The sequence below is a fragment of the Vibrio nitrifigilis genome, assembly GCF_015686695.1.
Classification (GTDB): domain Bacteria; phylum Pseudomonadota; class Gammaproteobacteria; order Enterobacterales; family Vibrionaceae; genus Vibrio; species Vibrio nitrifigilis.
In genome coordinates, this window is sequence record NZ_JADPMR010000001.1 from 2,306,861 (window position 1) to 2,364,531 (window position 57,671).

At 44.8% G+C, this 57,671-nt stretch carries 45 protein-coding genes (1 of these 45 cut by a window edge); 15 read left to right on the forward strand and 30 right to left on the reverse strand.

The window, feature by feature from the left end:
- The first annotated feature begins 566 nt into the window (after positions 1-566).
- The 4 genes from I1A42_RS10210 (at position 567) to I1A42_RS10225 (ending at position 6,083) form a co-directional block, all read left to right on the forward strand.
- The gene (locus I1A42_RS10210) at positions 567-1,691 is read left to right on the forward strand and encodes a M14 family metallopeptidase (RefSeq protein ID WP_196123415.1); all 1,125 of its coding nucleotides are present in this window, start codon (positions 567-569) and stop codon (positions 1,689-1,691) included.
- 554 nt (positions 1,692-2,245) lie between these two features.
- Positions 2,246-3,619: a pectate lyase gene (locus I1A42_RS10215; RefSeq protein WP_196123416.1), complete on the forward strand. Its 1,374-nt coding sequence runs from the start codon at positions 2,246-2,248 to the stop codon at positions 3,617-3,619.
- A gap of 428 nt (positions 3,620-4,047) precedes the next feature.
- The gene (locus I1A42_RS10220; RefSeq protein ID WP_161157364.1) at positions 4,048-5,022 is read left to right on the forward strand and encodes a DUF1852 domain-containing protein; all 975 of its coding nucleotides are present in this window, start codon (positions 4,048-4,050) and stop codon (positions 5,020-5,022) included.
- 32 nt (positions 5,023-5,054) lie between these two features.
- Positions 5,055-6,083: a methionine synthase gene (locus tag I1A42_RS10225; RefSeq protein ID WP_161157365.1), complete on the forward strand. Its 1,029-nt coding sequence runs from the start codon at positions 5,055-5,057 to the stop codon at positions 6,081-6,083.
- Between the two features lie 80 nt (positions 6,084-6,163).
- Here I1A42_RS10225 and I1A42_RS10230 read toward each other — a convergent pair whose 3' ends face one another.
- From I1A42_RS10230 to melB, 4 genes are all read right to left on the reverse strand, one after another.
- On the reverse strand, positions 6,164-6,949 hold the full coding sequence (locus I1A42_RS10230; protein WP_196123417.1) for a TSUP family transporter: 786 nt from the start codon (positions 6,947-6,949) through the stop codon (positions 6,164-6,166).
- Between the two features lie 219 nt (positions 6,950-7,168).
- Positions 7,169-9,289 carry an alpha-galactosidase gene (locus tag I1A42_RS10235; RefSeq protein WP_196123418.1) on the reverse strand — a complete coding sequence of 707 codons (2,121 nt, stop codon included), beginning with the start codon at positions 9,287-9,289 and terminating at the stop codon, positions 7,169-7,171.
- Between the two features lie 9 nt (positions 9,290-9,298).
- Positions 9,299-12,388: a beta-galactosidase gene (locus I1A42_RS10240; protein WP_196123419.1), complete on the reverse strand. Its 3,090-nt coding sequence runs from the start codon at positions 12,386-12,388 to the stop codon at positions 9,299-9,301.
- 51 nt (positions 12,389-12,439) lie between these two features.
- A complete protein-coding gene (gene melB / locus I1A42_RS10245) occupies positions 12,440-13,825 on the reverse strand; it encodes a melibiose:sodium transporter MelB (protein WP_196123420.1) in 1,386 nt (461 codons plus the stop codon).
- Positions 13,826-14,370: 545 nt separating this feature from the next.
- On the opposite strand from melB, the gene I1A42_RS10250 reads away from it, so the two are divergent.
- From I1A42_RS10250 to I1A42_RS10260, 3 genes are all read left to right on the forward strand, one after another.
- Positions 14,371-14,538 carry a cold-shock protein gene (locus I1A42_RS10250; protein ID WP_196123421.1) on the forward strand — a complete coding sequence of 56 codons (168 nt, stop codon included), beginning with the start codon at positions 14,371-14,373 and terminating at the stop codon, positions 14,536-14,538.
- A 621-nt stretch (positions 14,539-15,159) separates the two neighbouring features.
- On the forward strand, positions 15,160-15,831 hold the full coding sequence (locus I1A42_RS10255) for a response regulator transcription factor (RefSeq protein ID WP_196123422.1): 672 nt from the start codon (positions 15,160-15,162) through the stop codon (positions 15,829-15,831).
- Positions 15,832-15,842: 11 nt separating this feature from the next.
- Positions 15,843-17,303: a sensor histidine kinase gene (locus I1A42_RS10260; protein ID WP_196123423.1), complete on the forward strand. Its 1,461-nt coding sequence runs from the start codon at positions 15,843-15,845 to the stop codon at positions 17,301-17,303.
- 17 nt (positions 17,304-17,320) lie between these two features.
- Here I1A42_RS10260 and mntR read toward each other — a convergent pair whose 3' ends face one another.
- Together mntR and I1A42_RS10270 are read right to left on the reverse strand one after the other, a co-directional pair.
- Positions 17,321-17,728, reverse strand: coding sequence for a manganese-binding transcriptional regulator MntR (gene mntR, locus I1A42_RS10265; protein WP_196123424.1), 408 nt, complete (start codon positions 17,726-17,728; stop codon positions 17,321-17,323).
- Positions 17,729-17,733: 5 nt separating this feature from the next.
- The gene (locus I1A42_RS10270; protein ID WP_161156896.1) at positions 17,734-19,008 is read right to left on the reverse strand and encodes an Nramp family divalent metal transporter; all 1,275 of its coding nucleotides are present in this window, start codon (positions 19,006-19,008) and stop codon (positions 17,734-17,736) included.
- A 417-nt stretch (positions 19,009-19,425) separates the two neighbouring features.
- On the opposite strand from I1A42_RS10270, the gene I1A42_RS10275 reads away from it, so the two are divergent.
- Both I1A42_RS10275 and lpdD read left to right on the forward strand, forming a co-directional pair.
- Entirely contained in the window at positions 19,426-21,816 is a 2,391-nt protein-coding gene (locus tag I1A42_RS10275) for a glycoside hydrolase family 3 C-terminal domain-containing protein (RefSeq protein ID WP_230389373.1), read from the forward strand.
- A 151-nt stretch (positions 21,817-21,967) separates the two neighbouring features.
- Positions 21,968-22,357: a prenylated flavin chaperone LpdD gene (lpdD, locus tag I1A42_RS10280; RefSeq protein WP_161156894.1), complete on the forward strand. Its 390-nt coding sequence runs from the start codon at positions 21,968-21,970 to the stop codon at positions 22,355-22,357.
- Between the two features lie 288 nt (positions 22,358-22,645).
- Here lpdD and I1A42_RS10285 read toward each other — a convergent pair whose 3' ends face one another.
- Positions 22,646-23,773, reverse strand: a complete 1,128-nt coding sequence (locus I1A42_RS10285; RefSeq protein ID WP_161156892.1) for a hybrid-cluster NAD(P)-dependent oxidoreductase — start codon at positions 23,771-23,773, stop codon at positions 22,646-22,648.
- Positions 23,774-24,022: 249 nt separating this feature from the next.
- Between I1A42_RS10285 and I1A42_RS10290 the strand changes: the two genes are divergently transcribed.
- The gene (locus I1A42_RS10290; RefSeq protein ID WP_272918868.1) at positions 24,023-25,339 is read left to right on the forward strand and encodes an aromatic ring-hydroxylating oxygenase subunit alpha; all 1,317 of its coding nucleotides are present in this window, start codon (positions 24,023-24,025) and stop codon (positions 25,337-25,339) included.
- Positions 25,340-25,528: 189 nt separating this feature from the next.
- On the opposite strand, the gene I1A42_RS10295 is transcribed toward I1A42_RS10290, so the two are convergent.
- The 16 genes from I1A42_RS10295 to glyA form a co-directional block, all read right to left on the reverse strand.
- The gene (locus I1A42_RS10295) at positions 25,529-25,768 is read right to left on the reverse strand and encodes a hypothetical protein (RefSeq protein ID WP_161156890.1); all 240 of its coding nucleotides are present in this window, start codon (positions 25,766-25,768) and stop codon (positions 25,529-25,531) included.
- Positions 25,769-25,839: 71 nt separating this feature from the next.
- Positions 25,840-27,441, reverse strand: a complete 1,602-nt coding sequence (locus I1A42_RS10300) for a BCCT family transporter (RefSeq protein WP_161156888.1) — start codon at positions 27,439-27,441, stop codon at positions 25,840-25,842.
- A 102-nt stretch (positions 27,442-27,543) separates the two neighbouring features.
- Complete coding sequence (gene etfB / locus I1A42_RS10305; RefSeq protein ID WP_196123425.1) at positions 27,544-28,335, reverse strand: electron transfer flavoprotein subunit beta; 792 nt, start codon at positions 28,333-28,335, stop codon at positions 27,544-27,546.
- Entirely contained in the window at positions 28,325-29,563 is a 1,239-nt protein-coding gene (etfA, locus tag I1A42_RS10310; RefSeq protein ID WP_196123426.1) for an electron transfer flavoprotein subunit alpha, read from the reverse strand. The genes etfB and etfA overlap by 11 nt, the downstream gene beginning before the upstream one ends.
- Before the next feature lie 9 nt (positions 29,564-29,572).
- The gene (locus tag I1A42_RS10315) at positions 29,573-31,540 is read right to left on the reverse strand and encodes a (Fe-S)-binding protein (protein WP_196123427.1); all 1,968 of its coding nucleotides are present in this window, start codon (positions 31,538-31,540) and stop codon (positions 29,573-29,575) included.
- A gap of 9 nt (positions 31,541-31,549) precedes the next feature.
- Positions 31,550-33,613 carry an NADH:flavin oxidoreductase gene (locus tag I1A42_RS10320; protein WP_161156880.1) on the reverse strand — a complete coding sequence of 688 codons (2,064 nt, stop codon included), beginning with the start codon at positions 33,611-33,613 and terminating at the stop codon, positions 31,550-31,552.
- A gap of 95 nt (positions 33,614-33,708) precedes the next feature.
- On the reverse strand, positions 33,709-34,239 hold the full coding sequence (locus I1A42_RS10325) for a DUF5943 domain-containing protein (RefSeq protein ID WP_196123428.1): 531 nt from the start codon (positions 34,237-34,239) through the stop codon (positions 33,709-33,711).
- Between the two features lie 46 nt (positions 34,240-34,285).
- Positions 34,286-35,263: a dipeptidase gene (locus I1A42_RS10330; protein ID WP_196123429.1), complete on the reverse strand. Its 978-nt coding sequence runs from the start codon at positions 35,261-35,263 to the stop codon at positions 34,286-34,288.
- A gap of 160 nt (positions 35,264-35,423) precedes the next feature.
- A complete protein-coding gene (gene gbdR, locus I1A42_RS10335) occupies positions 35,424-36,557 on the reverse strand; it encodes a choline metabolism transcriptional regulator GbdR (RefSeq protein ID WP_196123430.1) in 1,134 nt (377 codons plus the stop codon).
- A 338-nt stretch (positions 36,558-36,895) separates the two neighbouring features.
- Positions 36,896-38,275, reverse strand: a complete 1,380-nt coding sequence (locus tag I1A42_RS10340; RefSeq protein ID WP_196123431.1) for an L-serine ammonia-lyase — start codon at positions 38,273-38,275, stop codon at positions 36,896-36,898.
- Between the two features lie 168 nt (positions 38,276-38,443).
- Positions 38,444-39,313: a formyltetrahydrofolate deformylase gene (purU, locus tag I1A42_RS10345; protein WP_161156871.1), complete on the reverse strand. Its 870-nt coding sequence runs from the start codon at positions 39,311-39,313 to the stop codon at positions 38,444-38,446.
- 56 nt (positions 39,314-39,369) lie between these two features.
- Positions 39,370-40,038, reverse strand: coding sequence for a sarcosine oxidase subunit gamma (locus tag I1A42_RS10350; protein ID WP_196123432.1), 669 nt, complete (start codon positions 40,036-40,038; stop codon positions 39,370-39,372).
- Positions 40,031-43,051: a sarcosine oxidase subunit alpha gene (locus I1A42_RS10355; RefSeq protein ID WP_230389374.1), complete on the reverse strand. Its 3,021-nt coding sequence runs from the start codon at positions 43,049-43,051 to the stop codon at positions 40,031-40,033. The genes I1A42_RS10350 and I1A42_RS10355 overlap by 8 nt, the downstream gene beginning before the upstream one ends.
- Positions 43,048-43,350, reverse strand: coding sequence for a sarcosine oxidase subunit delta (locus I1A42_RS10360; protein ID WP_161156866.1), 303 nt, complete (start codon positions 43,348-43,350; stop codon positions 43,048-43,050). Before I1A42_RS10360 ends, I1A42_RS10355 begins: the two co-directional genes overlap by 4 nt.
- A gap of 15 nt (positions 43,351-43,365) precedes the next feature.
- On the reverse strand, positions 43,366-44,619 hold the full coding sequence (locus I1A42_RS10365; protein ID WP_196123433.1) for a sarcosine oxidase subunit beta family protein: 1,254 nt from the start codon (positions 44,617-44,619) through the stop codon (positions 43,366-43,368).
- A gap of 28 nt (positions 44,620-44,647) precedes the next feature.
- On the reverse strand, positions 44,648-45,913 hold the full coding sequence (glyA, locus tag I1A42_RS10370; RefSeq protein ID WP_161156863.1) for a serine hydroxymethyltransferase: 1,266 nt from the start codon (positions 45,911-45,913) through the stop codon (positions 44,648-44,650).
- Positions 45,914-46,280: 367 nt separating this feature from the next.
- Here glyA and I1A42_RS10375 point away from each other — a divergent pair, with 367 nt between their 5' ends.
- Positions 46,281-48,662, forward strand: coding sequence for a glycoside hydrolase family 3 C-terminal domain-containing protein (locus I1A42_RS10375; protein WP_196123434.1), 2,382 nt, complete (start codon positions 46,281-46,283; stop codon positions 48,660-48,662).
- Between the two features lie 268 nt (positions 48,663-48,930).
- Positions 48,931-49,962, forward strand: coding sequence for a helix-turn-helix transcriptional regulator (locus I1A42_RS25210; RefSeq protein ID WP_196123435.1), 1,032 nt, complete (start codon positions 48,931-48,933; stop codon positions 49,960-49,962).
- A gap of 143 nt (positions 49,963-50,105) precedes the next feature.
- On the opposite strand, the gene I1A42_RS10385 is transcribed toward I1A42_RS25210, so the two are convergent.
- A complete protein-coding gene (locus tag I1A42_RS10385; RefSeq protein ID WP_161156857.1) occupies positions 50,106-50,531 on the reverse strand; it encodes a MarR family winged helix-turn-helix transcriptional regulator in 426 nt (141 codons plus the stop codon).
- 202 nt (positions 50,532-50,733) lie between these two features.
- Between I1A42_RS10385 and I1A42_RS10390 the strand changes: the two genes are divergently transcribed.
- Genes I1A42_RS10390 through I1A42_RS10400 form a run of 3 tightly spaced genes read left to right on the forward strand, consistent with a single transcriptional unit; the run spans position 50,734 to position 53,007 of the window.
- The gene (locus I1A42_RS10390; protein ID WP_196123436.1) at positions 50,734-51,297 is read left to right on the forward strand and encodes a non-oxidative hydroxyarylic acid decarboxylases subunit B; all 564 of its coding nucleotides are present in this window, start codon (positions 50,734-50,736) and stop codon (positions 51,295-51,297) included.
- Positions 51,298-51,331: 34 nt separating this feature from the next.
- Positions 51,332-52,771 (forward strand): non-oxidative hydroxyarylic acid decarboxylases subunit C, encoded by a 1,440-nt coding sequence (locus I1A42_RS10395; protein WP_196123437.1) that lies wholly within the window; start codon positions 51,332-51,334, stop codon positions 52,769-52,771.
- Positions 52,771-53,007, forward strand: a complete 237-nt coding sequence (locus tag I1A42_RS10400; protein ID WP_161156851.1) for a non-oxidative hydroxyarylic acid decarboxylases subunit D — start codon at positions 52,771-52,773, stop codon at positions 53,005-53,007. The genes I1A42_RS10395 and I1A42_RS10400 overlap by 1 nt, the downstream gene beginning before the upstream one ends.
- Before the next feature lie 83 nt (positions 53,008-53,090).
- Here the strand turns inward: I1A42_RS10400 and I1A42_RS10405 are convergent, their stop codons facing one another.
- The 6 genes in view from I1A42_RS10405 to I1A42_RS10430 are tightly spaced (at most 42 nt apart) and all read right to left on the reverse strand, a layout consistent with a single transcriptional unit that may run on beyond the window.
- Positions 53,091-53,903, reverse strand: coding sequence for an FMN-binding protein (locus I1A42_RS10405; RefSeq protein WP_196123438.1), 813 nt, complete (start codon positions 53,901-53,903; stop codon positions 53,091-53,093).
- Positions 53,904-53,914: 11 nt separating this feature from the next.
- On the reverse strand, positions 53,915-54,367 hold the full coding sequence (locus tag I1A42_RS10410) for a copper chaperone PCu(A)C (protein ID WP_196123439.1): 453 nt from the start codon (positions 54,365-54,367) through the stop codon (positions 53,915-53,917).
- Between the two features lie 42 nt (positions 54,368-54,409).
- The gene (locus I1A42_RS10415) at positions 54,410-54,898 is read right to left on the reverse strand and encodes a TlpA family protein disulfide reductase (RefSeq protein WP_161156845.1); all 489 of its coding nucleotides are present in this window, start codon (positions 54,896-54,898) and stop codon (positions 54,410-54,412) included.
- Entirely contained in the window at positions 54,888-55,562 is a 675-nt protein-coding gene (locus I1A42_RS10420) for an ABC transporter ATP-binding protein (RefSeq protein WP_196123440.1), read from the reverse strand. The genes I1A42_RS10415 and I1A42_RS10420 overlap by 11 nt, the downstream gene beginning before the upstream one ends.
- 1 nt (position 55,563) lies before the next feature.
- Positions 55,564-56,700: an ABC transporter permease gene (locus I1A42_RS10425; protein ID WP_230389375.1), complete on the reverse strand. Its 1,137-nt coding sequence runs from the start codon at positions 56,698-56,700 to the stop codon at positions 55,564-55,566.
- On the reverse strand, positions 56,687-57,671 hold the 3' portion of the coding sequence (locus I1A42_RS10430; RefSeq protein ID WP_196123441.1) for an ABC transporter permease. The gene runs 296 nt beyond the window's last position; the window shows 985 of its 1,281 coding nt (coding positions 297-1,281); its start codon lies off the right edge, out of view; its stop codon occupies positions 56,687-56,689. The genes I1A42_RS10425 and I1A42_RS10430 overlap by 14 nt, the downstream gene beginning before the upstream one ends.

Genomic DNA, 57,671 nt, shown 5'->3' on the forward strand with positions numbered 1-57,671 from the left:
CTGTCTAAAAGTGAACTAACCGAAATGCGCTGTCGACCCTACTAACGTTACATGATGAGATAACCGCCATTGTAACCATGCTCAGTGGCAAGGGCTAATAGCAAATCGTCATATCATCTCTTGGTTTTTATTAAGAATTAGTAAAACACAATATTTAACAATTAGTAAGCGTTAATCTAGCAACGACTAAAATATCATATTGTGTGATGAATACTTACTGATAAAAAATAGTCCAACATCCCTTAATTATCCTATTTTTTAATCAGTTAGTGACACTTATGTCGTTCAACTCACACTAGGTATCACAATTATTAACAATCTAGATAACAGCATGTTGTTCACCTCTAATACCATTTCGTTATATACCTAAGTCACCCGAAGATGATGCCTCGGTGAGAATCCATACCCTCTACAGCAAGTTACTGATCTGGAATATGAATATGGAGTCATTCTACGGAGAAAATCCGTTGCGCAGCATGGAAGAGTAAAATAGCGTAGAGTGCCACTTTCCATCACACGACATTCTTGCTAACGTGACACAAATTATTTACTCAGCGTGATTCAGGATGAAAATATTCAGCAATTTTGAAAGTGGTAATATCCATGTGATACAAGCCACGAACCCAATGGACATTCAACTTAGTATCCCTAAAGACAACCAATCGGAATTTGCTCAATGGTTCCATTTCAGACTAGAGACCGAGGCTCAAACGCAACATCAGATTAAGCTTTGTGATCTCGCTAATTCAGCTTATCCAGAAGGCTGGGCTGGTTATGATGTGGTGGCATCTTACGACCGCGAAGAGTGGTTTCGTATTCCTGCTGAATTTGATGGTGATACACTCACGTTCAACTTCATTCCTGAGTTTGGCTCTATTTATTTTTCCTACTTTGCGCCTTACAGCTACTCACGCCACTTAGACTTACTGCATCGAGCCCAAACTAGCCACCTTTGCCAATTAGAAACGTTAGGCCAAACCATTGATGGTAATGACATTTCACTTTTGACAGTCGGTACCCCCGAAGAAGGCAAAAAGCGTATTTGGATTACAGCACGTCAGCACCCTGGCGAAACCATGGCTGAATGGTTTATGGAAGGGTTAATCGAGCGTCTTCTGGATGAATCCGATACCGTCGCCCGCTCATTGCTTGATAAAGCAGTGCTGTATTTAGTACCTAACATGAACCCTGACGGCAGTATTCGTGGTCACCTACGCTGTAACGCTATTGGTGTGAACCTTAATCGAGAATGGCAAACGCCTTCTGTTGAGCGCAGTCCCGAAGTCTTTTACGTTCGTGAACGTATGCTAGCAACTGGGCTTGATATGTTTTTGGATATTCATGGCGATGAAGCGCTACCTTATAACTTCGTCGCGGGTAGCGAAGGAGTGCCGAGTTACAATGAGCATATTGCCGAACTTGAAGCGCTGTTTAAACAAGCGTTATTAACCATTACCCCAGAGTTCCAAGACGAACATGGTTATGAAAAAAATGCACCAGGTACGGCTAACTTACTGATTGGTTCTAAGTGGGTAGCAGAACAATTCAAAGTGCTATCCTACACCATCGAAATGCCATTCAAAGATAATAACAACGCCCCTGATGAGTTGTATGGCTGGTCTCCAGAACGCAGTTTCAGCTTTGGTGAAGACACGCTTGCCGCTGTGCTCAATGTCGTCGATAAGCTGTAACGATCTCACCGACTTTTATAGATAAAACAGCCGCGATTTTTCGCGGCTGTTTTATCTACTCATATTGAAAAGGAATGTTCATTCTTGTCATTAAAGAGCTGACCTGTTCTTACTATACCCAAGTAACCTCAATATGCTGTTTCAGCGAGAATGTATTCGCTCTTAGGTAAGGCACTGATTTGAAGACATAGTCATTCTACGTAGAAAATCAGTAACACAGCCTAGGAGCGAATAAAACCCGCCCTTCGGGAGCTCATCAACAAACCTATTTCTACGCCCAATCACGTTAAAAGGGAATGACCATTCCTGCCGTGATTGAGCTTGACCTAGGCTCGTTGATGAAGCTCTGAATCCTGCATCTTGAGGTCATTTGGGTATAATGGCGCTATTGAGTCTGCATCTTGAGTCCATTTGGGTATGTCCCGCCATGCAACAGGAACTAACCACGCTAATTTTCTACCTAGTAATCACATCAGACATAAATATTGATGTGGATTATAGGAAATGAAGGTTCTCTTCTTTCCTTTTATTATCGTTAGGAAAGGAACATTCCCATGCTGGTAGCCAGTTTACAAATTAATACCTCATCAGATTCCCTTGGTCTCGGTTCGTCCAACCAAAACCAATCATCCCTTGGAACGGAAAGTAATAACTCCGGTTTAAAAGATGTTGCAGCCATGTTTGTTGGCTTACTCATGGCAGCAGCCCAGCTTCAAGGTGGACAAAGTAACCAGACAGGAAATTCGAATAATCAAAGCAATGCACTGGGAAATTCAGCTCAATCAGGCTCGTCACAAGATCAATTAACCCAAATGATGACTGAGCTGCTGCATGCTCTAACGGGTAATGGCAATACGCAAAATGGTAGTCAGTCAGGAATATCTTCGCTCAATAATTCGGCAAGTAACACCGGAACTGGCTCACTCAGAGGGCAGAGTGATACCTTATTGCAAGATGTGGGTAGTAGTGCAATGCAAAGCTCGTTAAATCCGACATCCGATGGAGGCGCTCAAATCAACTCAGAGCAATCCCCTCTACTAAGCAGCGTCTCAAATGTAATGGATCAAAATCCAGATGCCTTTGGCACACCTTCATCACCCGCAGGCACACAGACGCCATCCACTACTCAGACATCATCATCTCCCCAAACATCCCTTGAGACGACAGACACCCAAGCAGCACAATCTAGCAATGCGTCGGCAAATCAAGCAATGACCAGTGTCCCTAGTGATACAAGTAAACCTATTATCGATGCCGAATCCGGCGCTCGCGTGCGAGAAGCGACCACCAGCCAAACGACAGGATCGAGTGTCGTGCCGCCTAAAGCCTCGTCTAACCCGAATGTGGTTAACGATACAATTGTGGTAAAAGCTGGCGAGACCTTCGATGGCAAAGGACAAACATTTACCGCCGGTTCAGCATTAGGTGACGGCGGCCAATCAGAAAGTCAAAAACCTATCTTCCAGCTAGAAGATGGTGCCAGTTTAAAAAATGTAGTCATTGGCGATAATGGCGCAGATGGCGTACACGTGTATGGCGATGCCAAAATTGATAATGTTCACTGGACCAATGTCGGTGAAGATGCATTAACGATTAAGCCAAGTGAAAATGGTAAGACACATAATGTGGAAATCACCAATAGTAGTGCCCAACATGCACACGATAAAATCTTCCAAATGAACGATAACGCGAATATCAAAATCGATAACTTTACTGCTGATGATTTTGGTAACTTTTTGATCAGTAACAACCACCAACAAGGCAAATGGAATATCGATCTTAGCAATATGTCACTGAAAAATGGTAACTACTCCGTAGTGAACAGTTTCAACAAAGAAGGCACCACAGTTAACCTAGATAATATTTCTATGGACAATGTTAAACGCACTTACGTTCTCACCGATGGTGCGAAAATGAATGTGAAGTAAACCGTTAGTATCATCAGGCAGCGATTAATGTTGCCTGATTTTTTCATCAACATCCCCCACTTCGCAGCACTTCTCTTCAAAAACCACCTTGCGTCAAGCTACATCCTTGTAACACTCATGGTCGATTTAACGGCAAAAAATGAGCCAATTAATAATATTAAATTTTATAAAAACCACGTAAGTCATTGATAAAAAACAATCCAAAAGTATTTATATTCGCATTACTCTTATAACCATGAATATTTTTCATGTTGCGTATTACGTAAAAACATTGTTATTCAGACTTTGAAATGGTTATAAAAATACTCAGAACATAACCATCAGCAATATAAACGTTCACTCTCAGTTCGGTCATGTCATTAAGACTGAGATGAAATAGCTCGGATTAACTCAGGTTTTATCTCAGAATAATTGGATACCAAATCACTATGAATAACGATTTTACATTTACTATCAAAAGCACTCGTCTTGATGAAAACTATCATCCAGCGGATAACACTCGTATCACAACAAACTTTGCTAACTTAGCTCGCGGCGAATACCGTCGTCAGAACCTACGTAATGCACTGGACATGATCAACGAGCGTTTTAATGACTTGGCAACTTGGGATAATACTGCTGGCGATCGTTACTCTGTTGAACTTGAAATTATTTCTGCGGAAATTCATGTTGATGACTCAAACGAGCCTATCCCATCCATTGAAGTATTAAAAACCTATATCGTTGATCACAAAACGAATCAACGCATTGAAGGTATCGTAGGTAACAACTTCTCATCGTACGTACGTGACTACGATTTCAGCGTTCGCTTACTGGATCACAACAAAGACAAACCGTCTTTCTCTGTTCCTGACGATTTTGGCATTCTGCATGGTAACATCTTTAAGTCTTTCGTTAATTCAGATGCTTATAAGAATAACTTTACTAAAGCTCCTGTTATTTGCCTCAGCGTATCAGACAGCAAAGTGTATCACCGCACTGAAAACGAGCACCCTATTCTTGGTTTTGAATACGAGCCAAACGAGTCTTCGTTAACCGAACAATATTTCCAAAAAATGGGCTTACAAGTTCGTTACTTTATGCCGAAAAACAGCGTCGCGCCATTTGCGTTCTTTTTCTTCGGCGACCTACTGAACGATTACACCAATTTGGAATTGATCAGTACCATCAGCACGATGGAAACGTTCCAAAAAATCTACCGTCCAGAAATCTACTTCGCAAATGAAACTGCTGGCGAACGTTACCAGCCTAATTTGAAAAACGGTGAACACAGCGTCACCAACATCATTTACGACCGTGAGGAGCGTACTCAATTAGCAATCAAACAAGGCAAATTTGCAGAAGAAATCTTCATTAAGCCTTATCAATCCGTTCTTGAGCAATGGTCTGCTCAATACGCTTAAATCCTTAACGAGACAATTTAACGGAAACTATCATGACAAAATTATTCCCAACTTCGACAGCAGGCAGCTTGCCAAAACCAACTTGGCTTGCTCAACCAGAAGTGCTTTGGTCTCCATGGAAATTGGAAGGACAAGAACTGATTGATGGCAAACACGATGCACTGCGTGTGGCTTTACAAGAACAATTGGTTGCAGGTACAGACATCGTGAGCGACGGCGAGCAAACTCGCCAGCACTTTGTTACCACCTTTATTGAACACTTAAATGGTGTCGATTTTGAAAATCGTCAAACGGTTAAAATTCGTGACCGTTATGATGCGAGCGTACCAAGCGTAGTTGGTCCTGTTTCTCGTCAAAAACCGGTGTTCGTCGATGATGCGAAATTCTTGCGCTCGCAAACAGACAAACCGATTAAATGGGCATTACCTGGGCCAATGACCATGGTTGATACCCTTTATGATGGCCATTACAACAGCCGTAAAGATCTTGCGCTAGAGTTTGCCAAGATTCTGAATCAAGAAGCAAAAGAGCTTGAAGCTGCCGGCGTCGACATCATTCAATTTGATGAACCCGCTTTCAATGTATTCTTTGATGAAGTGAACGAATGGGGTATTGCCGCACTAGAAACCGCTATCGAAGGTTTGAAATGTGAAACAGCGATTCACATCTGTTACGGTTATGGCATTAAAGCCAACACTGACTGGAAGAAAACATTAGGTGGTGAATGGCGTCAATACGAAGAAGCGTTTCCGAAACTACGCGAATCAAACATCGATATCATCTCACTAGAGTGTCACAACTCTAAAGTACCGATGGAACTACTTGAATTGGTTCGTGGTAAGAAAGTGATGGTGGGTGCTATCGACGTAGCAACCAATGACATTGAAACACCAGAAGAAGTAGCAGCGACCCTGCGTGAAGCATTGAAATATGTTGATGCAGATAAGCTTTACCCTTGCACTAACTGCGGTATGGCGCCACTATCACGTGACGTTGCTCGAGCTAAACTAGCGGCATTGAGCGCTGGTGCTGAGATTTTGCGTGCTGAATATTCTGCATAATCAGACATAATAAAAAGGGGCGACCGATATCATATCGGTCGCCCCTTTTTATTCCATTGAGATAACCAGAGACAGCGAGCTTATACCAAATGCTGCGTCCAAACATATCGAACCAACATTGCGATACTCATGATCACCACAAGATACCTGAGGTAGTTTGGATTAATCTTAAATAAGGTTCGAGCGCCGATCCACGCCCCAATGAGTTGGCCCAAAAACATCACAATCGCGGCTGGCCAAAGAATGTGTCCTGCAAACAAAAAAACAGCCAGTGAAGCGACATTGGAAGAGCAGTTGAATACTTTCGCAACGGCGGTGGCATCAACCATAGATAAACCACGTAAAGAAACACCTGAAAGAGCAAAAAACGACCCCGTACCAGGACCAAAAAAGCCGTCATACCAGCCGATAACGGGAACGATACAGCGCTGATAAATTTTCTTTGAACAGCGCGACTCAGCAGTCTGAACCGGTGGTTTTGAAAATAAAAAGAACAAGGCAATAAAAACCAATACTGCAGGCACAATCCAGCTCAACCAAACCGTGTGAATATGTTGGACCAAAAATGTGCCAACAGCGGCGCCGATTAACGATCCAAGAATGCCACCACGCACATCTTTCCAAAGCACCCGTCTAGAGCGAAACATCATTAATGATGCCATTGCCGTACCAAAACTGCCCTGAAACTTATTCGTTCCCAACGCCATCAGTGGCGGTACACCACTTGCCATTAATGCAGGAATACTTAATAGTCCCCCGCCACCCGCTAAGGTATCAATCGTCCCGGCAACAATCGCTACCATTAATAAAAAGGCTAATAATTCGCCAGACAATCCACTAGCGAAATAACTCCATAACTCAGCCATAAAGATATCCAATCAAAAGTTTTGGTATTTTTACCGTAAAAAATGGCTCTAAACAATTGTAAGTTGAGAATAAATCAGATGTTGGAGCGATTATGCCAAATAACCTCAAGCTACTGTTTCAGCGAGATAGGCAAGACGCTAATTTGAAGAGAGAGCTATTCTACGTTGAAAATCAGGACACACTCTTAATTTTAAGTCAGTGTGTCCATGTTAAAGCCCTTACCCAATCAACGATATTGCCAGCAACACCGCGCTTTCTGGATCCATCAATGGCATAGCGATACCCACTTGCGCTAGCCACTCACCAGTGACTTCTACTGGTTGATACATCCACTCTGGTTGGCAATTCACGATATCATCTAATAAGGCAGGTTTATCCAATACCTCAATACGATACAGTTTCTCCGCATTGAGTCCCGGAATACGCAATACCCCAGAAAGGGAATAGGTCGACATGGCCAGTTGAGTAATCGATACCAAGGCGTTAGATTGATCAGGCGCCACCACGGCGACACCTTGTTGAGCACATTCATCATCTAGGGTTAGGCGATATGTTCTTCCTGTGTGCAACAACGGACGCCACTGTTTATGAAGCGAGACATAATGCCGGTAAGCACGCTTGTCTTCATCACTGGTTTTCACAGGATCAAGTTCTAACCCCATATGGCCAAATAACGCCGTAATCCCCCGCAGCGATAAGGTGTGCGTTCTTCGCGTAGTATGGCTATGCTCCGCACCAATATGAGCGCCCATCACCTCGGGTGGGAAGAAATAGCTCATGCCTTTTTGAATCTGTTGTCGCTCTAATGCATCATTATTGTCAGATGCCCAGAAACGGTGGGTTCTTTTTAGCACTTCATAATCGATGCGCCCACCACCAGCAGCACAAGATTCAATATCAACATCGGGATGTTTTTCTACCAGTTTATCAACCAACTCGTAATAGGCATGTACCTGACCATCCCCCGCTGCCATATCATTGTGGCCGGGCTGGACGATTTCTCTATTCATATCCCACTTAACGTAATCAATATCATACTGACTCAAAAAGTGGTCTAGACGCTCAAACAGATACGCCGACACTTTAGGGTTTTGTAAATCTAATGCGTATTGATGACGTCCGGTCGGCTGATCATAATCTGCCACGGCCAATAGCCAATCGGGGTGCTGTCGATACAAATCAGAATGTTTATTGATCATTTCAGGTTCAAACCACAAACCAAATTCCATACCGAGTTGATGGACATGATCGATTAATCCAGCAATGCCATTTGGGTATTTGTCTGCATCAATAAACCAATCTCCCAATGAGGAGGTATCGTCGTTGCGGCCTTTAAACCAGCCATCATCAACAATAAATCGTTCCACACCTATAGCGGCGGCTTCAGTTGCCATCTGCATGATGTAATCGGGGTTATGCTGAAAATATATACCTTCCCAAGTATTAAGATGAACTGGACGCGGTTTTGCAACACGATTTCCTAGAATTTCATGGCGTACATGTTGATGAAAATGATCGCTCATACCATTTAAACCCGTATTGCTGTAACTCATATACAGGGTTGGCGTCGTGATGGATTGTTGTGGCTGTAAGTAAATCTCTCCCGGTAAATACAAGGCTTCCGCTTGCAGTAACCGGCGTCCATCGGCTTTCACATCGACACGCATCCGATGATTACCGCTCCAAGCCAAATGTGCACCCCACACTTCCCCTTCTTGCTCCGAAAATCCTTGTTTGCCAAGCATCAACGCTGGGTAATGTTCGTGAGAGGTACGCCCGCGACGATTTTCTTGAATAAAACCAGCGGCGCTAATTACAGTGCGGGTCTGTTGAAACTCTTTTACCCAACGACCAAAATACGATAGCACTTCATTGGCGCGCTCAGGCAGAGGAACCGTATTGGCAAAACGAGTAACACTGTAACCTTTGTCACCATAGTTATTCAGCGTTTGGCTTACCTGTAAAACATCATATTGATCCAGCTTAAGCGTAATGGTGAGCTTTAGTTTGGCTCGCTCATCACAGCTCTCCACGATTATCTGATGATCCTTTTGCTCCACACATACGATCTTAAATTCGGGTGACCAATTAAGGCCATTACAGTGGCCTTCTAATCCTGGTGAGCCAAAACTGCCACGTGCGAGTTGTGGATTAAGCGATACCGGCACATCCACATCTAAACGCCCATAAGGAATGGCTCGGCGCAATGCCGAGCTCGCATTATGGCTGCTAAAACCATGGTGCAGTTTTTTCCCGTAATAGAGAATTTCTGCCACCTCGCCGACCGATAAAATCAATTGCGATTGCTCGCCCGACAGTGTGTATATTTCATTACTCATGGTTCATTCCTATTGTTGTACCGTCTCTTGCACCGCTTTCGTATCACACACAAACGTCACTTGATAATGATACTGTTTTTCTTGCAGCAGATATTCTGGATGGACGCTTGGCGTCCAAGAATCATCACCACCAATTCCCATATGGAAACCGTCGATATTGAGATACAACAAAGGATCCGCTCTTAGTTCATTGGTATGTTTCGCTTGCTCCAAATTCTCGGTACTGTAACGCCCAACAGAGAAGTGGAATTGTCCTTTCACAATCAGTGCACCAATGGATAGCTCTTGGGTATTGCAGCGTAACCCATTGGCACTCGGGAAAATATACGGTGTATGCATCTCATCGATGGTGCGTTGGTAACGTCCCATGCGCGCCGCTAATTGACGATCTGGATAGTTCTCATGTGGCCCCAAGCCAAACCAATTCACCTGATGATTCAGTGGAATGGCACCACACATGCCGATCCTAGCTAATGAAGGCAATGGAGCACGTTTTTGCACCTGTACATCAATGGTCATAACCCCTTGAGCATCAATACGATATTGCCATTGCGAAACCAATACGGTGTTACCTAACGCATTATGAGCAAATTCAACCTTGATCAACACTTGATGCGCCATCGATTCTATATTGAAGCCAGTACAATGAGATTCGAGGCGATCTAATCCTGCGGCTTTCCAACGCGCCATCCAACTATTTGGATCGGGGCGATCCACTTCACTGGTACCAATATCGTTATCCAGCGGCGCACGATAAAAATGATCTTTTAACGGCTCAATAAGTTGTGGCACACCATTAACCAGCCAATCGTCCAAATAACCACTTTGGCGATCAAATTGCCAGCTATTGTGCGCGGCACGAATCACTACGACTTGTTCGTTTTCTTCAATCTCTAGCTCGCCATCAATACAAGGAAGCGCTGGAGTTAGATACGCTTCTTTAAGCGCAAATTGAGCCTGAGCGACCGAGTGCCCTACTGGCGCCCATGGTGTTGATTGAGCCAACATCACATCGACATTTAAATCATAACGATGGATGTCATTCCATGTGTTCTGATCTAACGTGAGGCGAATTTGATGAGTCGAATTCGGAGCAACACTTAACGCTACTTCACCTTGTTCAATCTCAACCCCATCTTCTAGCACAGACCAGCGGCACAACAGCGACTCTTCACTAAACAGATGCTCACTGGTGATAGTGATCTGATTGTTGTCCGCAGCTATACGATAAAACTGCTGAGCATATTTTGCTTCAAGTAAGGTAGGATGTGGAGTCCTATCTGGCCAAATCAAACCATTGATGCAGAATTGACGATCGTTAATGTCATCGCCGAAATCACCGCCATACGCCCAGTAACTCACACCGTTGTCATCGGTTTTGGTTAATCCCTGATCAACCCAATCCCAGATAAAGCCACCTTGTAAACGGGGATATTCGCGAAAAGCTTGCCAATAGTCATTGAAGCTGCCCAAACTATTGCCCATCGCATGGGCGTACTCACACAAAATCAGCGGTCGATGTTCACCGGGATGACCGATCCAATCTTTGATCGCAAATTTCGGATTTGCGCCACCTTGATATTGGTCGACACGCGCGTACATCGGGCAAATAATATCTGTCGCGGCAGTGTTAGCACCGCCCCCCTCGTACTGAATTGGCCTTGAAGGGTCGCGCTGCTTAGTCCACTGATACATGGCGTGATGGTTAAAACCAATGCCTGACTCATTACCCAATGACCAAATAATGATGGATGGATGGTTTTTATCGCGCTCAACCATGCCTTGCATACGCTGCATATAGGCGTTGGTCCACTGAGTATCTTCCGACAGACGGCACATAGGGAATTGGCCATGGGTTTCAATATTGGCCTCATCGACCACATACAAGCCATATTCGTCACACAGTTCATACCAACGTGGATGATTCGGATAATGCGCAGTGCGCACCGCATTAAAGTTGTGCTGTTTCATCAGCACAATATCTTGAATCATGGTCTCTTCATCCACCGCGTGCCCAGTGGTTGGATGATGCTCATGACGGTTTACCCCGCGAATAAGCAGTGGCTGACCATTCACTTTGAGTAACCCATCATCAATTTCGATATGACGGAAACCGATTTGGTAAGCTTCGCATTCCACCACTTTGCCCTGCGCATCAAGTAAGGTAATCACGCAGCGATACAAGTTGGGCGTTTCCGCTGTCCAGTGATAAGGACAAACGACTTTTAACTCATGTTCGGTTCTGTCGCTCCAGCCACCTTTTTCATCCACTTCAAAGGTATTGGTATGCAAACACGTCTCACCTTGCACCGGCACAGGTTGCCCTTGTTGATCATATAAGGCGACAAACACTTGATGATCAGAGCTCGCTTGGGTCAACTTAGTGGTGACCGATAAAGAACCATGTAAATAGCAGGCATCTAGCTCAGGACGAATAAATACATCCGCAATACCAACCACAGGTTTACGATAGATAAATACATCGCGGAAAATGCCGCTTAGCCACCACATATCTTGGTCTTCAAGGTATGAACCATCTGACCAGCGCAGCACCATCACGGTAAGTCGGTTTGTGCCCGCAACTGCATGTGGCGAAATGTCAAACTCGGCAGGTAACCGGCTGTCTTGTGAATACCCGACCCAGTGACCGTTACACCACAGATGAAACGCCGAGTTCACGCCTTCGAACACCAAACGTAGCGAATCTTGCTGCCACTCATCTAACGTAAAATCAGTGACATAAACCCCGGTTGGGTTCTCGCCTGGAACGTAAGGTGCATTATCTGGAAACGGATATTTTACGTTGGTATAAATCGGCTTATCAAAGCCTTGTAATTGCCAGTTACCTGGAACAGCAATTTTATCCCAATGGCTAATATCTGTTTGAGGTGCAACTACTTCAGCCTGAACCAATTCAGGTTTAGAAAATAAATGAAATGCCCATTGACCATTCAAATATTGGCGCGAGCTTTGACCCGAAATAGCGGCATCTTGACTTGAATAGTGATGCAAGGGCGAATGAGGAGGCAAAGTTCCCAACTTAACAATGGCTGGGTTCTGCCAATCTTTGCTCGCAATAATATCGTGAAACGTGCGCATAATAACCTCGTAGCAATAAAACAAGGGAGCACCGCGCGCTCCCCCAATACATTAAGCGGATTTTTCAGCGGTCGGCTGTAATTCAGCAGCATTTGGCAAATCTGAACTGTCCGGCGCAACAAAGCCTTCGTGAAGATGATAAAAACGTTTATAGATAATGGCGCTGAACAACATCAAAATGGTTGGCAAACCAATCATCATGAAGTTCAATCCTAAAATAGTGCCGTCACTTTGAGTGACGTTAGGGACGTAACCAATCGCAGAAAGGCCGACACCAACAATGAATGCACCCGCTGCGCCCGCAAATTTTACTAGCATGGTTTGTACTGAAAAAATAACGCTCTCAGTACGGCGGCCAATCTTGTATTCGCCGTAGTCAACCACATCAGCCAACATCACCGTTTGCAACGCATTAGCAATACCCACACCAAACTTGATCGCCGCACCCGACAAACCAATTAAAACCACGTTACCCGGTGCAATCATGCCCATCGCCAACAGCAATAAACAAGACACGATGGGTAAGCCACACGCCACCACCCACAGATTCTTACGCGGTAAAAGGTTAGCCAGCTTAGGAAATAAGAACACACCAGCTACTTCGGCCCCACCCGCAATCATCATATAAGCAGGGAACAAACTTTTATCGCCCATGGCATAGGTAAAGTAATAAATCGCAAAACCACCGACGAGCAAATTAGCAATTTGGAAACACAATACCGTCGCAATAAGCGCTTTTAGCTGATCGTTACCACCAATGATATGCAGGGTATCTTTTAGGCTAAATTTATCATTATTGGCAACGTGGACTCGGACTTTTTCTTTTACATTACGGAAGGTAATTAACGCGCTCAAAAGAAACAATATCGCGATAATACATGCGCTATATAAGAAACCTTTACCTTGGTCGCCGGAGCCTAAATCCGTGACAATCGCCAAACCGTAACTGCCGACAATAAACCACGCGACACTGGCAAATAGACGTGGCCACACCACCAATTTTTCTCGTTCTGGACGCGAATCAGAGATCGCCGGAATCATCGACCAGAAAGGGATATCCATGATGGTATAGGTGACGCCCCAAAGAATATAAATAGCCGCCGCATACACATACGCTGCTGTGCCTGAAAAAAGGTGAGTACTAAAAAGGGCAATTAAGACAAACATATTGACGAACGTACCGATCAATATCCATGGCCTAAATTTACCAAAACGAGAACGGGTGTTATCCACCACAATTCCCATCATGGGATCAGTCACCGCATCGACGATTCGAGCTGCAAGGAATACCGCACCGACATAAGCAGCCGAAAGGCCGACCACATCGGTAAAATAGAACATCAAAAAGATGTAGATGGGCGCACAAGCAAGGTCTTTGCCGAGAGCCCCTAAGCCGTATGAAAGCTTAGTTTTGTAGGTCACATGAGTTGGATTCATAGGGTCACGCCTTTCTTTTATATTTTTATATATGGTTCATCCGCTCGTTAAATCAGCGAAAGAAAGGTCATTATGTGTACCCCATTTGTTAAATACTGTGATCAAAATAGCACCCAGTGGAAACGTTTCCACCTAATGTTTTGTAACACGTAGCTCATCACAGTTTTTCAAAAAATCACCTAATATACATCTACTTAAAATTCATCATGCGAAAGCTCATTGTTTAGCTATTCCCATTAGCGTGCTAATTTAAATCCTAATCTTTGAGTTGATTTTCTAATTATAAAAAACACATCATTTTCATATTTAAAAGATACTTAAAATGATAATTAATGAAAAATAATGGTAGCTATTCCTATTACAAGGTGTATAGTGCAACCAGCTCTTAAAAATGAGCTATTAAAGATAAACAAGAACAAGTTCCCCCAGATACCTTTCGATTTCTTCTTCGTATAGCTGCTGAGTTTTCTTCTCCTTACAAATCCAATTAATAGCTATTTCTATAAGCAAACTTACAGTTAATCAATTTATATCGAGGTATTTTTATGTCTAAAACAACTGGTTTAGTCAAATGGTTTAATGAAACAAAAGGCTTTGGCTTTATTACTCCAGATAATGGTGGTTCAGAATTATTTGTTCACTTTAATTCAATCGTTTCTGAAGGGTTTAAAACACTCGCTGAAGGTCAAAAAGTAAGTTTTGATGTTGAGTAAGGTAAAAAAGGCCCACAAGCAGCCAACGTTACTGCTTTATAAGATATCAAGTGGTGTCTTCAGGACACCACTTCCCTCCTGAAAGAAAACTCCATTTACTTTTATCTTTCTTGCTATAACTCAATATTCTCAATTTAAGGCTCATTATGTCTAGAAGAACAACTCGCCAACGTCATTGGTATCAATTATTACGTGAAAGAAACCTCCAAAATAAAGAAGGAAAAATATGTATAAAATAGATTTTTATTTAAAAGAAAATAACAAGAAATGGTCAGCAGAAATTCACCAATTAAATAGCGACATTTTAGAAAGACATATTCACCCTAAAATAACCTCGAATCATTATGACATCTATTTCAACTATAATGAAGAAAGTCAAACTGGTTCAATTCTATTAACCTCCGGAATCTGCATTGGTAGTTTTAGACTTCATTAATCATTACCAACAGCAACACAAAAGCCCCCGTCTTTCATGACTTTCCCGTTTTTCTTCATTTACATGAAACTTTTCATTCGGTTTGCTCTCTAATGTTTATCTGTCACGTTTTAAACTCGTCATGTTTTTGATGATAATGACAAAACACGATATAAAAGTTTAACCTTTGTACAACATTACGAATCATGAAAATCCTCATCGTTGAAGACTCCGAAGTATTACGACGCAGCTTAGTCGTGGGTTTAAATCATCTTGGTTTTGCCACCGATGAAACCGGTGATGGCGCGGAAGGCCTCGCTATGGCACTGCAATATGAATACGACGCTATCATCCTTGATTTAATGCTGCCGAGTATCGATGGCATGTCGCTATTACAAAAAATTCGCCAGCAAAAAATTAATACTCGAGTACTGATCCTATCAGCTAAAAACCAAACGCAAGATCGAGTCGATGGCTTACTCAAAGGCGCGGATGATTACCTCACCAAACCGTTTTCTTTTGATGAACTGCATGCGCGAATACTGACGTTAATGCGCCGTAGCACGACTGAAAATCGAGACGATTGCCTGAATGTGGGAGAGTTTTGTCTTAACTTGGCCAAGCGCACATTCGAATATCAACACACGCCTATTGAGTTAACACCCAATGAGTTTAAAATTCTCAACTGCTTATTCCGTAGTCCAAATCGAGTCATTAGCTTAGAAAGTATTAGTGATGCTGTGGTAGGCAGTTATAATTATCTGTCAAAAAATGCCATTGAAGTGCACATCAGCGCTATACGCCGCAAAGTTCGTAAAGTTCACGGCAACTTACCCATTCGCAATAAACGCGGTTTTGGCTACCTAATTCAAAATTAAATGGTTGTTTCGTGACTTTGATATCTCGCCTGTTAGCCGTGTTTGATAAACGTAAACGCAGCAATAATATTGTTTCTATTCAAAAAAACTTAGTGCGCTCAGTGTCACTGATTTTTGGTGTTATTGTACTTATCGTTTTCCTTTGTGTGGATCAAGGAATGGATCGCTGGGTCGAAAAACAATTTGATAACCAGCTGATTTCCAACGCTAACTATCTTAAGTCTCAAGTAAGTTACTCTTTAAACCAATTAGAAATGACCTTTGATCAACAAGTCATGCCACAATATTCACGCGCGAAGCATCCCCAATTTTTCCAACTGTGGCGGGGCGATAAAGTCATAAAACGCTCGGATTCGCTACAACGCTTCCCGAACACCGATTTAGTAAAATCTCATCTGCCACTGGGGCGCGATCAGGTGTTCCCAATTACGATGCCAAATGGTGAACCGGGTCGAATGGTCCTATCGACATTTGTCCCGAAGAATGCCACGCAAGATGCTACACCGCTTTATCTCACGGTGTATGAATCAGTGCATTCTTTAAACTTATTGTGGATTGTCGACTTACTGTTGATCAGTAGCTTCATTATTGCGATGGGCTTAGTGTTTTACATTACCAATGTCGTGATAAAACGAGGCTTAGCTCCACTGCGCGCCTTAAATGAAGAATTGAAACATTTTCGCGATTTAAGAGAAAGCGGTGAACCAATCACCGGTTTCCCAAACGCGAAAAAACCCGTCAAAGAAATTGAGCCTATCCGACGAGAACTTAACGCTTTTATTGCCACCAACAATCAATTGGTTGAAAACGAAAAACGCATTACGACCGATATTGCTCATGAACTGAAAACGCCAATTGCAGAGATTCTCTCACTGAGCGAGATCCATCGTCTTTATCCAGATGATGAAAGAATCAGCGCCACATTTTCATCCGACATACTGAATATCTCCCATCGTATGAAAAGCATTGTGGAAAATTTGATGTTATTGCAACGTTCATCATCACCCAGTCTTGAAATTAGCCAAGAAGAGCTGTGCTTAAATGAACTATGCGATTCGCTCATCAGTTCACTGCGCTTCAAATATCATGATATTGACCAACGGGTCCAACTACGCTTTACCGCTTTTAATACATTAGAAGCTGACCGATTTATTATTGAAACCATCGTCACTAACCTGCTCGATAATGCCCTATTCTATGGTCCGCAAAGCAGTAACGTATGTTTAGAATGGATGACCATCAATAAGAAACGGGCACTACGGATCTCGAACCCTATTGCTAAGAAGATCAGTAATGAACAGCTAGAAAACCTCAAGCAACCGCTTTATCAGATCGATAGCGCCCGTTCGAGCACACAACACTTTGGCTTAGGATTATCGATTGTCGATAATCTATGCCGTCAATGTCATTATCATTTGCGTTTTGAGTCGCCTGAGCCTTTAAGGTTTGCAGTCATTGTTGAATTACAATGAACGAGCAGAGGCACGTCTTAGGACTTCAAAAAGCCCAGCATCGCTTGCACTGTTTCTTCGCTGCAGTGGTGTTCAATACCTTCTGCATCAGCATGCGCAGTGGCTTCAGATACGCCTAACTTGATTAAGGTTTCAAATACTACATTGTGACGATGAGCTACTTTTTCTGCAAGCGCTTTGCCTTGTTTGGTTAGAAAAATACCACGATATGGCATTGATTCTACTAACCCTTCTTTCTTTAGGCGTGAAATGAATTTGGAAACGGCAGCCGCACTCACGCCAAACCGCTGGGCGAGATCGGCACTGCGAACCTCACCATGCGTTTGGAATAAATCTGCAATTTCTTCGACATAATCTTCCACCAGCTCACTTTGGTGGTCTTCTTTTGCTTTATTAAAATAAAGACTCTGTTTTGATTTTGGCATTATTTTTATGCAACAGTGTAATAAATAACGTAAATATTTAATCCTATGATTAAGCCACAAATCAAGCGACCAAGATAGCTAATCCACTTTTTATTGACCATATCACCCATAATTTTTCGCGATGAGGTGAAAGTTAACAGTGGAATGAGCGCAAATGGAATACCGAAACTCAATACCACTTGGCTGGCGACCAGCGCTTTTTGTTCGGAGACACCAAGCATAATGACAATTAATGCAGGAACCATCGTAATTAGTCTGCGCACACCAATTGGAATGGTAAAGCGCACAAAACCTTGCATTAACACTTGGCCGGACATAGTGCCGACAATGGAAGATGACAGTCCAGCTAATAACAAACCGATACCAAAAATGGTGCTCGCCGCACTGCCTCCCATCAATGGAGATAGCAGCTTATAGCTTTCAGAAATTGTCGCTACATCTTTATGACCTGTGGTATGAAATGTCGCCGCTGCTAAAGCTAGCAAGGCCATATTAACAACCCCAGCTAAAGCCATGCCTAACACCACGTCCAAGCGGTAGAAACGGGCAATTGCTTTACGCTCAGAACTGTTTTTTACCTTTATTCTGTCTTGTGCCAGCGCCGAGTGCAGATAAATGACGTGGGGCATAATCGTCGCCCCTAAAATACCAGCCGCTAAATATAACGCATAGCTATCAGGGAAATTGGGAACAAACAAGCCCTGGGTCAGCGCCGCCATGTCTGGGCGACTGAGGAATAGCTCGACTGCAAATCCCCCCGCAATCGCCATGATCATGGCACCGATAATGATCTCCATTAACCGGAAACCAAAGCGTTGTAATAGCAAAGCCGCATAAGTCACCACGCCTGTGAGGAGAGCGCCGTAAATCATGGGAATATCAAATAGCAAATAAAAAGCCAGTGCAGCCCCTAGAAACTCTGCAAGATCGGTCGCGATCGCAACTAACTCCGCTTGAATCCAGTAAAACCAAACGACAGGCTTGGGATATTTTTCACGGATCACTTCCGCGAGGTTTTTACCCGTGGCTAAGCCAAGACGAGCCGACATCCCTTGAATCAACATTGCCATCAGGTTTGCGGCGAGCACCACCCAAAGTAATGAGTAGCCATATTTGGCTCCCGCTTCGATGTTAGTCGCAAAGTTTCCCGGATCCACATAAGCCACAGCTGCAATCAGAGCAGGGCCAAACATCACTAACCAGTTAAAGCGTTTTGCTTTACCCCGCAACACATCGGTTGCTTGAAATTGAATCGAATTGTTTGATATTGATTGCAACATTAAACTTACCTCACATAAGTTAACCTTGGTTAACATCATTATATTGAGTTAATTTAGTGTTTAAAATCCAATCGTTTTTACCAATCAAGATGATAACTTTTCTCAATTAAACTTAATACTGCTGGTTTAACGCTCTGATATTGGTTGATTTTCCTTCTTTTATATGACTTTTATTCCATAAGAAAGTAAAACGCACATTGTTTCGTTCCAACTTTTTTGCAAGAAAAATGATACCTATCCCAATTTTTATCACTGCTCATCTTTCATTAGCAAAACGTTAATCTCAGCAGAGAAACCGGTTCCACTAGGGAGTTACATTTATATGCGCTCTGATGCCCTTTTCCTTCGGCATAATATAATCCGCCTACCTTACAGTTCGCATCAGCAGCCCATTTGTGAAATAAACAGGTAACGATAATGAATAAAAAAGTCATGTATCCAAAGCTAAACAAAACAACGGTCATCGTTTCTCTTGCCATTGCCAGCGCACTGACCGGTTGCGCAAATACCAATCAAGACAATAACGACCAAGCAGCTTTACAACTTAAAGCGCAAAATATGGTCAGTAAAATGAGTACTGATGAAAAGCTCAATGTACTCGTCGGCCCCGGTTATGGTGATAAAGGAATTAATGCCGGGCCAGAAGTTAAAGGCACTGCTGGCTATATTAACGGGGTTAACAATCCTGTTTCCGGCATTGATTTAACCGCATCGGTACTTGCCGATGGCCCTGCCGGTATTCGTATTGATCCTAAACGCGAAGGTGACGAGCACACCTATTACGCTACGGCTTTTCCTATTGGCGTGTTACTCGCTTCTAGCTGGGATCCTCAAGTTGTCAGAACCGTTGGCAATGCCATCGGCCAAGAAGCCAAAGCCTATGGTGTGGATTTTTGGTTAGCTCCCGGAATGAACATTCAGCGTAATCCTTTGAATGGCCGTAACTTTGAATACTATTCAGAAGATCCATTCGTCACAGCAAAAATTGCAGAAGCGGTAACAGAAGGGGCTCAATCCAATGGTATTGGTGTCACCATTAAACACTTTGTCGCCAATAACTCTGAAACTAACCGCATGACGGTCAACAACATTATTTCTCCCCGTGCGCTGCGAGAAATTTATCTACGTGGGTTCGAAAATACTGTAGAAACAGCGCAGCCTTGGGCCATCATGACCTCTTACAATAAGGTAAATGGCACCTATACCTCACAACGCCATGATTTAGTCACCGATGTACTTCGTGATGAATGGGGTTTTAAAGGCCTAGTGATGAGTGACTGGTATGCCGGAGATAACGCGGTTGAGATGATTAATGCTGGCAATGATGAAATTCAGCCTGGCGGCATCAACATGGTGACCAAAGAGAAACAATTACAACACCTACAAAAAGCGTATCAAGAAGGCAAAATCACCGACGAAACCATCAACCGAAATGCGGTTCACATCGTCACGCAAATGCTAAAAACACCAAGCGCGCAACATGTATTACCCGCCAACAATCCAGATTTAGCCACTCATGCAGCACTGTCACGTTATGCGGCTGACCAAGGCATTATTTTACTGAAAAACCAATCTCAAGCATTGCCAATCAGTACCCATGAAAAAGTGGCGACTTTCGGTATTGCTCAGCAACTCACTCAAAAAGGAGGAACTGGCAGCGGCGACGTTCACTCAGCCCATGTGGTCAATTTGATGGAAGGCTTGCAAGCCGAATTAACCGTCGATCCAACACTGCAACGCTATTACCAACACTGGTATCACACTAACCGCACCAAAACGTCAGATAAATTTAATATCAGTACCATTTATCACTGCCCAGAACCCACCCTATCAGCAAAACAGATTAATACCGCGGCTAAAGACGATGATGTCGCCGTGATTACTATTTCGCGCACAGCGGGTGAAGGCACAGATCGAACCACGAAAAAAGGGGATTACCAACTCACTAATAACGAATCAGCGTTAATCAGTAAGGTGTCTAAGGCTTTCCACGCGCAAGGTAAACAAGTCGTCGTGGTATTGAATATCTCAGGCGTGATTGAAACAACCTCTTGGAAAGATAAAGTAGATGGCATTGTGCTCGCATACTTGCCGGGTGAAGAAAGTGGTTTTGCTGTCGCTGATATCCTTTCAGGTAAAACCAATCCAAGCGGTAAGCTCACCCAAACTTTCCCTACCAAATACAGCGATGTTCCCTCTGCTAAGACATTCTTTGGTAAAGACACCAATGGCGACGGAAAAATCGACACTAACTATTACAATGATGGCATTTTAGTTGGCTATCGTTACTACTCGACTAATAACGTACCGGTTTCCTTCCCATTTGGTTACGGCTTGTCGTATACCTCATTTCGTTATGGCACACCGACTGTGGTTGAAAACAGCTTAAACGCAAGCGGTGCAAAAGGTGAAGTGTCGCTCTCTGCTACCATCACAAACTCAGGCCAAGTCGCCGGTAAGGAAGTTGCAGAAGTCTATATTGCCGCGCCAAATGGTAAATTGGTCAAACCAAAAATTGAGTTAAAATCATTCGCTAAAACAGCTCAACTGGCCCCAGGAGAAGCGCAAACACTGAATTTCACTATTCCAGCGAAATGGTTAGCTAGCTTTGATAGCAAAGACAACCAATGGATTATCGAACCCGGCCAATACCAGGTCTATGTTGCGCCATCTTCAAATATAAATGACATCCAACCCGTACCATTTACGATTAACCAAGAGGTGGTGGTAGCGAAAACCACCCCAAATGCTTTTGCTTTACCTCAAGGCTATACCATAAATAAAACTGGCGGAGTAATCACTCACTAATCTTACATATCATCATTTGATAGATAATTGTGTCTATCAGCCCCCACCGACATTTATTATTGGTGGGGGCATGCCTCGTTTCGCAACCCTATTAGGTTCACCCCATAACTCATGATAAAGTATTCCTTTTATTTCATAAGGGTAATCGGAAATGTCGCAAGTGTTAGGCCAATCGCTAGTAGAAGAGCAAGATGGAATTCGCGTGGAGTTAACCGCCCTTCCCGTTGGTGACGATCTGGTTTTAGTTTTATCGGGTGGTGACAAAGCGCATATTGGCGCGACAGCCGTTGCTCAGCCTCGCCCTAGCTTAGAAGATCCAGAAAAAATAAGCGCCTCCACGTCTGTCATCTGCGTAATGGGGCATAAAGAAGACTTACTCGCTCACCATGTCGCCCAAAAAACAGCTTCCGCTCTTAATTGCGTCGTCAGTGCCAACTGTGGCATCCATATGGATAACGCCAGTAAAGAACAAATTAAGATTATTCAACAGCTGGTCTCTACATTGCTGCAAACCTTTATTGCCAAGTGCGATAACCAATAATCAGACCGCCCCCCTAAGAATGGTGATGGGCATGTGGTCATTCGACTAACAACATGCTGTTTAATAGTGATGGTATGCCGAATGAATTGCAGATCGGTTATTCTGATGCAAGCTCAACATTCTGCTGTCAAAATAACAGAAGACGGCTACGGAAACCGAATTTGATCAGTACTGACACCGACCCAGTTTATCGACGTTGGTTTCTAAATACGTTAACGATGAATCTTATTAGGGGGCCGAACTATCGGCCACTAATGTTACGTCGCTTAGACGCATCGCCAATGCACATCAATATTCAATTGCGACATTGTCTTCTGGCACACTACAACAAGACAAAATATAGCCATCATCGACATCTTCATCGGTTATCCCGCCATTATGATTCATCACAACATTGCCACTCACTTTCTTCACTTTACATGTACCACAAATACCCATACCACATGCTTTAGGAATGGTGAGCCCAGCTTTAGCTGCGGCCGCATGGACAGTTTCTCCTGGTGCAATTTGCGCCTGCTTATCACTATTCAAAAACATCACATCGATAAGATCGCTAGCCGTTAGTGCATCCGCTTCCTCTGCCGCAATTTCCGCAGATTGAACGGCTTTTTCTTCCACATGATCAGGCGTAGCGCCAAAGACTTCTTCATGATAATGCTCCATGTTAAAGCCCAACCGAGCTAACATAGATTTTACTGAGAGCATGTATGGCGTAGGGCCACAGCAAAAGATTTCTCGCTCTTTAATATCGGGCGTCGTCATCAGCAATTTCGTTTCATCTAGGTAACCACGGTAACCTGCCCATTTTTGTCCTGATTCAAGGCGTGCACATATGATATGTAAATGAAAATTGGCTATCCGCGATGACATAAATTCCAGCTCAGAATGAAAAATCACATCACTAGGCGTACGCGAACTATGAACAAACGAAATATCTACATCAGTATTGGTATCATAAATCCAACGTGCCATAGACATCATCGGTGTAATACCAACGCCACCAGAGAGCAGTAATACTTTTTCCGCAGGAAAATCTATACTGTTGAAAGCACCTACCGGGCCATGAACGGCCAATTCATAACCTTCTTCGAGATTATCGTGTATCCAGTTAGATACCACTCCGCCCGGCACCCGTTTTACGGTTATCGAAAAGCTATAAGGAACGGAAGGAGAGCTGGATATCGTATAAGAGCGGAACACTTGTTCACCATCAATCTCTAACTCCAGTGTCACAAACTGACCGGGTTTAAAAAAGAACATCAAAGGTTGATGCGCCATAAAACAAAACGTTTTCGTGTCCCGGGTTTCTTGAATGGTTTTCACACAACGAACAGCATGACGACCGTTATCCCAAATCTGAGTCTCAACAGGAATAAACGAACTGCTAGCAGCAACGGGATTAGTTGGGGTATTCATCTTTAGCATCTCCGCAACGATATAATTTTAAACGTCCCTCCATGGGTTTGTGTATTGTTGGTTTATATTGATTCACCAAATTATCTATTCACGACATGAACTTATCCAAAACAACCAATGACCAAAAAGTTTCTGATTTCATGTCTTAAATAGACTAGGAAAATGTCGCGTTTAGACCTCTTCTCTCTATGCCAATAATGGCACGATAGCCAAAGCCCAATTACACACAAAAAGTAGGTGGTTGGTTAAATGCAAGGAAGCCCTCGTAGGGCATATCGTCAACATTTTCGAGAAGAAGATAGAGCAATGACACAAAACGATATACTCAACATGACATACCCCAGTTTGGATATTGCACGAGCAGAAATGAAAAAGATGCTCAATGAACGTCAACCAAACTATTCATTACCTCGTCCGATGTACAATGACCCCCTACTATTTAAAGTTGATATAGAAGAGATATTTCAAAAGGAGTGGTTATTTGTCGGAATGACCAGTGAAATCCCAAGTAAGGGCGATTATTTTACGGTTGAAATCGCGCAAAATCCTGTGCTTGTCGTACGTGCTGCCGACGGTTCGGTCAATGCGTTTCACAATACTTGTCGTCACCGCGGTTCACGTATCTGTCTAGAACACAGAGGTAAAGTAGCGAACTTAGTCTGCCCTTATCACCAATGGACTTACGACACCAAAGGCAATCTGCTGTTTGCTGGAACTGAAATGGGGGACGAGTTTGATATGCAAAAACATAAACTCAACCAAGTTCACTGCAAAACAGCGGGCGGATTTATCTTTATCTGCCTAGGTGACGAACCTCCAACCTCTGATTTCGACGAGTTTCTCGCTACCTTAGAAGAATATATGGAACCTTATGATGTCGAGAACACCAAACTCGCCGTCGAATCTAACATGTATGAACAAGCGAACTGGAAACTGGTCATTGAAAACAACCGTGAGTGTTATCACTGTAGCGGCAGTCACCCAGAGCTTTTAAATACATTGCTTGAATGGGATGACACTACCGATCCGCGAGCGACACCAGAGTTTCTAAACTATTGTGAACGCCTCTCATCTGAATGGGATGCCGAAGGTATTTTGCACCAACACCAAAGTTTTGGTCAACGAAACCGCCTCGTGCGTATGCCACTGAAAGAAGGCACTTCGGTCATGACGATTGATGGTTCACTTGGCTGTCAAAAAATGCTGGGACGCATTCAAAATTCCAATTTAGGTTCACTACGTATCTTGCATTTACCAAACTCTTGGAACCATATGCAAAGCGACCACTTTATCGTATTTCGAGTGCTGCCAATTTCAGCGCAAGAAACGTTAGTTACCACCAAATGGTTTGTACATAAAGATGCCATTGAAGGCGTTGATTACGACCCTGAAAACTTGCGCCGTGTGTGGGATGCAACCAACGATCAAGACCGTAAACTTGGTGAAGATAATCAACGCGGGATCAACTCTCTCAGTTATCAACCGGGGCCTTACTCGCAAACTTATGAGTTTGGGGTCATTGATTTCATTAATTGGTATTGCGATCGCGTGGAAGAAAAAATCTAGTGACCTCACTGAGCGCTCACCCTTTCTAGCCTCATCAAGCATGAGGCTTTTTTGTTGCTCGGCAATCGTATCAAGGATAACGGTTAATAAGTTGAATCCATTACTCGCGTTACTTAAAAGGCTCCATAAAAAAGCGATCTCGGTGAGGAGATCGCAATCTTAAATAGCGTGTTTCAGAGCATATAATCGTTACGCTGCGAGTTTTTTACTCAACGTCCAAGCGATAACTTCTTCCACCTCTGGAAGTAAAATACCATCAGATTCAAATGCATACACAGCATCCCATAGCGGCGCGTTATCAGCATTATCTTTTAGCCAGAGTTCAATACTGCTTTTCACTTTCTCCGGCTCGTTGGAAGAACATTGAATACCTAGGTCGGAAATAGTGTTCACAAAATCAACCATATCCACTAAATCAGCATGCATCATGACTCTTTCTCCTTTGAAGGGGGCAACTTATCCCTCTTGCCATTTTCGAAATCGTTTCTTCGCTGGTGTATTTATCTATATAAATGTTTTTCTGAAATCAACCCTTTATATAAGCTCCAACACATTAAGATCAGAACCAGAGTAAAGGGTAAACCAGTAGCAATAGCTCCAGCTTGAAGTGCCGTTAAAGCTTCAGAGCCACCACCAAATAGTAAAGCTGCAGCAATAACCCCTTCCATTACCGCCCAAAATACCCGTTGAACAACGGGAACGTCTTCCTTACCCCCAGCGGTAATGCTATCAATCACTAAGGATCCTGAATCTGATGATGTCACGAAAAACAGCAGTACTAAGACGATGCCGATAACAGAGAGCAGTGACGTCATGGGTAACTGGTCGAACATTTGGAACATAGAGAGCGATACATCACTAATACCGTTGGCCAACTCACCAATTCCTGAGGTGGCCTGGTCCAATGCGGTTCCGCCCATAATGCTTAACCAAATCATGGTCACCAAGGTAGGAACCAATAGCACTGCGGTAATAAACTCTCTTACCGTGCGACCTTTTGACACACGAGCGATAAACATGCCAACGAAAGGAGACCAAGAGACCCACCAAGCCCAATAAAAGACCGTCCAGCCATGATAAAACGTCGCGTCATCGCGCCCCATCCAATCAGAAAGCGGGACAAAGTTTTCCGCATAACCGACGGCGATATTGGCAAACGTATGCACAATACTCAACGTAGGACCGACCACAACTAAAATGGCCAACAGTGCTGCTGCAATAAACATATTGGTATTACTGAGCAGTTTTACCCCGCCATCCAATCCACGGACTACTGACACAACCGCAATGCTGGTCACCACAATGATGAAACCAATCTGTGTTGTGAGACCACTAGAAATGCCAAATAGATGGCTTAACCCACCAGCCGCCTGCTGAGCACCAAAGCCTAATGAGGTCGCTAAACCAAAGATAGTCGCCAATACCGATAAAATGTCGATGAAATTACCAATAAACCCCCAGCAGCGTTCGCCAAAAATGGGAAAAAAAGCAGATCGAATGGTGAGCGGCAGTTTTTTGTTGTACGAAAAGAAAGCCAGAGCTAACCCGACAACCGCGTAAATTGCCCATGGGTGAAGCCCCCAATGGTACATAGTTGCACTCAACGCCACTTGCTGCGCTTCTACGCTACGCGCTGGTACATTAAGCGGAGTGCCATACCAATCGGTATAATAGGCAACAGGTTCTGCGACACTCCAAAACATCAAACCGATCCCCATCCCGGCAGCAAACAGCATACAAAACCAAGATAAGTAAGAAAAATCAGGTACAGCTGATACACCACCTAAACGAATTTTACCTACCGGGGAGACCAGCAGGAACACACAAAAGACGATAAAAATATTGCAGCCAACCATGAAAAACCAATCGAAATTATCAATCGACCAAGTTCTGGCTAGCATTAATGTATCTTTTGCTTGCTCGGGAAAATTTAAGGTCAAAATAACAAAGAGCAAAATTAACCCTGCGCTAATGCCAAATACCGGATTATGGATATCCATCCCCATAAACTTGACGTTATCCTGCCCCGTACAATAATCCGTATCATAATTAACTGCAGATGCAGGTCTAAATTTCTGTGGACTGCTTACTATGCTTTTCATACGTTCCCTCATTTATAAACGCATAATGGTTTTGCGTGACATATCGACGGTAACAGAACATCCTTCTCTGACTCGTTTATACGATATGGTTTGGTGGTATTTTTAATGCACAACGCCTTCTTCCAGTAATAAATCAAAGACTGCCTGCGCCATTTCAGCAACAGGCTGTTCTTGTAAGACTTTCCCACCGGAAGATTCGCTTTTCGCTGTTGCCGCTTTAAAACGGTCAGCGGCACTTTTTGCCTTCACGACTTTGAGCCGTTTTGCTTTGGCCTTGGCAGGACTCTCCTCCCAATTCATTTTTTCCGAATCAACGCTCTGCTCTTCCATCGTCTGGCGAACAATTTGGCATTGACGTGCCCGTCCATAGGCGCTTTGCCTTGGTTCTTGTGCGGCGAGATCAACACTCGCGACAAAAGGTAACGACACACTTAAGGCTCGTCTTTGACCACGAGGCAATGCCTGCAATACACGTGCTTTGCCATTTTCTACGGAAAGTATTTCTGCAATCCCCATCACGATGGGACATTGCAGCTGATAGGCGAGAAAGAAAGGCAGCATGCCAGACGACTCACCAAGTTCAGCGCGCATTCCCGTGAGCACAATATCGGGCATGTTGTCGCAAAAATAGCTCGCAAGAGTGGTTATGGCGTCTTGCTGTTCATCTTGTTCAAGCACTTTCAGTGTCGATAACCCCATGCCGCTGTAATAATCCAGTGCCGGATTTTGAGGGTTACCCGCATGAACCACTTCAACCGCGGTATTTTTTAGGTTAAGCGCCAATTCGACCGCTCTTGCGTCTGTCATTGAACGACGCGCTCGCCCTGTTTCTGGGTGAGCCCCGATTGAAACTAGCGTACTCACCTTGAGCGTTTCTGTTTGATTACGCAGCATTCTTTAGCTCCTCTGCCTGATACTTTTGCATTAGCTCCACTAACGCTTGCAAAAACTCGTCGCTGTCAGCAATAACACTTAAATCGGCACGTTTAACCATGTCACAACCCGCATCGGTATTTATCGCAATCACTTTGTCACAAGCACCAATCCCTTGCAGATGCTGAATCGCACCAGAAATACCCACAGCAATATAAACGCGAGCGGTCACCCAACTACCCGTTGCTCCGACCTGCCGTTGCCTTGGCATAAAGCCATCATCGACGGCAACGCGGCTCGCGCCTTCAGTGGCACCAAGCACCTCTGCCGCGCTATGGAACCTATCCCAATTGTGAATACCACTACCTGCAGATAGAATAAATTCCGCTTCAGTTAATGGCACCGCCTGAGGATCAACAGCAACATTGCCTAGATCTTGAATCACGGGTTCAACATAACATTCAATAGAGAATTCAACGGGCAACGCTTGATGGCGAGTTTCATCAATCGGTAACGCGCACTCTTGAGCAAGAAGCAGGATTCTTGGCGTCTCGCGTTTGATGTCATTCCGGCCGCCAGCAGCGCGGCATACCGTCTGGTTAACATCCACGGTCCAAGCTTGAGTCGCAGGACGTTCATCGATCAACGCCGATAACCGAGCACCGAGCTCAAATCCACCTTGAATACTGTCAGGAAACAGCCAGTGTTTAGGCCTATAGGCCTGTTCAACACTGGCTAATACCTGAGCCTTTACTTCTGGACAGTACTGTTCAAATAGCTCACCTTGAACAGCAATGAGTCGATCTACCCCCGCCAAATCAAGGTGTTCTTCTTTGTGTAAACCGAAGATCACGGCCATGACAGCCCCCTGCCCTTCGCTTTGCTGTACCAATTGATGCGCTTGACCTAACACATCTTTATCGTGACTGGTGAGTCGCCCACCCACCATATCGGGCACCACCACCACGTAAAAATCGGGCGCCTCAACTTTATGTAACGGTAAAACCGTCTCACTCTGTTCAGATGGACGTAAACGATGTACTGAATGATCCGCACTGTGATTAAGGCGATCAATACGTTTAATGCCATTTGGCCCTGTGTATCCGACTCGGTGAGGATAACGCCGCACCAAGCCAGAAGGTCCGTGCTCTTCAATGACGGGTGAACTGAACGTACTGTGCTCTGGGTGGAGCCGATTACGCATAATCCATTCTGCACGAGGGTCGCGTCGTAAAATAAATTCTTTCATTGTTATCTCCTACGACAATTGAGACTCAACAGCAGGTGTCCATACTTCTACTGCTGGGATTAACGGTTCTTTCTCAAGCAAAACATCAGCGACCAGTTCGGCAATGTCTTTCACCTCTGGGCGCGGCTCTACCACGCCTTCCAACATGGCGGTACATTGCTGACACCCGACCGCAACAAGTTCAGCGCCTGTGTCACGAATATCATCCATACGCATATCGGCAATGCAGCTCTCACCAGGGATATCAGTGATCGGAGCACCACCACCGCCACCGCAACAGCGCGAGCGAAATCCTGAGCGTTCCATCTCTTTGTAGGTCATACCCAGTTGTTTGATAAGGGTACGCGGTGAATCATATTCCCCGTTATAACGCCCCAAATAACAAGGATCGTGATAGGTGATAGTGCCAGCGATATCGAGTTTGCCCAGCTCAATTAAGCCTTGTTCTGCAAGACGATTAATAAAAGTGGTGTGATGCCAGACTTGGTAATTTGGCTTCTCATCATCAGGATAAAAATCAGGGTATTCATTTTTTAAGCAGTGGAAGGCGTGCGGATCTGTGGTGACAATGCAATCAAAATCATACTTCATGAGGGTTTGTATATTGCGTTTAGCAATACGTTGGAACGTTGCATCATCACCTAAACGGCGCGCCACATCGCCGCTATCCAATTCTTCATTACCGAGAATAGCGACGTTGATTTTGGCGGCTTTTAAAATTTTGACGAAGGCTTTCAAAATACGCTGACTGCGCATATCAAATGCCCCATCGGAAACCCAAAACAGCACATCAGCACGCTTGACGTCTGACATCAGATCCAAGTTTTGATCCGCGGCCCAGTTAACTCGTTTATTGGGCGTATGACCATTCGGGTTGTCGGTAAAAATAATATTTTCAATAACATCAACCGCTTTACTCGGTGTTGCCCCTTTCTCTAGAGTGAGGAAACGGCGCATATCGACTACCGCATCCACATGTTCAATCATCATCGGACACTCTTCAACACAAGCTCGGCATGTTGTGCATGACCATAAGGTTTCAGCATTCAGCACACCATCGACGATAGGACGATGAGCATTCCCTTGTGCGTGGCCCACGTCTTTGCCGGGATACGGACTACCTGCGTAATGTTTGTCTGTCGTTCCTGCTAACCCCACCACCATATCTTGCACAAGCTTCTTCGGGTTAAGTGGCTGGCCAGCAGCAAAGGCTGGACATACGGCTTCACAGCGACCACATTGTACGCATGCATCAAAACCCAACAGTTGGTTCCATTTGAAATCGGCTGGGTTTTCAACACCTAACTTATTATCTTCAAGATTAAGTGGTTTTAACCCCGTCGAACGCCCTCCGCCGAAACGTTCTGGGCGGCGGTGAAACGCCAAATGAAGTGCCCCGGCAAAAGCGTGTTTCATCGGTCCACCCCATCCCATGCCCAATAGCATTTCGCCGACACCCCATACTATCGCAGCCAGTAACACCACAGCAGCCAACACATTAAATGCATCACCCGAAATCACACCAGAGGCTGGCAGGGTGACCATGAAAAAGCTTAACGAAAACGTCAGCAAGCTTTTGGGTAATCGCATCCACGGGCCTTTGGATAATCGACTCGGCGGATTGATACGACGGCGAGCAACGAAAACGGCGCCAGTAAACATCATCGCCAATGACGCCAATAACACCCATGACAATACATGTGGCGCTAAGCCAAAGCCATGTACCGCAATGATCAGCACCATGGATAATACAAAGCCCCCAGCAGTGGCCACGTGCGTGTGGGACATCACCTTATCGCGATCAACCACGTGATGAAGATCCACCAAATAACGACGTGGCATCGCCGCTAAGCCAGCGAATATCGCAACCTTTTCTGTTTGCCCTTGACGCCACAAATTAATGCGGCGCAGCATACCTATGACCGTAAGACACCCTACGGCCAATAACAAATAGGGAAGTACCGACTCTAGGAACATACGATCACCTTACAAGTCTTTGCACAAACGCAATGCATCGTATATCGCCGCATGTGTATTGCGCTGAGAAACACAGTCACCAAGGCGCCATAAAATCATGCCGTCTTGAGCTTCGTTTAATACCGGTTGGGCTTTGGCAGCAAACAAGGTTTCATTATCAACCTGACCGCGGTTTACCGACTCTGCTTTGAGTTCGTAATACAAGGCTTCATTTGGACGAGTGCCATTCTCTACCACGATTTGGTCCACCACGCGCTCTTCCTTGCGTCCGGTGTATTCATTTTCTAATACCGCAATGAGGTTTTCGCCCTCACGATAGACTTTGATTAACGCGAGATCAGACGTCATGATGACCTCTTTTTCATAGAGGCTGCGATAATAAGTTGGGAAGGTCGTCCCCCCAATGCCAACACCTGGTTTTATATCGTCAGTTACCAGTTCCACTTTGGCACCTTTCGACAAGAGATAGTCAGCCGCAGACATACCGGAAAACTCACAAATAGTGTCGAAAATCAGCACGTTTTTTCCCGGCTCAACCGTGCCTTTTAAGATGTCCCACGACGAGACCACCAACCCTTCTGCGGCACCCCATTCTGGATTTTGTTCAAGAAACGGCGTGCCACCGGTTGCTAAAATGCACACGTCTGGTTGCAGCTCGCGAATCATATCGGCACTGGCCGCAGTATCGAGCAATACTTCAACGCCAAGGCGATTGACTTCCATAGCTAACCAACGCGTAATACCCGCCATTTGATCTCGCTGCGGGGCTTTGGCCGCAATGGTAATTTGCCCCCCTAATTCGCTCGATTTTTCAAATAGCGTTACTTTGTGACCGCGTTCCGCTGCAACTCGCGCAGCTTCCAACCCACCGGGGCCGCCCCCGACAATCACTACGTTGCGAATAGGTCCTTTGGTCTTTTCTATGAGATGGGGCAACCCCATATACTCACGTGAGGTTGCTGCGTTTTGAATACACAGCACATCTAACCCCATGTATTGGCGGTCAATACAGTAGTTGGCCCCCACACATTGGCGAATCTGATCTGTCTGGCCTAGTTTGATCTTGGCGATAAGATGAGGGTCGGCAATATGGGCACGTGTCATTCCAACAAAATCGACATAACCTGCTTCGAGAATCCGTTTTGCCTGATTTGGGTCTTTGATATTTTGGGCGTGAATCACCGGAACAGAGACCACTTCTTTAATACCTGCGGCCAAATGTAAGAACGGCTCTGGTGGATAGCTCATGTTTGGAATCACATTCGCTAGCGTGTTGTGAGTGTCACAGCCAGATCCCACAACACCAAAGTAATCGACCTGACCAGTTGCATCGTAATAGGCCGCTATTTGCTTCATATCATCATGGGTTAAGCCATCAGGATGAAATTCATCACCAGTGATGCGCATCCCGACAACAAAATCCGGACCGACGGCTTCACGTACCGCCTTTAACACTTCCATCCCAAAGCGCATACGGTTTTCAAATGAACCACCCCATTCGTCGGTGCGTTTATTGACACGTGGCGACCAAAATTGGTCAATCATATGTTGGTGCACCGCAGAGAGTTCAACGCCGTCTAACCCGCCTTCTTTCGCGCGCACGGCCGCCTTAGCAAAATCACCGATTACGCGCCAGATTTCTTCGACTTCGATGGTTTTACATGTCGCACGATGCACGGGTTCACGAATTCCCGATGGTGACATCAAGTTCGGCCAGTTTTCTCCATCCCAGCGTGAGCGTCGCCCCATATGCGAAATCTGAATCATGATCTTGCCACCATGCTTATGGACAGCATCGGCTAAGTTTTGGAAATGGGGAATGATTCTATCGGTGGAAAGATTCACCGAGCTCCACCAACTTTGCGGGCTATCAATAGAGACCACACTCGAACCGCCACAAATACATAAGCCACAGCCACCCTTGGCTTTTTCTTCGTAGTATTTGACATAACGTTCGGTCGTCATCCCCCCATCAGTCGCGTACACCTCGGCGTGTGCAGTACTGACAATACGGTTACGAATGGTGGTGTTATTAATCTTTAATGGTTGGAACAGAATATCGAACTGGGACATGCTTCACCTCTGCACTAGCCCTCGCTTTTATCAAAGCGCAGGGCTGTCTTCCTTGACAATGCTGACTTTTCTAATCGTTATAAGCGCTGTTTTTATTAAATAGGAGTCACTTCAAATAGGCCAAAATCACAGCCTTCTTCAGCGCCGCTTTGGGTTTGAATCGCGCGCGTTTTAACGCTTAAGCCCATGCTTTGAGCAACTTGATCAAGTGCTCCGGCAAACCATCCAGTGAACATGTAATCCACTTTCCGATTCACTTTGCCGTATTGATAAACAAAGCACGAGTTCTCAAGCCTTACTCGCGCTTGGCCTTTTTCAATGTCTAACTCTTCCGTGATGAAAAATCCCCAGCCACGTTGCGATAAACGTTTCATGTAATGATCAAAGATTTCACTTCCTACTAAACCGTGTTCTTCTGCCTCTTTTTCACACCAATAGTAAGCGGATTTGTATCCCGCTTTGTACAGAATATCGGCATAGCGTTCGGCGCCTATCTCTGCTTCAATCCCCATGTGGTTGTTGACAAAGAAATGTCGTGGTACATAGAGCATAGGCAGTGCGTCGGTGGTCCAAACGCCGGTGTCATCATCGACGACAATAGGCAATTCAGGTGCATGTGTGGTCATATCGAATTCTCCCTTTCTTAATCTGTCCTGTCGTTATTCCAGTTGGCTATTCGCCCCAAACTTCACCTAAAACACGTAACCAGTTCTCACCCATAATCTTGCGAACTTGCGACTCACTAAAACCGTGTTTGAGCAAGGCTGCCGTCAAATTAGGGAACTCACCTAAGGTGCGAATGCCTTCTGGATTAATGATTTCGCCAAAATTCGTTAAACGGCGGGCATAACCTTTATCGTGCGTAAGCCATTCGAAGAAGGGTTGGTCTTGACCTTGAGTAAAATCCGTACCTATACCGATATGGTCTTCGCCCACTAAATTAAAGATGTAAGCGATCGCCTCTACGTAATCATCGATAGTCGAGTGAATGCCATTTTTGAGGAAAGGAGCGAACATGGTGACGCCAACAAAACCGCCATGATCAGCGATAAATTTGATGTCTTCGTCGGATTTATTGCGGGGATGATCTTTTAAGCCACTGGGTAAACAGTGTGAGTAGCAAACAGGCTTTTTCGAGGCAAGAATCACTTCTTGGGACGTTTTCCCTCCCACATGAGAAAGGTCGCACATCATGCCAACGTCGTTCATTTCTGCCACGATTTCATGACCAAACCCAGATAAGCCACCATCACGTTCATAACAGCCCGTTCCGACTAGGTTTTGCGTGTTGTAACACATTTGAACGACGCCGACGCCTAAGTCTTTAAAGACTTGTACATAACCTAATTGATCTTCAAAAGCATGGGCGTTTTGAAAGCCCATCATGATGCCAGTTTTACCTTCTTGCTTAGCTCGGTGTATATCGGCTGTGGTTTTTACTTTCAAGACTAAATCGCTGTTCTCTTCCAGTAAGTTGTTCATATCGACAATGTTGTCGACGGTGTTTTGAAAGCCTTCCCACACCGATACCGTACAGTTAGCCGCAGTTAAACCGCCTTCACGCATATCTTGAAATAGTGCCCTCTCCCATTTCGCAATGACTAAGCCGTCAATGACGATAGCATCTTCATGCAAATCCGTTGCGTTCATCTCATCACCTATTCGTGTTGTTTCCTGTTACTAACCAGAATAGGTATTAAGGAATAGCAACACTGTTCTGAAAACGGCATCTAAAATTCCCATTGCGCAGCCAAAATACGAAAAAAGCGCCGCCACTAAGGACGACGCTTTTTAACAGCTTAACTATGCGTTATATGGAGACTGAGCCGTACGTAGGCTCATTTTGAGCTTCGAAAAGTGCCTGTGATGAACGCCATTGCGGCATCGTTTCATCAATCATTGGAATCACATTGGTATTGGTTAACACTGGCATCGGTCCATGAGTACTTAAAACGCCACCTTGTGAACCAATACGTTCAGTTTTAGGCGAAATACCAATGTGCAAGCGATAACACTTACTAAAGTGAGGCGAAGAGACAAATCCACAAGCAGTAGCGATATCGATAATCGACATCGTGGTTTGCCGTAAAAGTTGACGAGCTCGATACAAGCGTAACTTGAGGTAATATTTTGAAGGGGAACACTGCAGGTATTTTTGAAATAACCGCTCTAGTTGACGGCGAGATAATCCAACGTAAGAGGCTAGCTCATCGAGCTCGATCACTTCTTCAATATTGGCTTCCATTAACGTAATGGCTTCCACTAATTTCGGCTGAGCGGTACCTAACATATGTTTCAGTGGGACTCGTTGGTAATCATTTTCACCACGAACCCTATCACAGATGAACATTTCTGAGATGCTGGCCGCTAACTCACGTCCAAAATCCTTTTGGATCATGGTGATCATCATCTCCAATGGTACTGAACCACCACTACAAGTCATGCGATCACGATCAATCACAAACAGATGATTTAAACAATTCACCCGTGGATGTCGCTCTTGCAAAGTGGCTAAACATTCCCAGTGTACGCTACACTGGTAACCATCCAGTAGGCCCGCTTCGGCCAAAAGATAAGGCCCAGTGCAAACACCACCCAGGCGAACATGCTTACGTGATAGCGATTGCAACCAACCAATTTGGCGACGCGTATAACTATGCACAATGTTCACGCCACCGACCACAATTAGCGTGTCCAAAGGCGGTGCATCACTCATCGTCGTATCGGGATTGACCGTAATCCCATCACTCGCTTTCACCTTGTTACCATCTTCACTAATAATGTACCAATCGTACAACGTTTTACCGGTTAATTGGTTTGCCATCCGCAGTGGATCCACGGCAGAGGCAAGCGCTAACATAGTAAAATTATTCAGCAATAAAAAACCGATCCGGTTCACTTCCCTTTTGGGTTTTTCATCAGGGGCATTGATTGATTTTGACATGACGCACTCCATTGCATTTGAAGATTGTTGGAGATTTATTTTAGGTAGACTCTCGCTGCTTAATTTTTAGCCGTTGAGCTCAATCTGTTTTGCAATTAATGCGCCCAATATTTACTCTTTATTAAATTTTTGTTACCTATGCAATCAACTACACAATATTCAGCAACTTGTTATGGACAGTCTGAAAATTATGTTCAGTCGTTTCCATTCTTCTATCCCAATTTGGGCCAATTTTCACCAAAATAATCCCTGTAGGTAGCACCAAATTTGCTCAATTGCACCGTTATGCAACAATGCATTATATTTCCCAACACAGTCGTAACTATCACTCACATTCATTAACACTCAATGGCATTAACGGCTAAACCACCACGGGAGGTTTCTTTGTACTTATCTTGCATATCTCGTCCAGTATCTCGCATGGTTCTAATCACTTTATCTAACGAAATGAAATGTTGGCCATCACCTCTTAATGCCATATTCGCTGCGTTAATTGATTTAACAGCAGCAATCGCGTTGCGTTCAATACATGGAACTTGAACCAACCCACCAACAGGATCGCAAGTTAGGCCAAGGTTATGCTCTAAGGCGATTTCCGCCGCATTTTCAACTTGCTCTGGCGTGCCCCCTAACACTTCCGCTAACCCTGCAGCAGCCATTGCACTAGCCGAACCGACCTCGCCCTGACACCCCACTTCGGCCCCTGAGATTGAGGCATTCATTTTACACAGCGAGCCCACCGCGGCTGCCGCAAGGAAAAATGTCACCACATCTTTTGGCTTTGCATTCGCATGAAAACGCATGTGATACATAAGCACCGCCGGAATAATCCCCGCTGCGCCATTAGTGGGAGCGGTTACCATACGTCCTCCCGCGGCATTTTCTTCATTCACCGCTAGAGCAAATAAATTGACCCAATCCATGCCACTTAAAGTGGAATAAATCACATCATGTTCAGAGGCTTGTAATAGCGCTTGATGCAAAGAGGCCGCGCGGCGTTTTACCTGCAAACCACCAGGCAAAATCCCCGTATTTTCAATACCGTTAGCAATGCATTCTTGCATCACTTTCCACAATTGATAAATGGATGCTTTAACATCGGACTCGCGACATAGTGCTTGTTCATTGTGTAATACCACATCACTAATTCGCAGCTGATGTTTCGTGCAAATGTCTAGCAACATCTCACCACTACGATAAGGATAAGGTATATCGATCGTTATGGGCTCTTGATTCGTATGGGCAATATCCAGCTCATCAAGCACAAACCCACCGCCAACAGAATAATAGGTTTTCTGTTTAAGCTCTCTGCGCGTTGAATCATAGGCAGTTAACGTCATGGCATTGGGATGATAATCCAGTACTTGCGGATCAAAGATAAGATCCATTTGCCAATCAAAGTGGATGGCTCTTTTATTGGCTAGCATTAATGAATGGGTTTCTAGGACAGCTTGAATGGCAGGATCAATCAGGGCCGGTTCAATCATGTCGGGTTGATAGCCCATTAACCCCATGATCACCGCCTTATCGGTGCTGTGACCGACACCCGTTGCACTTAACGATCCAAATAGCGTGATATTCACCGCTTCAACTTGTCCAAGCAGATCAGCTTTTTGCAGCTCTTGGACAAAAAGATAGGCCGCTTTCATCGGTCCAACGGTATGGGAGCTTGACGGACCAATCCCCACTTTAAACAAATCAAATACGCTGATGTTCATAACAGCTCCAAAGAGTTAATGCTCACACCTAGCGATTATTGAATAAGCGGCGTTACCTTTAGAGCTCTGAAACGACATTTGCACCACTAATGTCGACCCTTTTCGCGACCAGTAAAATAAATGGGAGGTTTGCCCTCCCATTGTTGAGTGAATGATTCTTTATCGGAGTTAATTATCAAACACAACGGTGCGTTTTCCACTTAAAAAGACTCTCTTTTCAACGTGATAACGAACCGCATTAAAGAGGGTAATTCTTTCTATATCTTGCCCTTTAGAGATCAACTGTTCAGGGTACAGTGCGTGATTAACCGTCTGAATTCCTTGGGTAATAATCGGTCCTTCATCTAAGTCATTATTCACATAGTGCGCGGTAGCACCGACCATCTTAACGCCTTTTTCCCACGCCTGATGATAAGGGCGAGCCCCTTTAAATCCAGGTAAAAGTGAATGATGAATATTGATCGCTTTACCATCCAGTTGTTGGCACATGGATGGAGAAAGTACCTGCATGTAGCGAGCAAGTACCGTTAAATCAATACGATATTCAGCAAGTAGCCCGAGAATCTGCTGCTCCTGTTCCAATTTCGTATCAGGTGTAATCGGTAAATGGTAGTAGGGAATATTATGCCATTTAGCCAGAGGCTCGAGATCAGGATGGTTGGAGATGATCACGGGAATATCAATATTGAGCTGCCCAGTTCGAACACGAAACAGAAGATCATTAAGACAGTGATCGTATTTCGATACCAGTATGGCAACACGCTCTTTCTTTGCGGCTGGGGAAAGAGCCCAAGTCATATCAAATTCAGCGGCCCGTTCGACAAACTCATCGTTAAAGTGAGCAACGGAGAAATCAGCACTCGGCGGCGTAAATTCGATACGCAGAAAGAACATCCCTTGCACTCGGTCATCAAAAGAATGTATTTCGTTAATATAATTCCCTGATTCCGCCATGTATCGAGTCACTACATCGACCGTTCCGAGCTGGCTTGAACAACTGCCAGTAAAAATCCAAGTTCCAGAATGGGTGGTCTGCATATACCTGCTCCATAAAAATAAGCCGAGCAGTGTGAAGTAGCCGCTCGGCTTCTTTATTATTTTTCAATCGTGAGGCCGAACTCTTTGCTGGCATCTATCAACCAACGCCAGATGTAATCCGCAAAACTGCGTCTGACAATTAAACGCCACTGATTTTCACCGCAGTGGTAGAACGTTGCGGAGCTTTTCGCTAACAACGAACCCGCGACTTTGCCGACCGGAAAAGAATTAGCATGAACATCCAACGAGGTACTCTTTTTTAGCACCTCAATGACGTTTAATCCCGTTAACTCAATCACGGTTTGTCCACCACTTTGATTCACAATAGAAAAATGACCGGTTAGCTTCTCGCGAAGCGCGACTTCAATGTCATACAACATATCTGCTGATGACAACACTAGCCATTCATCGGGACTCAACCACAAGATACTGGTCACGTCATTGGCAGCGGTCGTCAACGGTTTAGTCGGCAGTGCCAACCCAAGAACGTTAGTGACACCTTCAACAAATGCTTCATTATCGGCATTGCCGCGAATAATCAAATGTCCCATCAGAGCAAGCTCTTTGATCACAACACCAGATTGGCGAGTAGCAGGCTGCACGATCCCCCTTTTTTGACTATCAGAAATAGGCGATTGAGCTGGCGTTTCTGAATACTGATCCATGACGGCAACGAGAGGGGTTACTGGCGTTAATTTCTTTTCAGGTGAAAGTACATCAGACATGTTGACGCTCTCCTTCTGGGTCAAAAAAGACTGGGCTACAGATTTCGGCTTCGATAACTCGGCCATCAACTAATGGGTAATACACCTTTTCCCCCATGCGATTTTGACCATCAATAATGAATCCCATGGCAATACTTCGGTCTAAATTCGCGCTCCAATAACTTGAACTCACATGACCAAGCATGGTCATTGGAATGGGTTGATTGGGATTAGCTACCGCTTGAGCGCCTTCTGGCAAAATTACCTTAGGATCTAGGGTTTTCAAACCAACAAGTTGTTTTCGAGCGGAGCGTGCATTAGCCTCAAGCGCCATACCCCGTTTGCCAATAAAACTAAAGGGCTTGTTTTTGCCAACACACCACGCCATTCCTAAATCATATGGAGTGACGGAACCATCGGTATCCTGACCTGTGATAATAAAGCCTTTTTCAGCACGCAGAATGTGCATAGTTTCGGTGCCGTATGGCGTAAGTTGATACTTCTCGCCATGCTCAAAGAGTTTATCCCACACATATTGGGCGTAATTAGCTTGCACGTTAATTTCAAACGACAGTTCACCCGTAAAGGAGATACGAAATACCCGAGCAGGCACTCCGGCCACTTTGCCCTCTTTCCAATCCATAAACTTAAAGGTATCACCACTGAGATCGATGTCAGTCAATTCTGCCAACAGCTTGCGGCTGTTAGGACCGCCCAATGTCATGGTTGCCCAGTGATCGGTTACACTATTGAAATAAACTTCTAACTCGGGCCATTCGGTTTGATGATAAAGTTCTAGCCATTCAAGCACATGAGCAGCACCACCTGTGGTTGTGGTCATGAGAAAATGGTTCTCGCCTAGACAAGAAGTCACCCCATCATCAAAAACCATTCCATCTTCACCACACATTACGCCGTAACGGCATTTACCTACCCCCAACTTAGTCCAAGCATTGGAATAGATGCGACCGATAAATTCTCGCGCGTCCTTCCCCTGAATATCGACCTTGCCCAGCGTAGAGGCATCAATAATACCGACGCTTGAGCGCACGGCTTTACATTCGCGATTGAGCGCTTCTTGCATGGTTTCACCTGCTTTAGGGTAATACCAAGGACGTTTCCAAAGGCTCACATCTTCAAATTTTGCCCCATGTGCTACATGCCATTCATGCATCGCGGTATAACGCAGCGGATCAAATAGTTCATCACAGTTACGCCCAGCAATCGCACCAAAGGTTACGGGGGTATAGTTGGGCCTGAAAATGGTGGTTCCTGTCTGTGGAATGGTTTGCCCTAACTTTTTGGCTGCAATGGCCATCCCATTGATATTGCCCATTTTGCCTTGATCGGTACCAAAGCCTAACGCGGTATAACGTTTAACGTGTTCAATCGATTCAAACCCTTCTAAGGTTGCCAACTCAATGGCCGCAGCAGTTACGTCGTTCTGATAATCTACAAATTGCTTTGGTGCACGCGAGGTGGGCTTTGTGTGCGGAATATGGAATAGAGCCATAGGTTGCCCCACCTTAGGAGATGACACTTTAGGGCAGCTCATCACACTGCTGGCAAAATTGAGGCGTTTCACAACGCTCTGACCAACTTCAAACCCTTGTTCGATAACCTCTGCGAGAGTCTGCAAGCCATTGATTGAACCTGCAGTAAGCTGTCGTTGAATGGTTTCTCCAGGCACAAACCCAATTGCTTGTTCATCCCAGACTGGGCGACTACCAGAGTGACAAGACAAGTGGACAACAGGGCTCCAACCACCCGAACTTGCGACGGTATCACAAGCGATAATTTCCGATTTTCCAATAACTTGGTCACCCGCATCGTTGAGCTTAGCAACCACAGCGCCTTGAACGCGCTTCGTTCCTGTCACATCGATAACGGCACTGCCTGTAATGATTTTGATCCCAAAGGCTCGCGCCTTATCAATCAAATCCCCCGACACACTTTGGCGTGTATCGACAATAGCACTAACGGGCTTACCCGCTGAGAACCAATCAAGAGCGGTTTGATAGGCACTATCGTTAGTCGTCATTAGTACAAGACTAGAACCGGGTATAACAGCATAACGATTGATATAAGTAGCCACAGCAGAAGCAAGCATACAACCCGGAACATCATTGTTACCGTAAACCAATGGACGTTCATGCGCGCCAGTGGCGAGCACAACCCAATTAGCTCGGACACGATGAATGCGCTGGCGAGCTTTGTCACGCCCGACAAAATCGGTGAGATGATCGGCTAAACGTTCATGAATGGTTAAAAAGTTATGATCGTGGTAGCCATTAACCGTCGCACGATTGAGCATCGTCACATCTGGATAACCCGCCAGCTCTTCGATAGTGTCAGCCACCCAATCCAGCGCTGGCTTACCATCAATCACTTGGTCGCCACATAATAAACTACCGCCGAATTCATTCTGCTCATCAGCGATAATCACTCGCGCGCCAGCCCGGGCAGCACACAAAGCGGTCATTAACCCTGCTGGCCCCGCCCCCACGATCAACAGATCACAATGTTGGTTCATATGATCATAGATGTCCGGATCGGCTTCGGTTGGTGAACGTCCCAAGCCTGCTGCTTTACGAATATACTTCTCATACGTTGGCCACATTTTGGCAGGTGACATAAAGGTTTTGTAGTAAAAACCTGGAGGCATTAGTCCCGCGCCTACCTTACCAACTAGTCCCATGACATCAGATTCAACATTAGGCCAACCGTTGGTTGAAGTGCAAACCAAACCTTCGTACAACTCTTGTTGAGTTGCACGCACATTAGGAATTTGGGTGGCCTCTGTTGCGCCCACTTGTAAAATCGCGTTTGGCTCTTCAGGACCGGCGGCGATAATTCCGCGTGGACGACTGTATTTGAAGCTACGCCCGACGATATCGATACCATTCGCCAATAAAGCGGATGCAACAGTATCGCCCTCAAAACCCTGATATTGTTTGCCATTAAAGGTAAAACTGAGTGGTTTGGCGCGTTCAATACGTCCACCAGACATTAATCGATTGGGTTGACTCATCATTCCACTCCTTGGGTCGATTCTTCAGCGGGTTGGGGCTTTTCACCCATTTTGTACACCTGCTTAATTTCATACGTCGCGGTATCACGAGCGATATTGAAATACTTACGGCATCCTGCCGAGTGGTGCCACATTTCGTGATGAAGCCCCTTTGGGTTAGTACGAAAATGGAGAAACTCACCCCATTCTTTATCACTGCAATTATCAGGGTCTAACGGACGCTCAAGATGTGCTTGGCCGTGGGGATGAAATTCCTCTTCACTACGCATTTCTTGGCAATAGGGACAATAAATATGAAACATTTTGCTCTCCTTAGCTTAGTGTGCGACCGCAGACGCGCCGTGCTCATCAACCAGTGAACCATCATGAAAGCGAAACATTGAGAACGGTTTCGCCAACTCATGCAGTTCCCCTTTTGCTAGCGTTGCGGCAAATACATTGCCAGACCCTGGCGTTGCCTTGAATCCACCCGTTCCCCAACCACAATTGAAGAACAGATTATCAACGGGGGTGTCGGTGATAATTGGGCAAGCATCATTGGTGGTATCAACAATCCCACCCCATTGACGGTTCATACGTACCCGACTAAATATGGGGAACATTTCCACAATGGCTTGGATAGTGTGTTCAATCGTAGGATAAGATCCACGTTGACCGTAGCCGTTGTAGCCATCAATACCCGCACCAATGACCAAATCGCCTTTATCCGATTGACTGACATAGCCGTGTACATGATTAGACATAACGACAGTATCGATGACGGGTTTGATCGGTTCAGAAACGAGGGCTTGTAGGGGGTGAGACTCTAACGGCATTTCGAAGCCCGCGCGTTTTGCCATGACGCCTGAATGTCCAGCGGTAACACAACCAACACGATCGGCTTTGATCACGCCATGGCGATCGGTTTTCACCCCAACTACCGTGCCATCTTCAATTTCAAAACCTAACACTTCCGTCTGTTGAATTAGATCAACCCCCATGCTGTCCGCACCCCGAGCAAAACCCCATGCGACCGCATCATGACGAGCGATACCAGCACGCGGCTGCCATGATGCTCCCATCACCGGATAACGGCGATTTTGTGAAATATCCATCGCAGGGACAATTTCTTTTACTTGCTTGGCATCCAACACTTCGCCATCAATGCCCTGCATACGGTTGGCGTTCACACGTCGTTCAATATCACGCATATCTTGTAAGGTATGACCTACGTTCAAACAGCCTCGCTGAGAGAACATCACGTTGTAGTTCAAATCTTGCGATAACCCTTCCCAAAGCTTTAAAGAGTGTTCAAAAAGATTGGCGGCCTCATCCCATAAGTAGTTTGAGCGTACAATCGTGGTATTACGCGCGGTGTTACCGCCCCCTAAATACCCTTTTTCAATCACTGCAACATTGGTGATACCGTGTTCTTTCGCAAGATAATAAGCCGTTGCTAAGCCGTGACCACCGCCGCCAACAATGATGACGTCGTACTTTTTCTTCGGCTGTGGATTTCTCCATAGACGCTGCCAGTTTTCGTGATAACCAAAGCTATGTTTTAACAGCCCAAATCCCGAATAACGTTCCATAATTGTTCTCCTAGTTTCCTTTCCGGGCTTAGCGGTACACAGGAAAATCTGCGCATAACGAGATGACCTGAGACTTCACTTGTTGGATTTTTTCTTCCAATAATTCATGGTTATCGAGGACATCAAGAATGTCAGCGATCCAACCGGCCAGCAGAGTGCACTGCTCTTCTTTAAATCCACGGGTCGTTATCACTGGGGAACCGATACGTAATCCAGAGGTGACAAACGGTGATTGAGGATCGTTAGGTACGGCATTTTTATTCACGGTAATGTTAGCGCGACCTAATGCGGCATCGGCGGCTTTACCGGTTAATCCTTGCTTAACTAAACTTAATAAGAACAAGTGGTTATCTGTACCATTGGAAACAATGTCATAGCCACGCGCAGCCAGTATTTCAGCCATAGTTTGCGCATTGATAATGACCTGCTGCTGATAAGCAACGAATTCTGGTTGCAGAGCTTCTGCAAAGGCGACCGCTTTTGCCGCTATCACATGCATTAAAGGCCCACCTTGCCCACCTGGGAATACGGCCGAATTTAATTTTTTCTCTAATTCAGGGTTTTCTAGAGCCAAAATTAGCCCACCCCGAGGTCCTCGCAGGGTTTTATGAGTTGTGGTTGTGACGACATCAGCCCATGGCACGGGATTGGGATAAAGTTTCGCGGCGACAAGCCCAGCCACATGCGCCATATCGACAAACAGATAAGCATCGACTTTATCCGCAATTTCTCGAAATTTAGCCCAATCGACTTTACGTGAATAAGCAGAGAACCCAGCCACAATCACTTTAGGCCGATGTTCTAACGCGAGCTGTTCAACTTGAGCGTAATCGATCTCGCCTGTATCAGGTGTGATTCCATATTGAACCGAGTTGTAGATTTTGCCGGAAAAACTCACTTTTGCTCCGTGAGTGAGGTGACCACCGTGATCTAAACTCATCCCTAAAATAGTGTCACCAGGTTGGCATAATGCGGCATAGACAGCAGAGTTCGCTTGTGAGCCGGAATGCGGTTGCACATTTGCATAGTCGGCACAAAAAAGACGGCATGCTCGCTCCATGGCTAATGTTTCAATTTGGTCGACATATTCGCACCCACCGTAGTAACGCTTCTCTGGATATCCTTCGGCATATTTATTAGTTAGCACGGAACCTTGAGCTTCCATAACCCGAGGACTTGCGTAGTTTTCTGACGCAATCAGCTCGATATGTTCCTCTTGACGCGTCGCCTCAAGTTGCATTGCCTGCCATATTGCGTCATCGAATCCCTCAATCGAATCGTCTTTTGTAAACATCTTATCTCTCCATGCCGACGTTGTTATTGCCGTCGTTTTCTCCCTTGGTGTAATTAAGATGTTATAGACAGAGCCATTCGGAGAACTGTTTATTAGCGTCTAGGGAAGGTCGATTTGCGACATAATGAAGTCACGATTCTCCAGAGCCTCAAGCGTTTACTCGAACGAGCATTTGTTTGATTTTACTTCCAGAACATACGATTTCACCGAAAAGCAAAAAACTGCCACCCCACAGCACAAAAATCGCGTATTAACTGGTCTACAGTCAGCTTGAGATAGCAGTTAGAGGGCGCTGCTATTCATGAACCATCACCTCTCTACCCCTCTGACATAAATTATTAAAAATCAAATAAATAAGGATAGAACAATGAAATCTGTCACCTCACTATTTCCGCTTAGTGCGGTCGCTGCAGCACTTGCCTTGGCATGTTCTCCAGCGGTTATAGCGGCTCACCATTCTGATCATGGACAGAAAGTGACTCCCGAAATGTTAGCCACCCAAATCGTCAAAAAAATGAGTATAACTCAACGGCTCACGATCCTAGTTGGCCCCGGTTACGGCTACGATGGCAACAATGCATTAAAAACGGTTGAAGGCACTGCTGGATACATTAATGGTCTTGCTGATGAAGATAATGGCATCAACCTTCCTGCCGCCGTGCTGTCTGATGGCCCAGCTGGGATTCGTATTGATCCTACTCGCGATGATGATTCCGGAACCTATTACGCAACCGCTTTCCCGGTTGGCACTTTACTCGCGTCTAGTTGGGATACCGCACTCGTTGAAAAAGTAGGTGAAGCGGTCGGAGAAGAAGCGCGTGCGTATGGCGTTGATTTTTGGCTAGCCCCAGGAATGAACATTCAGCGAAATCCACTTAACGGTCGAAATTTTGAATATTTTTCTGAAGACCCTCTGGTCGCTGGGAAAATAGCCGCGGCAGAAACGCTAGGGGTTCAATCGCAAGGGGTTGGCGTCACCATCAAGCACTTTGTGGCCAATAACTCTGAAACCAATCGAATGAACGTGGATAATATTATTTCACCTCGTGCGCTGCGTGAAATTTATTTACGTGGGTTTAAAGATACCGTTGAAACAGTACAACCTTGGGCGTTAATGACGTCCTATAATAAAGTAAATGGAACATATACATCTCAACATCATGATTTAATTACCGATATCCTGCGCAATGAATGGGGATTTAAAGGATTAGTGATGAGTGATTGGTATGCCGGTGACAGCGCGTTAGACCAAGAAAATGCGGGCAACGATCTGTTGCAACCAGGCGGCACTAATTCAGTCAGCGGTGAAGAGCAGTTGAGCGTCTTAGAAAAAGCCTACTCAGCAGGTACGCTCACTGAAAAAACCATTACTGAAAATGCGATTCATATCGTGACGCAAATGATCAAAACCCCTTCATTTATCCAAGAAACACCAAGTAATTCACCGGATTTAGATGCACACGCAACGCTTTCCAAACAGGCAGCAGAAGAAAGTATGGTGTTGTTGAAAAACGATGCTTCTACATTGCCTCTTTACAGTGGTCAAACCGTCGCATCATTTGGTATCGCTCAATACACGACCCGTAAAGGCGGAACAGGTAGTGGGGATGTGCACAGTGAACACACCATCAACATTGCAGATGGGTTAGCGGCAGAATTTACAGTGGATAGTACTTTAGAAGATCTCTATAGCACTTGGTATAGCGAAAATAGAACCGAGGATACAGACTCTCTGGGCATCAGTACGATTTATTACTGCGATGAACCAGAGTTCAGTGACGACCAAATTACTCGTGCAGCTAAAACCGACAGTGTTGCTGTTATTAGCCTATCGCGCTTGTCTGGCGAAGGTTCCGACCGCACCGATACTGAAGGTGACTACTTGCTTTCTAGCGATGAAACCGATCTTATTAGCCGAGTTTCTGAAGCATTCCATGCTCAAGGGAAAAAAGTGGTCGTGATTCTAAATGTACCGGGCGTGATAGATATTGAATCCTGGAAATCCGATGTCGATAGTATTCTCCTTGCTTACATGCCAGGCCAAGAAGCCGGCACCGCTATTGCCGAAATTCTCGCAGGTGTGACAAACCCGAGTGGGAAATTGGCACAAACCTTCCCTAAATCATATTCTGATGTACCATCAGCTGACTCCTTTGATGGTGTTGATACAGATGACGATGGCACAATAGATACTAACTATTATGATGATGGCATTATGGTTGGTTACCGGTATTACAGCAGCAATGATGTCGACGTTTCTTACCCATTTGGTTATGGCTTGTCCTACACCAACTTTAGCTATTCTCATCCACGAGTAGTGAATAACAACGTGTCGCAGAGCAAAGAAAATGGATCGGTCGAATTAAGTGTCACAATAACCAACACCGGTAATGTAGCAGGCAAAGAAATTGCCGAAGTTTATGTAGCAGCGCCCCAAAATGGCCTAACCAAACCTAACTATGAGCTAAAAGCTTTCAATAAAACGCATACATTGCAGCCGGGTCGTCGTCAAACCTTGGACTTTGTAATTCCTACCCGCTGGTTAGCCAGCTTTGACGCAGCAAACAACCAATGGATCGTCGCATCCGGTAGTTACAAGGCTTACATCAGCCCATCATCTGATATTTCTCAAATCACCCCGGTCACATTTAGAGTTAATCGTCCGATCGTGATACCAACCACTGCAAATGCCATGGCTCTGCCATCAGGAATAAGCGTGACCGCAACGGGAGGTGTCGTCACACCGTAATAATATATCATCCAATAACCTCAAAGACGCTGACTCAGCGAAAATGTCCTCACGGTTCGGGAACTCATCTTGAGGTTATTTGGATATAACTATGACTAAGCTCTCGTTTTCATTTTTTAATAACTATTTTGATTTTATCTTGAAGGAATTGCGGGCTTAGTCATAAATCCAAACGCCCTATTTGTTGTTCTCTTCAATTCGTTATAAATTTATTTAACAACAGGATAAACAATAATAAATAACGTTTACCAATAACAGGAGAACAGTGGTGGGAAGCTGTGCTAATTGGATCGCAATCGATATTTTAGATTATCTAAAACAACGAGGAGTTCGACCTGAAATTATACTGTTACATTCTGGAATAACGACCGACGAATTAGAATGTAATAATGGCAGACTTAACCAGCAACAGTATTGGGCATTTTTAACCTCTTTACTAAATTATAAATCCTTATTTTATGAATACTTAATTGAACAAAGGCATTCTCCTGAAACAATTCACTTTGTGTACCAACGTTATCCTGAGTTAATTGGCCTGTGTTTAAATAGCCCTGATGTCGCCACAGCCTTGCAAAACTTTGTTGAAAATCGTGTATTGATTGAAGATACTAATCGCCTAACACTACAATATTGTCAGAATTATTGGCAAATAGAATTAGATAATGAACAACCTGATAATATTCTAAGTTTAGGTGCAATAAGCAACTTTATTCTCATCTATAATTTATTAGGATTTTATTGCCAAATCCCACATGTAAAAATAAACATTAGTCACGTTCCTTCAAGTTATCAGCATCATTTTAATCAATTTTTTAACGATCAATGTGAATATAATCATCACACCCAATCAATGTTAGTTTATAAAGATTCATTAACCATAAAAAACTCGCAGTTTAATCATTCTTTATACCAACTACAAAAAATAGAAATTAAAAAGAAATGCTTTACCAATAAAGCCTCGGAGCCATGGGATAGTATTGTTGCCGAACTGGTGGAAAAGCTAATAGAGCAACCAGTACCAACCACTAATAGTCAGTTATTAGTAAAAGTATGCCGCCAATTAAATATTAGTCGATGGACACTCAACCAACGTTTACAACACAATCACACTCACTTTACCAAAGTGGTGCATCAGGTCAGAATTAAAAAGGCTTGTGATTTATTGATTAACACGAATCTACCGATGTTGGAAATAAGTCAGCGTTTAGGTCTATCTTCTCAAGCGGTATTTTCTCGGTTATTCAAATCGTCACTCAATTGTTCTCCTCTCGTATACCGTCGCTGCCATCAAGATAATTAATGATATAGGCATTCATTTCGTGATTAAACTTAACCTGCTCAATGATAGCGGTCTGAAGTCTGCGTATTGAGGGAATTGGGGAAACCAAAAACATAGAAATGGGGATCATTGTAGAGATGCTCCCCATTATCTAAAGAGTCTCATTATGCGCGATGTTTAGGCGTAACTAACTTTTTCAGCAAACGAATAAATTCATCGTGCTCTTCTTTCGTTAAACGCTCAAGGTAAACATCATCGACATTATTGGCTATCGGCGTTGCTTCATTGAGCAACTCTTCACCTTCGGGAGTTAAAAAAACAAACCGGCGACGTTTATCTGTCTCACTTTGCTCGCGACGAATTAAACCACGCTTTTCCATTCGTCCTAACATTTCGGCCAACGTCGCTTTTGTTGTGACAGAGGCATCCATCAATTCTACCTGCTCAATACCTGGTTGGTCTGAGACAGCTCGCATTACAGAATACTGTGGTTTCGTTAGACTAGGCATGCCACGCTGCCAACTTGCGGTATGTTCTTGAAACAACTTACGCATAAGGTGAAAAGCAACATGGTCTAATTTGGAATACATATTCTTTTACAACTCATCGATTATTGATAACTATCAACACTCTATCATAAGTTTCACAAAAGAGTGGTAGCCTAACTAGAAATGTGAGCGTGGACAGCAAAAAAGTTCGTGCACGATCTATTTTGTATTCGACCTATTGCATTTAATTGATAGATAGCATAACTTACCCTTAAAGTTCGTACACGAACATTAAGGGTATTCTATGAAACTTATAGTAGGAATAACCGGTGCTACTGGTGCACCGTTAGGAGTATCACTGTTGCAAGCGCTCAATGAGATTCCAGATGTAGAAACACATTTGGTTATGTCGCGCTGGGCAAAAACAACGATTGAATTAGAAACACACTACACAGCTCGAGAAGTCGCAGCGCTTGCCGATGTCACCTACAGTTCATCAGATCAAGCCGCGGCCATCTCCTCCGGTTCATTTAAAACTGACGGTATGATTATCATCCCTTGCAGCATGAAAACTCTCGCAGGAATTCGCGCTGGCTATGCCGATGGATTAGTGGGACGAGCCGCAGACGTGGTGCTAAAAGAGAATCGTAAACTCGTTCTTGTACCACGTGAAACCCCTTTGAGTACCATCCATTTAGAAAACATGCTCGCCCTCGCCGAAAAAGGCGTCACCATGATTCCTCCGATGCCTGCTTGGTATAACCATCCAGAAACCATCGATGATATTAAAAATCATATTGTTGCCCGCGTATTAGACCAATTTGATCTCGACTTTCCTAAAGCGAAACGCTGGCAAGGGCTCTCATAACGAATCGATTTATCACTTATTTAAGGAGTACATAATGGCGTACGATGATTTACGCAGTTTTCTGCAATCATTAGATGAACAGGGACAACTGCTACGAATCTCAGAACAAGTCAAAGCAGAACCTGATATTGCTGCCGCAGCCAATGCGACTGGGCGAATCGGTGAAGGCGCCCCCGCGATTTGGTTTGACAATATAGAAGGCTTTACCAACGCACGCGTCGCCATGAACACCATTGGATCTTGGGAAAACCATGCCATTTCAATGAACTTGGCACCGAACACGGCGGTTAAAGATCAAATCGCTGAGTTTATTCGCCGCTGGGATAATTTCCCTGTTGCTCCAGAGCGTCGCGATAATCCACCATGGGCTGAAAATACCGTTGATGGTGACGACATCAACCTATTCGATGTTCTGCCACTGTTTCGTTTAAACGATGGTGATGGCGGTTTCTATCTCGATAAAGCGTGTACCATTTCTCGCGATCCACTAGAGCCTGATAACTTCGACAAGCAAAACGTTGGCATTTATCGCCTTGAAGTCAAAGGTAAACGCAAACTGGGTTTACAACCGATTCCAATGCATGACATTGCGATTCATTTAAACAAGGCCGAAGAGCGCGGCGAAGATCTCCCTATTGCGATCACACTTGGTAACGAACCGATGATCACTTTAATGGGAGCCACACCATTGAAATACGATCAATCTGAATATGAAATGGCTGGTGCACTACGCGAAAAACCGTACCCAATTGCGACTGCCCCATTAACAGGGTTTGATGTTCCTTGGGGATCCGAAGTGATTTTGGAAGGGGTGATCGAAAGCCGCGTGCGTGAAATTGAAGGCCCATTTGGTGAGTTCACTGGGCACTATTCAGGCGGTCGCAATATGACAGTCGTGCGTATCGATAAAGTCTCTTATCGTACTAACCCTATTTATGAATCACTCTACCTCGGCATGCCTTGGACCGAAATTGATTACCTAATTGGGCCAGCAACCTGTGTGCCTCTCTACCAACAGCTGAAAGCAGAATTCCCTGAAGTACAAGCGGTTAACGCTATGTACACTCATGGGCTTCTTGCCATCATTTCTACTAAGAAACGTTTTGGTGGTTTCGCTCGCTCCGTTGGTTTACGAGCCATGACAACGCCCCACGGCTTAGGTTATGTGAAAATGGTGATCATGGTGGATGAGGATGTTGACCCATTCGATCTCAAACAAGTGATGTGGGCAATGTCTTCAAAAGTGAACCCTGCTGGCGATTTAGTACAACTACAAAATATGTCAGTACTAGAGCTAGACCCAGGCTCTTCACCTGCGGGGATCACCGATAAATTAATTATTGATGCCACCACTCCTGTTGCTCCAGACAATCGCGGTAACTACAGCCAACCAGTAAAAGATTTGCCTGAAACCAAAGAGTGGATCGGTAAATTACAAGCGATGATTGCTAAACAAAAACAGGAGAATAAATAATGATTTGTCCACGTTGCGGTGAAGACCATATTGAAATACTGGCAAAATCTCCCGTACCTGATGTGTGGGAAGTCTACCAATGCCAACACTGTTTATATACTTGGCGTTCCACTGAACCTGCTCGTCGTACCGACCCCGACTTATTCCCTGCAGAATTCAAAATGACCCAAGCAGACATCGATAACGCCCCCACTGTGCCATCGGTTCCACCGCTGTTGCCAGAGCACGAACGTTAATCTTTGCCCGCCAAGTTTGCCCTTGAGCTTGGAATAGTTCACTAAATTCATGATGAAAAAGGCAGCTCACGCTGCCTTTCTTCTTATAGATGGGCTTGCTCTTGAATCTTCTCTAATAATGGAGCGAAGCCGTTTTGCCCCATCCAATCATTAATCAAATTCTGCACACTATTACTGGTATTGGTTGCGCCAGAAATACTATCTATCGCATAGTCATCCAAAGACGCAGGATGTTTCGATATGACCTTAAACGCGGGCTTACCTTGTCGGTAAATCTGTTTACCGTGAAACTGTGCCAACCACGTTTGATCCGTCATGATATGCCCACCTAGTGAAGGCGTTTCGCCTTGCTGATAAAAAGCGATGTTATCAATGTGCCAATCATGGATGTCGAGGGCGATAAAACCTTTTAACTGGGATAAATACCCTTTGCCTTCGATAGGAAATACCACTTTATCGATGGCACCTTGCGGCTGTTTTACTAGGTAAATGAGGGCTTGGTCTGGTCGTTTGTTCATTCCTGCAAACAACTGACCATCGGCCATTGATGTGAGCGTTAATTGATGTGATTTCTGCCTCTGATGAAACGCCTCAATCGCTGCTTGATCTTCTGTTACCGACGCTTGTTTAAAATCCACCAGCACAGGCTGCAGATAAGTATGCATAATCTGCTTGGCACTAGCGTGGATTTGACCTAACCCCGCGACATCAAGCAAGGTTCGGCGTGGATCTTTATGCACGATTTTGCCACTGTCTTTGATATGTTGTGCCCCATCACTGCTAATGACCTGTTTTACCTCTTTGGGCGCAGAAGAATGACTATCATCAAAGCAGCCTGACAACAACAATACAAAGGGCACCAAGAGCGAACTTATTACGGTTTGATAGGGTTTCATCAGCCGCCTCCTTAACGTAAATGCATTGGTGCAACCCGGGCAATCACGGGAACTTCGCCTTGGTTGGTCATTAACGTCAGCGAAACCAGTTCGCCCTTTTTGAGTGGGTGCTTAAATCCCATTAACATCACATGCGCGGTATTGGGTGTCATGGCCAATTGTTGATGTGGGCCAATAATCAGATGTTTGACCATAAACATGACGCGTTTACCGCCTTCAAATTTGGTTTTATGCAACATGATCTGTTTGAACTCTTCACCGACTACCTTATTAATAATCAGAGGCTTATCTGACCGATTGTAAATCGTCATTTTTGAGCCAGTCGCATGTGCCCCCGCTTGCGGTAGAAAGATTTCTGCCTGACCGACTTCGATCTGATGAGCCGTTGGCGCAGCAAAAGACGCCATGGAAACAAGAGAGAAAAGCAGCACACTAATCTGCTTTAACCAAGAACAACAAGTCATGAATGATCCTTTTTATAAATTCTACTTAATTGAATCAGCAGGTTATTGAATAAGATTAACGTAGTGATCAAGGTCCATACCCGGTGAATATCCGATATGAATCTCTTTTAACACACCTTGTCTATCGATAAAGAAGGTGGTTGGGGTAGCGACCACTTGGTATTTTTCTTGGGTAATACCCAGTTGGTCTAAGCCTAGTGGTAACGAGACATTCAGCTTATCGGCAAACGCTTGCAAATCATCAGGATAGGGTTTAATACCCACCCCAATAAAGCGCATCTTATTGGGATGAGTGTCGGCGTAGTCTTGCCATGCTTTCATCATGACCAAACACGCACCACAAGTTGAAGACCAAAACTCGACCACCACTGGCTGGCCACGCAGTGATTCTAAGGTCATTTTCTGTTGGGCGTTATCCATGACCGCCAAATCCGGTGCGGGCGAACCAATCGCGAGCTTTTGCTCTTTACATCCGGTTAAAGCAACAACGGCTGCACACAGCACAGCCATTGTAAGATGCTTAATTCGCATGCATCACTTCCTCACCCATATATTTACCGTGCTGCAAACGAATAATACGGTCGGTATAACGCCCTAAATCTGGGTTATGGGTCACCATGATGATGGTACGGTTTTGCTTGTGCAAACGTTGGAAAATATCCAATACGATCTGTTCGTTCGCTTCATCAAGGTTACCCGTCGGTTCATCGGCAAACAGAATCGGACATTCATTCACGAGAGCACGCGCAATACAGACACGCTGCTGCTCACCACCTGAAAGCTGACTTGGTAAGTGATCGATACGATGCCCTAACCCGACATCTTCTAGCACTTTTTTCGCAGCTTCAATATCGGTGACACTATGGTAATGCTGCGCGAGCATCACGTTTTCCAACGCGGTTAGGTAGGGAATTAAGTGGAACTGCTGGAACAACAGGCCAATCTTTTCAGCGCGAAATGCGCGGCGACCATCTTCATCGAGACCCGCCGCATCTTGTCCATCGAGAATCACTTGGCCTTCCGTTGCGGTATCCAAACAACTCAAAATGTTCATTAGAGTGGTTTTCCCTGAACCGGACGCGCCCATGATCGCCACAAACTCCCCCTTACGAATGGAGATATTAATGTTGTCGAGCGCGTTTACTTGGTCAAAACGCTTACTTAGACCTTTGGTTTCAATCGCAAATTCAGACACATTATTCTCCTTTTAACACTTTCGCCGGATCGACTCGCATCGCCCGTAAAGTGGGAATGGTGGCAGCCACTAATGCCGCACAAATAGATAACACAGAGGTAATAACAAACACAGGCGCACGAAGATCAATGCTGGAACTAAATACCGTTTGACCCAGTATCTGCGCCAAAATATACCCAAGCCCCAAACCAATAATGATGGCAGCAACCGTCATCAATAGGGTTTCGGTTAAAATTTGTCGGGTGATTTCACGATGCGAGGCCCCTAGCGCTTTTTGCAGTGCAAACTCATGACGGCGCTCTGCAATCATCGCAGTTAGCGTGGTATTCACGCATAAAGTAGACAGTACCAAAATGACAAAGGCCACCACGCCCATCAAGAGCTTGATCTTATCCAACACCTTGCCTTCCGAGGCGGAGACTTTCAGGATCGGACGAATGGTCAAATCGGGGTATGCAGATTTTAGCGTTTTAGCAAATGCATTCACTTGGCCTTTATCATTATCGATACTGAACATCGCATAGTTCGCTTGATCGGGCTGATCCAGCCAAGATTGTAAGATCGACAAGTTCACAATCAGATAGTTATCTTCTTCTGCACCAGAATCGATAATCCCCTTGATGTTAAACGTATGGCGGTGCTGACCTTTGATAATGCTCACTTGCGAACCGACTTTCACTTCTAATTTTTTCGCCAGTGTCGCGCCTATCATGGCATTACGCTTATCAAACGACACGCCAATCCACTCACCTTTTACTTGCCAGTACGGAACGAGCTTTTTCAGTTGTGAAAAATCAACACCCATCGCCACGACTTTTTCGAGATCCGATTGCACCATGCCATACAAATAAGGGCTTGACGCAACAAGTTGCCCTTTCGGCACTTGACTTACCATAGTGCGATAGTCGTGGGTCGAGATAGTTGAACCACTGGTCCCCGGGCCCACATAAAAGTTCGCCCCGTAGTTACGCAGTTCGTGGCTCATCTTTTGGTTGATGTCGAAATAGACCCCCGCCATTGCAGTTACAATGGCAGCCCCCATCGTGAGCGCCGCTAATACGACTAACACACGCCGCATACGCAATTTAAGTGAACGCATCACCAATAAGGTTTTCATTGAACGATTATTTGCGGCCATACAACACCTCTATTGGGTAAAGTGCAGCAATACGACGAGATGGGAAGTACGTACCAAATACAGTCATCACGACCGAAATCACTAAAACAAGCGGTACGATAATCCAGTTGAACGAGACCGTAGAGCCAAATAAGGCGTATCCCATTACTTTCGATAGCCCCCACCCGGCAATACAACCGAGTGAACCACCGAGCAGACCACAAATGATTGATTCAGCATAAAACAGCAGATACACCTGCCAGTTATGGGCGCCAAGCGATTTCATCAAACCAATCTCTTTCGAACGTTGCAAAATCGCATTGGTCATCAATGACGCGATCCCCATTGAAGCGGCGATAAAGGCAGCCAACGTCACCATAAACAATAGGCTTTGAATTTTGTGAATAACAATGCCCTCAGACGCGGCCACTTGCCAAACCGGTCTTACTGACGCGTTATTCAGCGCTTTTTCTAACTGAAATGAAATCGAAGAGACAAACGCGGTACAGAACCACAAGTCGTATTCATCAGAATCAAGCGACTCTAAGTTATCACGCGCTTTTTTCGATAGCGCATTTTCCGGCACAGTCAGTGCCGACACCTTGATGCTTTCTACTCGGCCTTGCAAACCAAGTAACTGCTGGCTGATATGCAGTGGCAATACCAACGCCTCTTCTTCCGCGCTACCATCACTTAAAATACCAGTAATCGTCACGGTTTGTGGCTGACCTTGATTGGTTAAAGTAACCGTATCACCAACTTGCCAACCTTGGCTTTTAGCCAGAGATTGACCAGCTAGCGCCTGCTTCTGATCATCATTTGGCCATTGCCCTGTCACCTTCCAATAACGGGAAATGATTTTGTTACCGGTATGGTAATCGGGCTCATCAGGTACAGCGAGACGTTGATCAAAAAAGGTACCGACTATGGCAACTTTCTGCTGACCATTGGCTATTGCTTTACCACGCACAAACGGCGCAAAACCAATAATA

Coding starts and splice junctions, on each gene's coding strand:
- I1A42_RS10210 (WP_196123415.1), top strand. CDS start 567: ATGAAAATATTCAGCAATTTTGAAAGTGGTAATATCCATGTGATACAA.
- I1A42_RS10215 (WP_196123416.1), top strand. CDS start 2,246: ATGCTGGTAGCCAGTTTACAAATTAATACCTCATCAGATTCCCTTGGT.
- I1A42_RS10220 (WP_161157364.1), top strand. CDS start 4,048: ATGAATAACGATTTTACATTTACTATCAAAAGCACTCGTCTTGATGAA.
- I1A42_RS10225 (WP_161157365.1), top strand. CDS start 5,055: ATGACAAAATTATTCCCAACTTCGACAGCAGGCAGCTTGCCAAAACCA.
- I1A42_RS10230 (WP_196123417.1), bottom strand. CDS start 6,949: ATGGCTGAGTTATGGAGTTATTTCGCTAGTGGATTGTCTGGCGAATTA.
- I1A42_RS10235 (WP_196123418.1), bottom strand. CDS start 9,289: ATGAGTAATGAAATATACACACTGTCGGGCGAGCAATCGCAATTGATT.
- I1A42_RS10240 (WP_196123419.1), bottom strand. CDS start 12,388: ATGCGCACGTTTCACGATATTATTGCGAGCAAAGATTGGCAGAACCCA.
- melB (WP_196123420.1), bottom strand. CDS start 13,825: ATGAATCCAACTCATGTGACCTACAAAACTAAGCTTTCATACGGCTTA.
- I1A42_RS10250 (WP_196123421.1), top strand. CDS start 14,371: ATGTCTAAAACAACTGGTTTAGTCAAATGGTTTAATGAAACAAAAGGC.
- I1A42_RS10255 (WP_196123422.1), top strand. CDS start 15,160: ATGAAAATCCTCATCGTTGAAGACTCCGAAGTATTACGACGCAGCTTA.
- mntR (WP_196123424.1), bottom strand. CDS start 17,728: ATGCCAAAATCAAAACAGAGTCTTTATTTTAATAAAGCAAAAGAAGAC.
- I1A42_RS10270 (WP_161156896.1), bottom strand. CDS start 19,008: ATGTTGCAATCAATATCAAACAATTCGATTCAATTTCAAGCAACCGAT.
- I1A42_RS10275 (WP_230389373.1), top strand. CDS start 19,426: ATGAATAAAAAAGTCATGTATCCAAAGCTAAACAAAACAACGGTCATC.
- lpdD (WP_161156894.1), top strand. CDS start 21,968: ATGTCGCAAGTGTTAGGCCAATCGCTAGTAGAAGAGCAAGATGGAATT.
- I1A42_RS10285 (WP_161156892.1), bottom strand. CDS start 23,773: ATGAATACCCCAACTAATCCCGTTGCTGCTAGCAGTTCGTTTATTCCT.
- I1A42_RS10290 (WP_272918868.1), top strand. CDS start 24,023: ATGCAAGGAAGCCCTCGTAGGGCATATCGTCAACATTTTCGAGAAGAA.
- I1A42_RS10295 (WP_161156890.1), bottom strand. CDS start 25,768: ATGATGCATGCTGATTTAGTGGATATGGTTGATTTTGTGAACACTATT.
- I1A42_RS10300 (WP_161156888.1), bottom strand. CDS start 27,441: ATGAAAAGCATAGTAAGCAGTCCACAGAAATTTAGACCTGCATCTGCA.
- etfB (WP_196123425.1), bottom strand. CDS start 28,335: ATGCTGCGTAATCAAACAGAAACGCTCAAGGTGAGTACGCTAGTTTCA.
- etfA (WP_196123426.1), bottom strand. CDS start 29,563: ATGAAAGAATTTATTTTACGACGCGACCCTCGTGCAGAATGGATTATG.
- I1A42_RS10315 (WP_196123427.1), bottom strand. CDS start 31,540: ATGTTCCTAGAGTCGGTACTTCCCTATTTGTTATTGGCCGTAGGGTGT.
- I1A42_RS10320 (WP_161156880.1), bottom strand. CDS start 33,613: ATGTCCCAGTTCGATATTCTGTTCCAACCATTAAAGATTAATAACACC.
- I1A42_RS10325 (WP_196123428.1), bottom strand. CDS start 34,239: ATGACCACACATGCACCTGAATTGCCTATTGTCGTCGATGATGACACC.
- I1A42_RS10330 (WP_196123429.1), bottom strand. CDS start 35,263: ATGAACGCAACGGATTTGCATGAAGATGCTATCGTCATTGACGGCTTA.
- gbdR (WP_196123430.1), bottom strand. CDS start 36,557: ATGTCAAAATCAATCAATGCCCCTGATGAAAAACCCAAAAGGGAAGTG.
- I1A42_RS10340 (WP_196123431.1), bottom strand. CDS start 38,275: ATGAACATCAGCGTATTTGATTTGTTTAAAGTGGGGATTGGTCCGTCA.
- purU (WP_161156871.1), bottom strand. CDS start 39,313: ATGCAGACCACCCATTCTGGAACTTGGATTTTTACTGGCAGTTGTTCA.
- I1A42_RS10350 (WP_196123432.1), bottom strand. CDS start 40,038: ATGTCTGATGTACTTTCACCTGAAAAGAAATTAACGCCAGTAACCCCT.
- I1A42_RS10355 (WP_230389374.1), bottom strand. CDS start 43,051: ATGATGAGTCAACCCAATCGATTAATGTCTGGTGGACGTATTGAACGC.
- I1A42_RS10360 (WP_161156866.1), bottom strand. CDS start 43,350: ATGTTTCATATTTATTGTCCCTATTGCCAAGAAATGCGTAGTGAAGAG.
- I1A42_RS10365 (WP_196123433.1), bottom strand. CDS start 44,619: ATGGAACGTTATTCGGGATTTGGGCTGTTAAAACATAGCTTTGGTTAT.
- glyA (WP_161156863.1), bottom strand. CDS start 45,913: ATGTTTACAAAAGACGATTCGATTGAGGGATTCGATGACGCAATATGG.
- I1A42_RS10375 (WP_196123434.1), top strand. CDS start 46,281: ATGAAATCTGTCACCTCACTATTTCCGCTTAGTGCGGTCGCTGCAGCA.
- I1A42_RS10385 (WP_161156857.1), bottom strand. CDS start 50,531: ATGTATTCCAAATTAGACCATGTTGCTTTTCACCTTATGCGTAAGTTG.
- I1A42_RS10390 (WP_196123436.1), top strand. CDS start 50,734: ATGAAACTTATAGTAGGAATAACCGGTGCTACTGGTGCACCGTTAGGA.
- I1A42_RS10395 (WP_196123437.1), top strand. CDS start 51,332: ATGGCGTACGATGATTTACGCAGTTTTCTGCAATCATTAGATGAACAG.
- I1A42_RS10400 (WP_161156851.1), top strand. CDS start 52,771: ATGATTTGTCCACGTTGCGGTGAAGACCATATTGAAATACTGGCAAAA.
- I1A42_RS10405 (WP_196123438.1), bottom strand. CDS start 53,903: ATGAAACCCTATCAAACCGTAATAAGTTCGCTCTTGGTGCCCTTTGTA.
- I1A42_RS10410 (WP_196123439.1), bottom strand. CDS start 54,367: ATGACTTGTTGTTCTTGGTTAAAGCAGATTAGTGTGCTGCTTTTCTCT.
- I1A42_RS10415 (WP_161156845.1), bottom strand. CDS start 54,898: ATGCGAATTAAGCATCTTACAATGGCTGTGCTGTGTGCAGCCGTTGTT.
- I1A42_RS10425 (WP_230389375.1), bottom strand. CDS start 56,700: ATGGCCGCAAATAATCGTTCAATGAAAACCTTATTGGTGATGCGTTCA.